Origin of the sequence: Desulfonatronum sp. SC1, assembly GCF_003046795.1 — a bacterium.
GTDB lineage: Bacteria > Desulfobacterota > Desulfovibrionia > Desulfovibrionales > Desulfonatronaceae > Desulfonatronum.
On the sequence record NZ_PZKN01000013.1, the window covers coordinates 1 to 57,183 of the forward strand.

The window sequence follows — 57,183 nt, forward strand, 5'->3', positions numbered from 1 at the left end:
CCACCCTTTTGCTTCTTTCCCCGCCCCACCGCTTCGTCTCTCTTGTTTGTTCACCGGTTTTCTGTCAGTCTTGGACCTGTTTTTTTGGATTCCGATCATCCCGGAACGACCATTCAAGGGAACCGAACGTCCCCTGAGAGACAACGGAGAGAGCGCATGCTGGAACTGACCATTCAGACTCCGCAACGTGAAGCATTGGTGGACGTCACGGCCCAGGTGCAGGGTGTCCTCCGCAACCATGAATTTCAGGACGGCATGCTCGTGCTGTTTTGTCCGCACACCACCGCCGGGCTGACCATCAACGAAAACGCCGATTCCACTGTGGTCCGGGACATTCTGGCGACATTACAGCGCCTTGTCCCTCGCCAGGGCGACTACCAGCACGCCGAAGGCAACAGCGACGCCCACGTCAAAGCCTCCCTGCTGGGCTCGGACCTGCGGGTCCTGGTGGAAGAGGGGCGATTGCTGTTGGGCATCTGGCAGGGCGTTTTCCTGGCGGAATTCGACGGTCCGCGTTCCCGCAAGATTTGGCTGAAGTGGTTTCCGTCACCGAGGCCGGCCTAACCGGCGCTTACGGGGGTACCGTCGTGCCAAAACATGAGAATCTTCTGGAAACCATGCCCGATCCCAATCTTTCCCTTCGCAAGCTGCTGATCTGCGTCAGTGAAGACCCGGCCTTGCTCCACGGGGCGCGTTTCGTGAGCAGCTTTTTTCAACCAGCCGAGGATTTGCTGATCGACTTGGCCCTGACGCCCCAGACCGACCTGGCCGGGAACGACCCGGATCGGCTCTCCTCGCCGGACGCCCTACACTGGGCAGTGGCCATGCTTGAGGAAAAGGGCTTTTCAATCGCAAGATCTTGCCCGGACGCTGCCGGCAAGTCTTTTCTTCGCATTTCAGACATTGCCAGGGTGGCGGACCAGCACCACTACGACGCGGTGGTTCTCGGCTGCCGGGGTGTTCGCCGCTTGGAAGAGCACTTGAATACCGCGTTCAAAGAAACCGTTTTCGACCAAAATCTGGATTTTCCCTTCTGGATCTGTCGAGAGCCGGATCTGACCCGGTCCGGCGTCCTGCTCTGCGTAGACGGCTCCAAACCCGGCCTGTGCGCCGCCGACCACGTGGGCATGATGTGCGCCACGGAACCGCGCCATGCCATTTGCGTGGCCTACCTGGCCGATCCGAACCGGCGAGACCATCGGGACGAGACGTTGATTCTGGACAATGCCGTGCGCATGCTACGGGTCAATGCCGTTGCCGAGTCGCGGATCTCCACCAAGGTGCTGGTGGAGACGGATCATGCTCAAGGCATTCTCCGGGAAGCGGAGCGTGGTCGCTACGCCGCCGTGGCCGTGGGGCGGGCCGGAACCGGGCGGGGAATGATGGCCGATTGGCAGTTCGGTTCGGTCAGCTTGCGACTGTCCCGTGAATTATGTGGCGCGAGTCTCTGGGTTTGCGGCTACCCGTGCAAACTGTAGCGCGGGGAGCGTGGCTTCGGGACCCGTGGCTCTACACTGCCCTGGCCCTGGCCCCCACGGCCTGGCTTTTGCCCGCCCCCGGGGTTTCCATGGCCCTGTGGAGGCTGGGACTGCTGGCCCTGGCCGAGGAAGTGGTCTTCCGGGGACTGCTGCAGGAGTGGCTGCGCGGGCGTACCGTGTTTTTACGAAGCTGGGGGCCGCTGACCCTGGCCAATCTTGTCGCTTCGGCCTGTTTCGCCGCGGCGCATCTGCTTGCCCAGCCACCACTCTGGGCCGCGGCCGTGTTCTTTCCCTCCCTGATTTTCGGATGGATATGGGACAGACACGGACGCATCCTGCCCTGCGTCCTGGTGCATTTTAGCTATAACCTTTGTTTTTTTCATCGATTTTAATCCCGCGACCTCGAACATCATGCACAGACGACGGTTTTTAGCCCTGGTTGCTGGCATCGCCACGCTGGCGGGCATGGGGGCTTTGAAGCTGTTTCCCTCCAGGCTGTTTGCTCAACCCGAATTCCCCATCCCGCGCCAAAAAATCTTTCGGGTGATCAACACCTACCCCCACGACCCCGCGGCCTCCACCCAAGGGCTGCTGTTTTACGACGGGCATCTCTACGAAAGCACCGGGGGCTGGGGCACCTCCTCGTTACGCAAGGTCGAGTTGACCACCGGCCGCGTGCTGCGCAAGCGGAACCTGCCGCCCCAGTACTTCGGCGAAGGCCTAGCCCTCTGGGACAACCGTCTGATCCAGGTCACCTGGAAGTCCGGCACCGGCTTCGTCTACGACCTGGACACCTTCGACCAGTTGGAGACCTTCACCTATCCCGGCGAGGGATGGGGGCTGACCCAGGACGACCAGGGGCTGATCCTCAGCGACGGTTCCCATGTTTTGCGCCGCCTGGATCCGTACACCTTCCGGGAAATCGGACGAATCGCGGTCCATGACCAGGGTCGGCCACAGCGCGGACTGAACGAGTTGGAATACATCGAGGGCGAAATCTGGGCCAAAATCTTTCCCACGGACGAAATGGTCCGTATCAATCCAGGCGACGGACACGTCGTGGCCCGGGTCGACCTGACCGGGATTCTCGGCCCGCGGCGGAGATCATCGGAAGCCGTGCCCAACGGAATCGCCTACGACCCGGAGAAGCAGAGGATATTCGTAACCGGCAAGCTGTGGCCGGTGTTGTTTGAAATTGTAGTCGTTCCAAGGAACTGACAATGAGCTCAAAAGGAGCTTAATGATGAGTCGACTCGTCGGCGTGATATCGGACACCCACGGCCTGCTGCGGCCCAGCGCCCTGGCCGCCCTGCAGGGCTGCGACCTGATTCTTCATGCCGGAGATGTCTGCGGCCGGGATATCATCGCCACATTGCAACGCGTCCAACGCACCGTGTTCGTCCGGGGGAACATGGATCGGCCCTCTTCCGGCAATCCCACGGCCAAAACCGAGGCGGTGGAATTCGCCGGAAAGCGCTTTTACGTACTCCACGACCTGTACGAACTGGACCTGGACCCCAAGGCCGCGAGCGTGGACGCGGTCATCCATGGCCATACCCACACCCCGGACATCACCTACAAGGACGACGTGCTGTACCTCAATCCGGGCAGCATCGGGCCGAAGCGGTTTTCCTTGCCGGTTTCCATGGCCTTCATCCGCATCGAGGATGACGCCATGCACCCGGAACTGATCACGTTGCCGGAGTAGCGGGGCGAGAACAGATGCCGGATGCGCTTCGCTTATCCGGCCTACATCAAAACCGCTGGTCCACCGTTATTCCGGCATTCTTTGTAGGCCGGGGCGGTAGCCGCATCCGGCACAACGGCTGCACAGCATGCCCGGACTTTTTGAGCGGATACGGGGCGACACGTCACTCAACCGAGTTTTTTACAAAGGAACAATCCGCATGGCGATCATCATGGGTACCGCGGGCCACATCGATCACGGCAAGACCAGTCTGGTCAAGGCCCTGACCGGAATCGACTGCGACCGGCTACGAGAGGAGAAAAAGCGGGGCATCACCATTGAGCTGGGCTTCGCGTTTCTGGATCTGCCCGGCGATGTCCGCCTGGGCGTGGTGGACGTGCCCGGCCACGAGCGGTTCGTGAAGAACATGGTGGCCGGGGCCGCGGGGATCGACTTCGTGCTGCTGGTGATCGCCGCGGACGAAGGCGTGATGCCCCAGACCCGGGAACACCTGGAAATCTGCACGCTGCTGGGTATTCGGCGCGGGCTGGTGGCCCTGACCAAGGTGGACATGGTGGAGGAAGAGTGGCTGGACCTGGTCCAGGAAGACGTGCGCGCCTTTCTGGAACCCACGTTTCTGGCCGAAGTGCCGGTGGTGCCGGTTTCCGCGCACAAGGGAACCGGCCTGGACGACCTGCGCCGGGAAATAGCCGGGTTGGCCGGAGAGTTTCACCGGGAGCCCCGTTCGGACGTATTCCGGCTGCCCATCGACCGGATTTTCACCATGCGCGGGCACGGCACCGTGGCCACCGGAACCCTGATTTCCGGGACCCTCAAGGTGGGCGACGACCTGGAAGTCGCGCCCAAGGGCCTGAAAAGCAAGACCCGGGGCCTGCAAGTCCACGGCGGCACCCAGGAGCGGGCCGAGGTGGGTCAGCGCACGGCGGTGAACCTGCACGGCCTGGAAGTGGAGGACCTGGAGCGGGGCATGGTTCTGACCCATCCCGGCACGCTGTTCCCCAGCACCACCTGGGACCTGGAGCTGACCTGCCTGCCGTCCACGCCCAAGGCCCTGAAACACCGCACCCAGATCCACTTTCACCACGGCACCCGGGAAATCCTGGCCAGGGTCTATTTTCTGGACCGGGACAAGCTGGAGCCGGGGGATACGGCCATGACCCAGGTCCGCTTCGAGGAGCCCATGGTCGGGATGTACGGCGACCGCTGCGTGCTGCGTTCCTTCTCCCCGCTGCGCACCGTGGCTGGCGGCAAGCTGATCAACCCCCTGGGCCGCAAGGTCAAGCGCCGTTCGGCCACCGTCGGGCGGCTGGCCGAACTGGCCGCGTCCCAGGGCGACGAGCGCATCCTGCTTCAACTCGAACTGGCCGGGCTGGCCGGACTGACGTTCGGCCAACTGCGGGCCGTGACCTGCCTGGAAACCAAGGAATTGGAGAAGCAGCTTCAACTCCTGGGCGGCAGGCAGGAGGCCTTCCTGTTCGAGCGGGAAGACCGGACCTATGTCCATGGCCGGTTGGCCCAGGAACTCTGCGCGGGCATCGCGGAGCACGTCGGGGAGTTTCACCGCAAGGAGCCCATGAAGCAGGGCATTTCCCGCGGGGCCCTGGCCTCGGGCTGGGGACGAAAACTGCATCCCAAGCTGTTCCATTTCGTCCTGGAGCGGACCCTGAAGCAGGGCGCCCTGGCCGCGGACGGCGACCTGTTCCGCCTCCCGGAGCACAAGGTTTCCCTAGCCTCGGATCAGGCCAGACTGCGCGAGACGATTCTCCAAGCCTACGACCAGGGCGGCCTGACCCCGCCCAACGTCAAGGACGTCCTCAGCCCCCTGGACCTGGAGATGAAAGAGGCCGCCCCGGTCTTCCGTCTGCTTCAGGAACAGGGCGAGTTGGTCAAGGTCAAGGAAGAGATGTTCTTCACCACCCAAGCCCTGGAACGGATCAAGGAGATGGTCAGGGGCTTTTTCCGCGAGAACCCGGAAATGGAACCCTCGGACTTTCGAACCGTCACCGGCCTGTCCCGGAAATACACCATTCCGCTGCTGGAATACCTGGACAAGGAGAAGATGACCGTGCGGGTGGGGGACAAGCGGCGATTACGCGCGTGACAAGTTGTTCCGCCCGGTCCGGGGGTGTTGCGTAAGTCTCGAGCTGGGTATAACCGGGTGTAAATTATCCCTCCCGACAGTTCGCTCACAAACCCCAAGCCCAAGGAGCAAAAAGAGCTGTCCGGACACGCCCCGTGTCCCGCCCCTTCAAGCCATGGCTTCGCCATACTTCATTTTGCCGTCCTGAGAATCGCATCAGGGCCGAAGCGGTGGTATCCATCGTACGGGTTTGAATATTTTGCCGCGACGCGACGATTGCCAGTATTTCAACGAACTGCCAACCGACGAGGAAGACCATGCCGACCTTGAAAGAGAACGCCTTCACCTTTGTCAGCCAAGCCCTGCCCCAGGACACGTTCACGGTGGTTCGTTTTTCCGGGGAGGAGGGGCTTTCGACGCTTTATTCTTTCGAGATCCTGTTGGTTTCCGAAAAGGAGGATGTCGACCTCACCGCGGTGCTCCAGAACCCGGCCACCTTCACCATCAAGGGCAGTTTTTCCGGAAGCGAGGACCTGCCCTTTCACGGCATTCTTTCGGGCTTCGAGCAGATGCACCAGGCCGACACGTATTTTTTTTACCGGGCCGAACTGCGTCCCAAGCTGTGGTGGCTGACCCTGACCCATCACAACCAGGTTTTTCTGGATAAAAAGGTGGATCAGTTCCTGGGGGACGTGCTCCGGGACGGAGGTTTGTCCCCGGGCCTGGATTTCGTCTTCCAGTTCCAGAACAAATACCAACCCTGGGAGTATGTCTGCCAGTACGGAGAATCCCACTTCGGTTTTGTTTCGCGGTGGATGGAGCGGGAAGGGGCCTATTACTGGTTCGAACAGGGCGAGCAAGCCGAAAAAATGATCGCCTCGGACACCCTTGTCGCCCATGCTCCTCTGCCGGGGCATGAAACCTTCCTCTATTCGCCGCCTTCGGGGCTGGACGCCGCGGACGCCGACAAGGTGATCAAGCGGTTCACCCTGAAACAGGCCCCCCTGCCCAAGAACGTCCTGCTCAAGGACTACAACTACATGAAGCCCAGCCTGGACCTGGAAGGCAAGGCATCTGTTCAGGACAAGGGGCGCGGTGAAATTTACCTGTACGGCGAGAACTTTCCGAACAAGAGCGAGGGAGACCGCTTGGCCCGGGTGCGGGCCGAGGAGTATCGCTGCCGGGAAAAGGTCTTCCACGGCCTTTCCTCCATTCCCGCCGTCCGGCCGGGATATCTGTTCACCCTGAACCGCCATTTCCGCGACGAGTTCAATCAACAGTACCTGACCACCACGGTCCGCCATGAAGGCAGCCAGGAGCGGTATCTGCTCAGCGGGCTGGGCATTCGGGATATGGAAACCGTCGAGGGGCTGTTCTACCGCAACACCTTCGAATGCATCCCCTCTTCCACTCAGTACCGCCCGGCGCGAATCACGCCCAAACCGCGCATGGCCGGAACCTTGTCCGCCAAGGTCGATGCTGCGGGCAGCGGCAAATACGCGGAACTGGACAAGCACGGTCGATATAAAGTGATCCTGCCCTTTGACCTGTCCGGACGCAAGGAAGGCAAGGCTTCGGCCTACCTGCGGATGATGCAGCCCTACGCCGGGGAAGGCATGGGCTTTCACGCACCGCTGCACAAGGGGACCGAGGTTCTGCTCTCCTTCATCGAGGCCGATCCGGACCGTCCGGTGATTTCCGGGGCCGTGCCCAATCCCGAGACCCCCAGCCCGGTCACCGACGCGAATCAGACCCAGGTTCGGCTGGTTTCCGGCAGCGGGAACGTGATGCACATGGAGGACGAGGAAGGCAAGCAACGGATGCTGATGCACACGCCTTCGGCCAACACTTTCATCCGAATCGGCGCCCCCAATGATCCGGATACGGGCTCCACGGAACCCAAGAAGGAATCGAAGGCGAAGGAAGAGGAACCGAAGACAAAGGATGAGGAGCAGGACGAAAGACTTGAGGAGCTGGAAACCGAATGGGGCATCCGCCTGTTCACGGACAAGCTGCTCAAGGTGCAGGCCGGGGGCGAGAATACGATCATTCTCGGAGAGGTTTCGGAAACCATTGTCGGAGCGGAGATCGGCATCAAATTGGCAGGGGTGGGCGAGGTCATCGCCGGCCTCAAGTCCGAACTGATGCTGGGCGGCCAGGGCAGTTATCATTTTCCCACGCATTGGCTGCTCAAGGGCAGCGAGGAGCGGGTCACGGAGGAAAAATTGGAAGTCATTGCCGCCAAGCAGGCCGCTCTGGGCACGTACGACGTGGTCCATGGTCAACACGGCCATGTCACCGCCACGGTGACCGGGGTTTCCGCGGAAGTCTCCCAGGCCGTGGCCAATAGCAATGAAGTCTGGGGAGAAATCAACAGGGCCACGGGAGATATCATGCTCGCGGTAGGAGCGAAAACCGAAGCTCTTGCAAGCCGGATTCATGCTGTCGGCGATAATGTCCAGGCCCTGGGCAACTGCGTGCGTACCGCGGGCAACCAGTTGAACAACGCCGGGGTCAAGCTGCAAAACGTGGGTTCGGACATCGGCAACTCCGGCTCACGCATTCGCAGCGCCGGAACCAACATCAAGAATGCGGGCTTGATCATGCGCGACGCACCCGTGATCATGGACAACTAACCGCGAGGCTTCCCCATGAAGGTCGTCAAGGAACTCACCCAGGGCATCCTGCTGAACTATTTCTCCATCCGGAACACGCCCCATCTCGTGGTGTCCATGTTGACGTTTTTTGATCTGGACAACCCGGCCGCGCCGCTTTCCGAGCAGGAAATGTGGAAATTCGCGCCTCTGGAGCTGGGGGCGAACGCGGTGCTGGATGCGGCCATGCCCAAGCCCAAGGCCGAAGTGCTGCTTCGAGCCAGGTGTTTTGCGCTGGACGGCCTGCCCCGCAAGGCGGCCCGGGTATCCTTCCGGGTCGGCAACCTGGAAAAGAGACTGAACGTCTTTGGCCCACGTCGTTGGGAGCGCAAGGCCTCGGGACTGGCCATCACCGACCCCGAACCCTTCACTGAACTGGACATCGCCTGGAGCAACGCTTTTGGCGGACGGGATTTTGAGAAGAACCCCCTGGGCCGGGGCTCCGCAACGGTACAGACACCTTCCGGCGCCCAGATCCAGGAACTGCCCTGCGTCGAAGCCCCGGACCGGATGATCGGCGCGCCCACGGACAGGCCCGATCCGGCCGGGTTCATGCCCCTGGACCAGACCTGGCCCCAGCGCCGTTCCAAGGCCGGTACCTACGATCAGAAATGGTTTCAAGAACACTGGCCCTATTTTCCGGAGGACATGAACTGGACCTTTTTCAACACCGCCCCGGAGGACCAGCAGCTCGACGCCTTTTTTCAGGGCGGCGAAACAGTGGAACTGGTGAACATGCATCCAGAGCGGCAGGTGGTGACCTCCACCCTGCCGCGCTTGCGTCAGAGGGTCTTTTTCAACCAGCTTCAGGATCTGCAACACCCGGACAAGGGACTGCAATTCCGCGAGGTTCAGACCAATCTGGACACGGTCTGGCTCTTTCCCCATGCCCTGCGCGGCATTCTGGTGCACCGGGCCGTGGTCCAGGTTCAGGACGAGGAAGCGGTGGACGTCAAACACCTCTACCTGGTCACCGAGCAGCAAGCCGAGCCGCCAAAAAGCCTGGAACACTACCTGGACGCGTTGAACCGTCGTCTGGATCGCTCGGTGCAGGTGGACATGTCCCAGTTCGACGCGGCCATGGCCCAGGTCGCCCAAGGCATGAAACAGGTCAAGGACATTCCCAAGGCCGTGGCCCACAGCCTGGACGTGGCCCAGGGCAAGGCGCCCAACGCCGGGATTTCTCCCCAGAACGCCGCGAACCAATGCATCGCCCTGCTGGACCAATCCAAGCCCCGCATGGAGGACGCGGCCAGACAGCTTGGTGAGATGAAAAAGCAGTTCGGGCACATGGTCAAGATCGATCTCAAGCCCTTTGCCGCGTCCCAGGCCAAATTCACGGCGCTTCAGGAAACCATCCGGAGGCAGATGGCCACAGCCCAGGCGTTGACCCAAAAGGCCGAGGCCACCAAATCGGGCCTGCGGGAAAAGGTTCTGAAAAGCCTGGACCGCCCGGAAACCCGCCAGTTCATCCCCCTGGTCCAGGCCCAGACCGCCCCCCCGGAGCGGGACATCTGGGCCGAACAGGCTCTGGAACTGGTCCGCCAGGGCCGCTACGACCTGTCCCTGGACCATGAACGGCTGACGGCCTTGCGAAATCTGGGGTTGCGTCCGGTGACCATCAAGCGGGCCATGCTCGGGGTTCTCCCTCGGGAAACGCCCTTTTCCCCCGAAGAATGGGGGCTGGAGCAGGCTTTGGTTGCTCCCCTACCCGCCGGCCTGATCCTCGTGGCTCATGTCGGCCCCAGGATGGTCAAGCTGGTTCTGAGACCGGGCGACCTGAATGATCCGAGCGCCGATCTGGTCGTGCCCGGATCCCAGGACGCGGTCTTTGGGGCGGGACTGAGCCCGGGCAAGGTCGTGATCCGGGTGGCCGACCCCTTGGAAGCCTGGCTGGTGGAGCAGGATGCCGGCGACTACGTCGGCGCGGCGGCCCTGCCTGCGCCCAATACACCCCCTGGCACCCCCCTGGACAAGGAAGCCGCGTCCGTGCTGGAGGCCGCCCCGCGCCTCCTGGTCGTGCTGTACTCGCGTGGACAGCAGGATATGCAAAAAGAATTCGAGCCGTGGAAAAAGGCCTATCCCCAGGCCGAGCCCCTGGCCCTTCCGGAAAAATCCGCTCTTCTCGACGCCCACGGCAAGGGAGTTGATCTGGAACAATGGATCCTGGACGCCCTCGGCCCGGCCCAGGCCCCCTTTGTGCCGGAGGACAGTCCGTTCCGAGCCAAAAAGGGTCCGTCGGTAGGCGGGATCTCCCTGCCCCTGGTGGATGCCAAGGGACTGTACCAGGCCAGCGAGGCCGCCATGTCAGCCAAAATGGCACCCATGCTGGCTCGCGGCGAGGCCCTGAAAAAGGAACTGCCCGAGCAGATGAATGCGCTGATCGAGAAGGCCCGGGGCCAGATGCGTAAGGACGGTCTGGACAAAAAGGGCATCAATCCCGAGGAGTATTTCAAGGTTCCCCCGCCGCCCAAAAAGGCCGAAGGCTTCATGGCCGGCCTGGATATGGCATCAAAGTTCGGCTCTGTCCGGCAATCCCTGGGGCAGGCCGGACAGGCCACGCCCCAGCGCCTGGCAGCCCTGGATGCCCAGGAAGCCAAGATGACCAAGGTGCTCGCCGATGCCAAGGCCCAATGGGCCGCCGGACAGGCCAAATTGCCGGGGGCCAAGGGCTTTGCCTTTCCGGACTGGGCCAAAAAACTGCTGGAACCCTTCCACATCGACCCGGACGACACGGAAGTGATGACCCGGGAAATAGTCGTCTTCCGCCACGGCGAGAACATCAGCCTGAAGGGCAAGAATCTGAACGGCCTGGATCTGTCCGGTCTGGATCTGACCGGGATCGACCTGCGCGGCTGCCAGCTGCAAAAGACCTCTTTTGTCGGATCAAAACTGGACGGAGCGGATCTTTCCGGGGTCATTGCCGATGAGGCTGATTTCACTGGCGCGTCCTTCAAAGCGGGCAAGGCCGTGCAGGCTCTGCTGGGCAAGGCCGTGTTCGCCGAAGCCGTGCTCACGGATACGAACTTCAGCAAGGCCCTGCTCAAGGAGGCCGACCTGACCCGGGCCGAGTTGTCCAGGAGCACTCTGGAGCAGACCCTCCTGGAAGGGGCCAAACTCGGCGGCGCAAAGTTGGTGGGTGCCAAGGCGGGCAAGGGCTATTTCATGAGCGCCGACCTGAGCGGCGCGGATTTGTCGGACGCTGACGCGACCAAGGCCGTGTTTTTCAAGGCCACCACGGAAAAAACCAACTTTTCCCGCGGCAAGCTGAACCGGGCCGTGTTCTGGGACACCCAGGCCGACGCAGCCGCATTTCGCGACGCCGACCTGGACAACGCCCGCTTCGGCGGCACGGCCACGGTCAAGGACGGTGATTTCACCGGAGCCAAACTGGACAACGCCTCCCTGATCAACGCTGATTTGTCCGGCTCGGATTTCCGGGGGGCGCGTTTTGAGCGCTCCTATCTGCGCAACTGCAATCTTTCCCAGGCGGATCTCTCCGGAGTTTCGGCCAAACGAACCATGCTCCACCGCACCAACCTGGAAGGGGCCAATCTTTCCCGGGCCAATCTTTTCCTGGGCTCGCTGCGCAAGGCCCGGCTGGTGAACACGGACCTGTCCCAGGCCAATCTGTACGGGGCGGAACTGTACAAGGCCACGGTGGGAGAAACGAACTTCGATGAGACCAACCTGAAGATGACCCTGCTGCACAAGCGCGTGGATCTGCTCGATGACCAGAAATGAACTGACACGAAAGGAACTGACACGAAAGGAACTGGTGGACGCCATTGCCCGGGACGATACCATTGAGGACCAGGATCTGTCCGGGATGGACCTGACCGGGTTGGATTTGAGCGGAGCCCGTTTCGAGAACTGCCTGCTCGCCCAGGCGGATTTTCGCGGGGCGCAGATCCAGCGCACCGGCTTCAACCACTGCGTATTGCTGGGCGCGAATATGAGCAATACGGACCTGACCCAGGTTTTGTGGATGAACATGGACCTGACCGGCGTCAATCTATCCGGAACCAGGCTGGAAAAAGCCGTGCTCACCGGAGCCACATTGACCGACGCGGACCTTTCCGGCGCGGACCTGACCCGTACGGTCCTGGACAACGCCGTGCTGGACGGGGCGCGACTGAACAAGGCCGTCTTGTTCAAGACCGTGCTGTTCCAGGCCTCGCTCAAGGGCGCGGACCTCGGCCAGGCGGATTTGACCCGCACGGTGTTTTTCAAGGCTGATCTGACCGGAGCCAATCTGCGCGGCGCCAAGGTCCACAAGGCTTTTTTGCGGGACTGTGCCCTTGGCGGGCAGGATTTTTCCGGTGGCGAATTCTCCTGTGTGCAAGCCGGCGGCGCGGACCTGACCGGAGCCAATTTTTCCGGAGCGGATGTGAACCGTTCCAACTTCATGGGCGCAAAACTGATTGACGCTGATTTCAGCAAGGCCAACGCCTTTGGCGCGGTGTTCATGGAGGCGGATCTGCACCGGGCCAGGTTCGGACAGGCCGTGTTGCCCAATGCCTGCTTCGAGGGCGCGCGACTGGGCGGAGCGGATTTTACCAAAGCCCGGATGGAGCAGAGCATCATGGCCAGGATCGTCTGCCCCGGCGCGATATTTGCCGGAGCGGACTGCACCTATTGCGATTTTTCCCACGCGGATCTGAGCGCCGCCGACTTCACCAACGCCAAGCTCTTCCGAGCAAAGATGCACCGCGTCACCGAAGAACACACGAACTGGACCGGCTCCACCCGGGACTTGGCCCTGGGCACGGACCGCGACTTGGCCGAGGCCGAGCAGTGGAATGAAAACACCAGAAAACGCTATACTGGTTTAGGCTGAAAGTTGAATTTTTTCCATGCTGCCTTTAGGCCGCCCTTTCAGGGCTCTTCCTTGTTTCACCATGACCAACCCAGGGCGTTGCCCTGGGAAAATGCCCACCACCAAGCATTCAGCCCTGAAGGGGCGACCTAAAAGGATGAAACTCCCTCTTGGCACAGCAGCAAATTGAAACATTTAACCTCAATCAGTATAGTTTTCACGAATACCCGCAAGGAGAGACACCATGCCGCAAGCCGCGCGGAAAATCGAATCCGCCCAACCCGTCCTGGAGTATGCCACCGTGGAGAACCGGAGCGGTGAAGGATTTGTCGTTTGCACCGCCTACGGCCGGATGCAGGCCCAAAGGGCAAAGAGTTGTCTGCTGATGCCGGATCAGGGCGACCAGATCCTGCTGTCCGTGGATCGCTTCGGCCGGGCCTATGTCCTGGCCGTTCTGGTCCGCGGCGATGCGGACACGGTCAACCGGCTTTCCTTCAACGGCCCCACCCGCCTGGAAATCTCCGATGGAGATATGTCTCTGTCCGCCCAGGCCGGAATTACGCTGAATTCGCCGACCCAGGTCAGCATGACCGCGCCGGAGCTGAACATCCATGCAGCCCAGGCGGAAATCGGTCTGGAAGAAACACATTTTACCGGAAAATCCTTCAGCGCGAACATCGAGCGAATCCGCACCATGGCCCGCAACGTGGACAGCTTCATGCACCATCTGGTGCAGCGCATGACCTCCTCCTTTCGCCAGGTCCGGGAGCACGACGAGACCCAGGCTGCCTCGGCCCGCCAACTGGTGCAGGGCACGTTGACCGTGCAAACCGGCAACAGCGTGCATACGGCCGAGGGCCATGTGAAGATCGACGCCGAACAGATTCATCTGGGATAAGGAGTTTGCCATGTTTCAATTGACCATGATGGGCGGAATGATGACGGGCTTTCCGGACGTCTGCCTGACGCCCACGCCCGTGGGCCCGATTCCCATCCCCTACCCGAACATCTCCACCGGAGTGACCACCAATCCGGCCACCACGGCCCTGACCGTGCTTACGGACTGCATGCCGTCCCACAACCAGATGTCCGAGGTGATCATCAGCAACGGCGACAATCCCGGCGTGAACCTGGGCGTGGCCTCGGGCATGGTCATGGGGCCGTCGGAATTCATCCTGGGCAGCCTGACCGTGCTCAAACAGGGCATGCCGGCCCAGCGCCTGACCAGCATGACCGGCCACAACGGCCTGTCCATGAACTGCCCCGGCGTCTGCTTGGCCCCGAGCCAGGTTACCGTGATGGTCATGGGGTGATTTTGGGGTGGCCGTGCAGTTCTCTTGCCCTCTCCGGCCTGTTCAAAGACCGGCTTGTAATCAAGCGCGTTCAGCATCGTCTGATGTACCAAGCTTGAGAATGAGCGAGTGATATAAGTTCTCCGGCTCTGGCGCCGCTACGAATAATCCGGCACCAGCCGCTGTTGCCGGACTGTATTTCCACCACGTCTCACGGCTCGAAAATTGTCGCCAGTCTCTAACCGACGAGGAAGACCATGCCGACCCTGAAAGAGAATGCCTTTACCTTTGTCAGCCAGGCCCTGCCCGAGGACACGTTCACGGTGGTTCGTTTTTCCGGGGAGGAGGGGCTTTCGACTCTCTATCGGTTCGAAATTCTTTTGGTTTCGGAGAAGGAGGACGTGGATCTGACCGCGGTGCTTCAAAATCCGGCCACCTTGACCATCAAGGGCCGGTTTTCCGGAGCCGAGGACCTGCCCTATCACGGCATCCTCTCCTCTTTCGAGCAGATGCATCAGGCCGGAGAGTATGTCTTTTACCGCGCCGAGCTGCGGCCCAAGGCTTGGTGGCTGACCCTGACCCACCACAACCAGATTTTTCTGAACAAGAAGCTGCACGAGTATTTATCCGAAGTGCTGGAGGATGGCGGCCTGCTGCACGGGCTGGATTTCGAATTTCAACTACAGGAGAAAGAGACTCCCAGGGAGTACGTCTGCCAGTACGGCGAGTCCCATTTCGCTTTTGTTTCGCGGTGGATGGAGTGGGACGGCATCTACTACTGGTTTGAACAGGGAGAGCAGGGCGAAAAACTGATCGCCTCGGACACGTTGATCGCCCATGTCCCGCTTTCCGGCCATGAAACCATGACCTATTCCCCGCCTTCCGGCCTGGACGCCGGGGAGGCGGACCACGTGATCAAGCGCTTCACCCTCAAGCAGAGCCCTCTGCCCAAAAACGTCCTGCTCAAGGATTACAACTACATGAAGCCCAGCCTGGACCTGGAAGGCAAGGCCCCTGTTCAGGACGGGGGGCGCGGTGAAATTTATCTTTATGGGGAAAACTTCCTGGACAAAAGCGAAGGCGATCACTTGGCCAAAATCCGGGCCGAGGAGTATCGTTGCCGGGAGAAGGTTTTTCACGGCCTGTCCTCCATCCCGGCCCTGCGTCCGGGATATGCCTTTCAGATGCAGCGGCATTTTCGGGAGGAATTCAACCAGGGCTACCTGACGACCCATGTCCGGCACGAGGGCAGTCAGGAGCATTATCTGCTCAGCGGCCTGGGGCTGACGGATCTGGATGCCAAGGATGATCTGTTTTACCGCAACACCTTCGAATGCATTCCCGCCTCGACCCAGTTCCGCCCGCCACGAGCCACGCCCAAGCCGCGCATGGCCGGCACCTTGTCCGCCAAGGTCGATGCGGCGGGCAGCGGCAAATACGCGGAATTGGACAAACACGGTCGATATAAAGTGATCCTGCCCTTTGACCTGTCCGGACGCAAGGAAGGCAAGGCTTCGGCCTACCTGCGGATGATGCAGCCCTACGCCGGGGAGGGCATGGGGTTTCATGCGCCGCTGCACAAGGGCACGGAGGTTTTGCTGTCCTTCATCGAGGCCGACCCGGACCGCCCGGTCATTGCCGGGGCCGTGCCCAATCCCGAGACCCCCAGCCCGGTCAATGACGCTAACCAGACCCAGGTTCGCCTGCTTTCCGGCGGCGGCAACGTGATGCACATGGAGGACGAGGAGGGCAAGCAGCGGATGCTGATGCACACGCCTTCGGCCAACACTTTCATCCGGCTGGGTGCGCCCAATGATCCGGCCACGGGGGCTCCGAATGATACGGATGACGATACTTTCTACGATACTAAAGAACATGAGGACGAACAGGATGATAGACTTGATGAGCTGGAAACCGAGTGGGGGGTCCGTCTGTTCACGGACAAGCTGCTCAAGGTGCAGGCCGGAGGCGAGAATACGATCATTCTCGGCAACTCCTTCGAACTCATTGCCGGAGGGGAGGAAAACGTCGTGGTCGGAGTCTCCGCCGAGGCCAACCTGATCTCCAAGTTCGGTTTTACCGCGGCGATACAGGGTGAATGGGCTCCGGAAAAGCTCAACATGCACCTGTCGCACAGCAAGCTCGAGACGGAAGTGCATCAGCTCAGTGGCTCCGTGAACACCCTGCGCGCCGACCACAACACCCTTGACGGCACGGTGACCCAATTGCGCGCTGACCACAACACCCTTGACGGCACGGTGACCCAATTACGCGCCGACCACAACACCCTTGACGGCACGGTGAACCAACTGCGCGCCGACCACAACACCCTTGACGGCACGGTGAACCAATTGCGAGCCGACCACAACACCCTTGACGGCACGGTGAACCAGTTGCGCGGGGATCACAACGCCCTCGCGGGCACGGTGAACAACTTGAGCGGAGATCACAACGCCCTTGCGGGCGCGGTGAACAACCTCAACGACAGCGTGAACAACCTGACCGTGGAGCAAACGTTCATTTCCGTCGAGCAAACCACCATTTCCACGACGATCATCCTCATGTAACCGAAAGGCCGGGCATTCCATGAAAGTCTTCAAGGATAAAACCGTCTCCCCGCTCTTCCGGCCCATCGGCATCGGCGGCGAAACATGGCTGTGCGTGGCCGGGCTGGTCTTTTTCGACCTGCTCGATCCGGACGCCCTGGACACCGAGCAGAACATGTGGGCCGCTCTGCCCGGCCAGTTGGGACAGCCGATGATCATCGACCAGGTCGTGCCCAAGCCGCGAGGGGAGGTGCTGGTCTCCGGGGCCTGCTTCCAGCCCGACGGGGTGGCCCGCCCGGCGCACAAGGCCGGGTTTCGCGTGGGCGGAGTGCGCAAGGAGGTGGCGGTTTTCGGCGAGCGTTTCTGGAGCCATGGAGGGATTACCGATCCCAAGCCCTTCGTCTCCCTGCCCCTGTCCTGGGAGTACGCTTTTGGCGGCGAAGGGTTTGAGCGCAATCCCCTGGGCAGGGGAGCCGCTGAGGTCGTCGGCCCGGACGGAGCGCCCCTCCACCCGCTGCCGAACATCGAGCATCCGGCCCGGCTGATCGGCGCGCCCACGGACCGGCCCGAACCGGCCTGCTTCGGCCCCGTGGATCAGACCTGGCCCCAGCGCAAAGCCAAGGCCGGCACCTATGACGACGCCTGGCTGAAGACCCGCTGGCCCTGGTTCCCGGACGACATGAACTACGAGTACTTCAACCAGGCCCAGGAAGATCAGTTTCTGGCCGATGGCTTTTTCCATGGCGGAGAGCAGGTGGAAATCACGGGAATGCACCCCCGGCGCCAACTGATAACCACACATCTGCCCCGGTTGCGGCTGCGGACCTTCGTGACCCTGGACACGACCTGGAAGCCGCACCAGTGGCCGCCCGGGCCGCTGCCTTCGGAGCCGCTCAGGGATACGGACGAATTCCGCGAAATCACCACCCATCTGGAGACGGTCTGGCTGTTTCCCTCCCTGTTGCGCGGTCTGCTCATTTTCCGGGGCATGACCCGGATCAGGGACGAAAGCCTGGGAGACGCCGCACGCCTGCTGCTGGCCCTTGAGGATATGGGCGACGGGCCCAAAAGCATCGAGCACTACCGGGACGAGCTGGCCCGCCGCCTGCACCGCGGCGCGGACATCGACATGGCCCCCTTTGAGCAGGCCAAGGAAAAGCTGACCCCCTTGCTGCGCCGTCTGGGCTCCATTCCCAAGGAGATCGACGACGCGCGGCAGAAGGCCTTGGGCAACCGCCCGTCCATGCCCCTGCCATCCACGGCCCAGTTCGCCGATCTTTCCGCGAAACTGCTGGCCGACGGGCACAGTACGCTCAACGGCCTGGAAGCCAAGGCCCGGGAGCTGCACGCCCGTTTCGGCCACGCCACGGTAGTGGACCTGACGATTTTCGACCGCTTCCGGGCCAAGCTGGGCGCGATGGACGAGAAGGTCACGGCGTCCCTGGCCAAGGCCGATCAGACCAGGGCAAAGCTGGACCAGGTCCAAAAAGACGCGGTATCCCGGTTGCGGGCGAACATGCCGCAGCAGTTCGACTCCGAAAAACTCAAGGACGCCGAACTGGCCCTGGATGATCCCCTGAAGCCGAAATCACTGGGCCCGTGGCATGATGCCGGATTTCCTCTGTTGGTGGAGGCTCGCCGGAGCGTGGATCTGGACGACCCGGCCCGGACCGTACTGAAAAAACTTGGTTTTGAAAGCCGGACCTGGAAGCGGCACTGGTTCGGAGCGACTCGGAATCCGGTTGCGTTTCAACCCCGGGATTGGGGAGTTGACCAGGAGGCCTTCCTGTCTCTGCCACCCGGCCTCTGGCTGCCCAGGTTTGACGGGAAAAAGCTGATCAGCCTGCGCGTCCGGCCTTTTGATCCCGACGGCGCATTGCCCGAGCATCCGGATCGGGACGTGGTCGTTCCCGGCTCCGACCCGGAGCCGCTGTTTCTGCCCGCGGCCACCTTGATCGACCTGCCCGGCCTGCCCGCGGCCGCCTCCGCTCCCGTGGTCGTGGCCGGGGATCCCTTCGCGGCGATCTTCCTGGAGCAGGAAATCGGGGATTGCTGCTCCATTCTCACCCTGGCCTCCCCGGCCGAGCAGCCGGGCAAGGAAGCCGCCCAGGCGTTGCAACAAGCCGAAGCCGTGCTGGTGGTTCTGCCTGAGACGGCGCATCCGGACGGCAGGCTGATCACCGCCTGGAGGGCCGTGCTGCCCATGATGATCCCGGCCGTGTTGCCCAAGGGGAGCACCGTGTTCGAGGCCCATCGCCGCAAGCAGGACGTGCGCGGCTTTCTGCTGGGCCTGCTGCCCCCGGACCTGGCCGAGGCCCACCGCCGGGAGATCGTGCTGCCCGAACCGGGCAAGCCGCCTTCCGGCTCGCCGCTGCAAGGCTCGCTGGCCATGCCGGACCTGAAGGCAATCATTCCCGGAGTCATCCTGGAGGTCCGCCAGGCCATGGAGGCCCGGATGCAGCCGCTCAAGGACGAGATGGAAGCCCGCCAGGCCGGGATGATGCAGCGGACCAAGGACATGCTGCGCCGGGCCGGTCAAGATCCGTCCGTGGTGGACAAGGCCATGTCCGCCAAGCCGGGCGGGTCGCTCCAGGAGTCCGGCGAGCAGTTCGCCGGCGCCCTCAAGGGCCAGAAGGAGTCCTTGCGCCAGGCCGGACAATTGACTCCGGAACGGGCCTCCGAGTTCGACAAGGTCATCGCGGACATCACCAGCCGCACCAGGGAGGCGGACGCCAAATTCGCCGCGGCGAAGCAGGAACTGGCCGCCAAGAAACAGGAATTGGAGCAGGGCCTGGCCAGGCTCAAGGCCATGGAGCCGCCGGAAGAGGCCAAGGCCAAGTTGGCGGCCCATGGATTGGACCCGGATAAAATCCGCCCCCTGACCCGGGAAGAGGTCATGGACCGGCATGCCCGGGGCGAGAGCCTTTCCGGGGCCATCCTCTCCGGAGTGGACCTCTCCAACCTGGACCTGACCGGCGCGGACCTGACCATGACCCAGTTGACCAAAACCAAATTCACGAAAACCATCCTGGACAAGGCCGTGATGATTAAGTGCATGGCCGGAGAGACCGACTTTTCCGGGGCCTCGCTGCGCGGGGCCGATCTGGGCCGGGCCGTGCTGCGCAAGGCCTCCTTCGCCGGGGCCGACCTTCAGGGAGTCCGGATTCAGCAGGCCGTGTTCCGGGAGTCGGACCTGAGCGCCGCGAACCTGAGCGGCATGGACGCCGAAATGGCCGTGATCGAGAAAAGCAAACTCAAAGGTGCCCGCCTGGATAGCGCCAACCTGCGCATGTGCATTCTGGCGGACACGGACCTGACCGGAGCGACGTTCGCCAAAGCCTCGATGGCGCGCTGCCTGGTCAACCGCTGCGTCCTGGACCGGGCGACCTTCCGCGAGGCGACGCTGAACCGGACCATGTTCCAGGCCTGCCGCGGCGAAAAGGTCGTTTTCTCCGGCGCGAACATGGATCATGCGCGCACGGCCAAGCAGACCGACTTCTCCGGCGCGGACCTGACCGGGGCCTCCCTGCGCCAGGCATCGCTGCGGGACACGGATTTCCACGGAGCGTCTTTCGCGGGCGCGAACCTGGACGAGGCCATCGTGGAGAACTGTCGCCTGACCGAGGCCGGACTGAAGGGGGTTTCGGCCCGCAAGGTCCGTTTTCTGGGTTCCAACCTGGAGCTGGCCGATCTGCGCGGCGCGAACCTGATGTCCGGCTCCGTGAAGCGCAGCCGTCTGGTCCAGGCCGATCTGACCCTGGCCAACCTCTACGGCGTGGACTTCTACAAGGCGGTCCTGGGCGAGACGCGTCTGGACGGGGCGCTGCTGAAACGCTCCCTGCTGGAAAAGGGCCGCGAGGAGTTTTTCTCATGAGCGTGTTGACGCGCGAACAGGTGCTCCAGGCCGTGGCCGCAAACCGCACCCTGGACATGGACCTTTCCGGGATTGATCTGACCGGCGCGGATTTGCGGGGCGCGCGCTTTTTCGGCACGGACCTGCGCGGGGCCGGATTGTCCCGGGCGGACATTTCCCGGACCGGATTCAAGGACTGCGACCTGCGCGGAGCCGATCTCTCCCAGACGGAATGGAACAGGATGAACATTCAGGGCCTGAACATGGAGGGCGCGTCCCTGCGCGGAGCGACCATTCACATGTGCATGATGCAGAAGGCCCGTCTGGCCGGGGCCGACTGCACCGGGGCGCGGATCGGCTGGTCCATGGGCCAGGAAAGCGACTTCAGCGGCGCGGACCTGAGCGACGCCCGCCTGGAAAAAATGGTCTTTTCCCGCGCGGTCTTTTCCCATGCGAACCTGAGCCGGGCCGTCCTGGACCGGGTGGTCTTCCTGGAAGCCGTGCTGGACGGCCTGCGCCTGGAAGCCGCGGCCCTGGAAAAGGTCATGCTGCGAAACTGCGTCCTGACGGGGTTTTCCTTTGCCGGGATGGTCCTGAATCAGGTCCAGTTCGACGGCTGCGACCTGCGCCAGGCCGATTTTCGCCAAGCCAACCTGAACATGAGCAACTTTTCCGGGGCCGATCTGGGCGGGGCGAATTTCGAGCGCTGCCAGGGGCAGTACGTGATGTTCCTGGGCGCGAAATGTCTGGGGACGCGGTTTGTCAAAGCCAACCTCCCCCAGGCCATTTTCAACGAAGCGACGCTGGAGGCGGCCGATCTGTCCGAGGCCAACCTGGTCAACGGCCAGTTCGAAAGGGCCGCTTGCCGGACCACGCGCTTCACCTCCGCCAGCCTGCACCACGCCAACTTCTCCCACGCCGAACTGCTGGACTGCGACTTCAGAAAGGCCACCCTGTACATGGGCCGGATGCACAAGACCAAAACCGACGGTTCCCGGTTCGACGACGCGGTGACCGTGCTGTTGCGGGGAACGGACGAGGAACTGGCCCAGGCCGAAGACTGGACGTTACCGTCGCCATCATAAGGAGCTTGCCATGACCTACAATCCAACGCGCCCTCATGTCCTGGGCCGAGACCTGGGCCTGCATCACGCCACGATCCATCGTCGCCGGGGCGAGGCCTGGGAAGTGCTCGTCGGCGGACGCACGCTGCCCGCCCGACAGGCCGCCTCCTGCCTTCTGCGCCCGGAAACCGGCGACTTGGTGCTGCTCAGCGCAGGCGACTCCGGCCAGAACCACATTCTGGCCGTGCTGGAACGCGCGACCCCCGGCGACCCCGCGCATTTCAACCTGCCCCAGGACGCGGTGCTGCACAGCCCCGGTCGACTGACCCTGGCCCCGGAACAAGAGCTGAACTGCGTCACGGCCAAAATCGGCGTCCATGCCGCCGAGGCCGAGGCCAACATCGGCCTGGTCGAGCTGACCACGCGCTTTCTGCGCACCCAGGCCGAACGCATCGCCACCACGGCCCGCCAGGTGGACGCCACCATCGGCGAGCTGGTCCAGCGCCTGACCAGATCCCAGCGCTTTGTTCAGGAAGACGAGGAATGCCAATGCGCCAACCTGCGTCTGGTGGTGGAGGAAACCGCGGTCCTGCAAAGCCGCGAAACCTTCATCCAGGCCCGGGAGCAGGTCAAGGTGGACGGCGAAACCGTTCAACTGGGGTGATCGCTGGAAATGAAAAGGCCCGCCGCCGGACCTCTCCCACCGGGAGAGATCCGGTGGCGGGGCCGAGAAACCATCAAGGAGCACCAACCATGTTCGCGCTTTCCATGGGCCCCGGCATGAACCTGGGCTTTCCGGACGTCTGCCTGACCCCGACCCCGGTGGGACCGATTCCCGTCCCTTATCCGGACATGTCCTACTCCGCGGCCACGGCCCCGGCGGCCTACAACGTGCTGACCAGTTGCACGCCGACCATCAACCAGCTCTCCATGGGCCTGGTCAGCGTGGGCGACCAGCCCGGAGTCCTGCTGGGGGTGGTCTCGCACATCGAGGCCGGCCAGACCGACTACGAACTGGGCTGCATCACCATCTTCGCCGACGGTACGCCCATGCAACGCCTGACCTCGGTCACCGGCCAAAACGCCATGGGCATGCTCCCCAACGCCCCGGGAGTCTGCACCGTGCCCAGCCAGGTTACCGTGCTGTCTCTGGGGTGATTTTCCATCGTCATCGCAGCCCTCACACTTTGATTCGGGAACCGAGGCAGAGACGGAAAAGCGTCGGGAAAGCATCGCAAAAATGTCGGGTAAGCGTCGGGTAAGCGTCGGGTAAGACGCCGGGAAAGACGATAAGTACGTTGGGATGGTTCAGAATCAGTTGACAATTCCGGGAACAAATCGCCCGCCTCGCTCAGGGCGTTCGTCTTGACGTACGTACTGAAGGGCGTACAGTCGATGAAAAATTGAACACGCAAGAGGTGCGGCATGACCGGAATCACAGCAACTGAGGCGCGCAGCAACCTTTATCGTTTGATAGATGAAACCGCCGAGTCTCACCAACCAATCATCATCATGGGCAAGCGGAACAAAGCCGTCCTGGTGTCCGAAGAAGACTGGTCGGCAATTCAGGAAACCCTTTACCTGCTGTCCATACCAGGTATGCGGGAGTCTATTCGTGAGGGGATGGGCGCCTCAGTGGATGAATGTGATGAGGAGCTGGACTGGTGACATGGAAGTTGGTTTACACCAAGCAAGCCCAGAAAGACGGGGGAAAACTGGCCTCCAGCGGTCTCAAGCAAAATGCACGGGAATTGTTGGCAATAATTGCGGAAGATCCCTTCCGCAAGCCGCCTCCGTTTGAGAAGCTCATTGGTGATCTTGCGGGGGCCTGTTCACGCCGCATCAATATTCAGCATCGTCTGGTCTACCAAGTGCTCGAGGACGAGCGAACGATAAAAGTTCTCAGGCTCTGGAGCCACTACGAATAGGGAGCATTACGCATTTTTTGGTGAGCACATGCGCGGACTGCCGCGATATATGGGTATGCCTTGAGTTCTCTCAAAGATGGGACCGATTGCGGTTTTCCTATTTGGGTATTACAATGTATGACAATTGACCACAGGAGAATTCCGATGAGTGTAGCCGTTTCTGTTCGTCTCCCGGAGCGCTTGGCGGCCGAACTCGGCGATGTCGCCAGTGCCACCGAACGTTCAAAGTCTTTCGTGATCCAGAAAGCGCTTGAGGCTTACCTCGAAGAACAAGCGGATTTGCAGATTGCTCTGGATCGCCTGAACGATCCGACCGATGCGACCATCTCGCTTGAGGACATGAGGTCCGAGCTTGCCCTATAGGATCACATTCAAGAAGTCCGTTTCGCGTGACCTACGGAAGATAGGCAAGACGGAAGCCGATCGGGTTCTGAGCGCGTTGGCCTCCCAGTTGCCGGAGGCAGCGGATGCTTGTCCTGAGCTGAAGGGCAAGTTCGCCGGACTGAGGAAGTTCCGTGTTGGAGATTATCGTGTCATCTTTGCGATCATCGGAGACTCGGTATGCGTGATCCGGGTCGGACACCGTCGGGATGTCTACCGGGGATAGGAGAATAGATACGGTCGTACACAACATGGCCCGAACAAATCAGATCATCAGCAATGCTGCCAGCCACTTGGTGCGCAGTCCGCTGGCCGTTCAGACCCGGAACGTGGCGCTGGAAAACGGACGCCTCGTCATCGCAGCCCTCGCGCCTTCAGCCGGGGGCCGAGGCAGAAAGGGGAAAGCGTCGGGAAATCGTCGGGAAAGATTCTGGATGCCTGTCGGGAAAAACCGTCTATCACCATTTCCGAGCTGGCGGGATTGATCGGCATTAGCGAGCGGTCGGTGCAACGGAACATTCAAAACCTGCAAAAAGATGGTTTGTTGCGTCGGATCGGAGGAAGAAAGGAAGGTCGCTGGGAGGTGATGGAGTGACCGCCGTCCTTTTCTCTGGAATCAGGTGAGACCCTCTCGCTCTCAGAACAGGTTGACACTCGAGTGCAGGTTGTCGTCACGGGTAGCACGGGCATCTTGCCTGTACATTGATCGTTCCCATGCTCCAGCGTGGGAATGCAGTTCCCGACGCTCCAGCGTCGCGAATTGAAATCCGGTGTAACGCCGCTCTTCGGATATTCACGAGCTTTTGGCGGTTTTCATTACGCGGAATTGCTTCCGGGCAGCCTTGGTTGATGGGAATTGACTGTCCACTCCGTGCTAAAACCGGGGCGCTGGTGCGCCAAAGGCTGCGTTCCCACGCTGGAGCGTGGGAACGCTCAGAAGACGTTGGGTAAGCGTCGGGTAAGACGACAGGTACGTTGGGATGGTTCAGAACCAGTTGGCAATTCCGGAAACAAACCGCCCGCTTCGCTCAAGGACAAACTCCCAATGCTCCCTCTGGAATCTCCCGTCTTCCGGATATCCTACAATTTTACTTGATATGCGGAAGAAGGCAGCCAAATATTTGCCAAATCCATGTCAATTGTTTTACCTGAATTGACAGTTGGTTAATTGAAAGCGGCTCTTCGACGTTGGACGTGGAATTTGCGTAACAGTCTGGCCCATCGCGCAATCTCTGTTCGGAGCCCCCGCCGGAGGCATCCCCGTCCGTCGCCCACCATTGAAGTGGGAATGAGAAAGCTAAGCTCGTCAAGGCATGGCGACAGCCATCCCCGAAGGAGTCTGCCTTGACGGGCTTGGCGCTCATGCCATCATCAGGGGGGCGAAAAGAGCCTCCGGGCACTACATGGTTTTTGGTACAATTCCACAGTCAACGTCGAAGATCCTTGAAAGCTGAGGTACCCGGTGAACCGTGAGCCGACGATTACTGGGAAAACACCGGTAGAACCCAGCATCTGAAACTTGGAGATATCCAGAAACTGTAGAATCACTTGTTATGCCTTTCACTCAGGCAGATTGCCATGACCAATAAACCAATTCCAGCGCCCATTGAATTTCTCCTCACAATCCCGCTTTATGCTGAAACCGTGTTCGTTGGTGAGCAGACGTGGAAGATCGTTGATCTTCTGTATTTTGGAGGCACTTACGACAGCTTCTGCACAAAATGTGGACGAGATTCGACATTTCAGGTCATTGCCCCAGAAAGACCGCCCGGGTTCACGCGAAACCATGCTCGTGAGCAACTCATAAAGAACCATGGAGGTTCTCCGGAACTTCCTCCGCTACCTTCCGATATCTACAGAGTTCACGCGAAGTGCACGCGACACAATGCTCACTGTCAGGATTTCCTCTTCTTCATTGATCACCGTCTTGTGACCGATGAAGCTGGCAAACGCCACACAGAGCCGACAATCCAAAAGGTGGGGCAGCAGCCTTCGTTTGCCGATCTGCATATATCGAAAATCAAAAAGTACGCTCCTGTATTAACGAAAACGCAGTTGCGCGAATTGAATCGCGCAATTGGCCTGGCCTCGCATGACGTCGGTGTTGGTTCATACGTCTACCTACGGCGCGTGTTCGAAGCACTGGTCGAAGAAGCGCACGCGGAAGCGTGCGCCGACAACGGCTGGAATGAAGGTGCTTACACGCAATCTCGGATGGCTGAAAAAATTGCGCTCCTGAAAAGCCACCTGCCTCCATTCTTGGTTGAGCATCCGAAGATGTACTCACTGCTCAGCAAAGGCGTCCACGATCTTTCGGAAGAAGATTGCCTTTCGCACTTCGAGACGCTGCGTATTGGTATCGAACTAATTCTTGACGAGAAACTGGAACGGAAAGAACGCGAAAGGAAGGTCAAGGATGCCAAGGCTGCACTCGCAAAGGCTATCGGTGATACCAAGGCATAACCCGGCAGTCCACACGGACGCTGCGCGATAAAGCCGCGCAGCGCCGGTGACTTTTACGTTAGGGGCTGCAGTTGTAAGATGTCGTGGCAGAGATAATAACAGAACAGGAGAATAACGTATGAGCCTTTTCGGGAACATATTTAAGCGCAAGCCGGAGTCGCTTCAACTTTCTGATTGGCTGGCGAACATGACCGAGGCATTTCTCAGGATGGGTGACGATACTCTTGGTCGAGACAAAGCATCACCAGACATGCTCGTGTGCTTTACGTTGATCAATACTACACATACAGCACATAACCTATTGCATACTGCTCAGCAGGTCGCGTCGAATATTGGCCCAATATATGCTGAGCTGCGCTCCTATTACGAATGCCTCTGGCAATTGATCCTGTTGCATCAGTATAGAACACCTGACGATCACGATAAAATATCGCGATTATGTGGAGACGTCACGATTCGGTTGGAACGAACTATGGAGTCGCTATTCAAGTCAAACCCGAACGTCAAACGGGCTCTTTCGGAAGCAACTGGGGCGTCGTATGAAAGAGTTATGGTTAAGGCAGTAAATGAGTACATTCACGGCGAACGCGCCCACGCGTTCCCCGAGTCGGGTGATCATATCTCAGATAACATACGAGCTCTGTCAGGAAGGATTCAGCGACTTGGGCGCCTTGATGCATCGCAGAAGGGCACGGTATATGAAGTCTTGAGGCAAGCAACCTCTAAAGCACCTTCTATGACTTTTCTTACACAGTTCAATTTTTCGGCGTGCAAAGTGCTGCCCGATGCGTTTTTCAGGTAAGCACGCCCCTAACCCATAAGGATTGACACGACCTGCAAGGTCGTTTCAATCCATTGTTCAAGAAGCCCGTCGCGTTGGCACGGATTTTTGCTATAGGGTAAAGCCTTTTCGGTCTGGCAGGGGGAGGCGGGGGATATGCCGGGCAGTTGATTGATCTGAAGGATGAGCGGGGTCAATGAGCCATGTTCAGCGTTTTTTGAGATACTCCTCCGGGATTGGCGAGGGAGACCGAGGGCATGTCCAAAACGATTTTCCGTGTTTGGACGCAATGCTTCCGTCCCGTTATCGGGCATGTATTCGGCCGGGCGTGTCGCTCCCTTGCCGGAGCGTGGTTGTCCTGGGCCGGTTCAGGTCAGCCCGTCGGCCCTCCTTCCATGGCCATGCGCCGATTTGGAATCAACGAATACAGGTAAGTCGGCACATGTCCGCGGTAACGGCACGTCATTTCCAGCATGGGGATCTGTTCCACGTGCACGGTGGCGACGGCGAAGCCGAATGCGAGTTCGATTCTGGCGCAAACCTCTTTCAGCGCAAGCCTGAAGGATGGGCTGAGCAGTCCATCGTAGCGCATCTCATGGAATGGTAAAGGTTGTAAGGAAAGTAAACGTCGGCAGCGAGGTCTGCTTTTATCAACTGAATGTTGGAGATCAGGTCGAAATAGGAAGATGATTTTTATCCAGAAATAGGAGGCTGTAATGCCAACCACATTAACGCTGGAAATTCCCGATCAAATTTATCGACCTTTACTAAGAAAGGCTAACAAATGTGGGAAAACTCTCGACCAGGTATTGATTGAATGGATGGGAGATGTAGTAAGGGATGAGCTGGATGATCCTTTATTGAAATTGGCAGGGGCTTTTTCTTCTGATATCAAAGATATTAGCTCAAATCATGACTTTTATATCGGACAAGAATTGAGTAATAACCATGAATGAAGTTTTCGCTGATACTTCCGGCTGAGCCAATTATTTTGTCCGCACTGAGCCGTTTCATCAAGAGGCCAAAGAGTTGATGCAACAATGGTATAATGATCAAACCCTTGTCGTCACAACGAATTATGTCCTTTCGGAGCTTGTCGCTTTGTTCATGAGTCCGCTCAGAATACCACGTCCGAAGCAAATCCAAGCGATTGAGACAATCAAGGCTGTTGATTGGATCGAAATCATCCATATTGACAAGAATTTAGATGATAAAGTTTGGCAATTTCTAAAGGAACGAGATGATAAAATGTGGAGTTTGGTTGACTGCTCTAGCTTTGTTGTCATGAAAGATCGCCAACTCAGTCATGGATTCACGACGGATCATCATTTTGAGCAAGCTGGATTTTTACGATTATTATACTGGTTTAGGGTGAAACAATAAAAAAAAATTCTGATGACGCCTTTATGCCGCCCTTACAGGGCTATTTTTGTTTTAACTTCATCTACCCAGGGCGTTGCCCTGGGCTATAATATGTCGCCCCGTTGGGGCTTCAGACAAGCCCTGAAAGGGCGAACTACCGTAGCCCAGGGCAACGCCCTGGGTAAAACGCCCCCCAACAATAATAGCCCTGAAAGGGCGGCATAAAATGATGCAACGCGAGCCCAAAAACAGCGATGGCCCTCTTGGAACGCCATCAAATTTAAATATTCAACCTCAAGCAGTATAAAGCATGAACAATACTCAAACTCTCTACCCTCGCCTTCTTGAGACACGCATCGCCGAGGCAATGGCCGATACACCCGTTGTTTTGGTAGTCGGTCCTCGCCAAGCGGGCAAAACCAGGCTTGTGCGGCGGATAGCAGCGCAAGAAATGCGCTGCCTCACTCTGGACGATGAACTTACATTGTTGGCAGCAAAAGAGAGTTATACATCAGAGTGGCCGCCGAAGACCGCTGGACCCTGCGCCCCTTCCTTGGTTTCCAAAGGGCCGGAGCGAACATGACCGTCTCCATCGACAAGGCGCGATCCTTCCTCAAGCAGAAGCAGCAGGCCCGCCAGGAGCAATTAAGCCTGCTCCATGCCAGGGCCGTGGCCGACGCTTCCGCCATTGTGCGCATGATCGTCCAGCGCTACAATCCCATTCGCATATATCAGTGGGGTTCCTTGTTGCGTCCGGAGCTGTTTCGGGAGTACTCGGATATCGACCTGGCCGTGGAGGGCGTGCGTGAGCCGGAACGGTTTTTTCGCATGTTCGGGGATGCGGAGCGGATGACGGATTTTCCTTTGGATTTACTGGATATCGAAAAGATCGCTCCGGAATTCGCGGAAATTATCAAGATGAAAAGTATCGTGGTCTATGAACGGGAAAATCAGCCTGCTCATCGGTGAAATTGAAAAATCATTTGACCAGCTGGCACGGTTGGAAGATTTGTATAGACACTCCACGAACCAGCTTGCCAACGACCAAAGGACGTTGGAAAAGGCTGTTTTTCTCTCGGAAATTTTCGTCAATACCTACACGTGCCTGGAAACCCTCTTTTTCCGTATCTCACAGTTTTTTGGGAATTCGTTTCCCCAGGAACAGTGGCGCCGTGATCTGCTGGACAAGATGCGGCTGCGCATCCCGGACATCAGATGTTAAAAACGCAAGCCCAGGGACAAGAAATTTCGGGGTTGTTGGCGTATGAGTGATGAGGAGCAATAGCCCCATGAAAAAAATATTGTTTGAATGGGATCCAAAAAAAGCACTTTTGAACGTTGCACATCACTTTGTCACTTTTGACGAGGCGAGTACTGCATTCGGCGATCCACTTTCACAAACAATTTACGACCCATTGCACTCAGGAGACGAAGATCGTTACGTTCTGATTGGCCAATCCATCAAATGCCGTCTTCTTGTCGTCGTTCATACGGAAAGAGGCGATACTATTCGAATCATTAGTGCAAGATTGGCAACAAACAAAGAGAGAGAAAAATATGAAGAAAATGACCAATGACCATGAAATGTTGGAAGAATATGACTTCTCTGGCGGTGTCCGCGGCAAATACTCAAAGCGTTACGAGCAAGGATCCAACGTGGTTGTTATTGAACCTGACGTAGCCAAATTTTTTCCCGACCATGAATCAGTCAACGAGGCGCTTCGCAGCTTGACGACAATCATCAAGCGACAGAGAAGAACTGAAGTCCCCATGTAGTGAAAGGCGGTAACGAGTCCCCATGCCACGTAAAACAGACAGCGCGTTCGCTTTCATCAGCCAGGGCTTTTCCGAGGAAACCTTCGACGTGGTCAGCTTTTCCGGCGAGGAGGAGTTGGGGGCGGCGTATCGGTTCGAGATTCTGTTGCAGTCCGGCGTCTCGGATTTGGACCTGGATGTGGTGATGCGCGAGCCGGCCCGGCTGGTGCTCAGAAGCCAGGTCACCCACGGGCCGGACATGGTCTATCACGGCATCCTGGCCAGCTTCGAGCAACTGCACCAGTCCGGCAAGACGGCCTTCTACCGGGCCGAGCTGCGGCCCCGGCTGTGGTGGCTGAGTCTGATCCGGCACAACCAGGTCTTTCTGGACAAGCGGGTGGATCAGTTTCTGGCCGAGGTTCTCAAGGACGCCGGGCTGGCCCTGAATCAGGATTTTGAGATGCGGTTCAAGGAGCGTCTCCTGCCCTGGGAGTATGTCTGCCAGTACGGCGAGTCCCACCTGGACTTCTTTTCCCGCTGGCTGGAGCGGGAAGGGGCCTATTACTGGTTCGAGCAGGAGGAGCGGATGGAAAAGCTCCTGGTGGCGGACACCTACATCGCCCATGTGCCGCTGCCGGGCTACGAACGTCTGGACTACCACCCTCGCACCGAACGGTCCGACGCGCCGACGGGCAGACACGTGAGCGCCTTTACCCTGAAGCAGACCTGTCAGCCCAGGAACGTCCTGGTCAAGGACTACGACTATCGCAAGCCCAGCCTGGAAATGTCCGGGCGGGCCCAGATCCAGGAGCACGGGCGCGGCGAGGTCTATCTGTACGGGGAGCAGGTCCGCAACCGGGCCGAGGCCGAGCGAATAGCCAGGGTCCGGGCCGAGGAGTACGGGGCGCGGCAGAAGATCTTTCATGGTCAAAGCTCCCTGCCCGCGCTGCGGCCCGGGTATCTGTTCACGCTGCGACGGCATTTCCGGGAATCCTACAACCAGCAATACCTGACGGTTTCGGTGCGCCATGAAGGTGGTCAGGGCGGTGGTCAGGGCGGTGGTCAGGGCGGTGGCCGGGGCGGGAGCCGGGAAGGCTTGAAGGGCGGCGATCTTGAAGGCATGACGGCAGGCGTTGACGGGGCCGAGGCGTCCTATCGGAACACCTTTTCCTGCATCCCGGCCACCACCCAGTTCCGTCCGACCCAGGTCACGGCCAGGCCCCGGATCGCGGGGACCATCTCCGCGACCATCGACGCCGCGGGGTCCGGGCAGTACGCCGAGCTGGACGAACACGGCCGCTACAAGGTCCGGCTGCCCTTTGACCGGGCCGAGCGCGGCGGGGGCAAGGCCTCCACCTGGCTGCGCATGGCCACGCCCTACGCCGGAGAGAACTGCGGCCTGCATTTTCCGTTGCTCAAGGGCACGGAGGTGCTGCTGACCTTCATCGACGGCGACCCGGACCGCCCGGTGATCGCCCACGCGGTGCCCAATTTCGAGAAGCAAAGTCCGGTCCGGGACATGAACAGCCCGGCCAACGCCATCCGCAGCGCCGGGGGCAACCAGATCGTCCTGGGCGACAAGAAGGGTCAGGAATTCATCGGCTTGTATTCCCCGTTTCACAACAGCGGCATCGTCCTGGGCTCTCACGTGCCCGGAGGCGGAGGCAGCATCGGCGTGAGCACGGGGGGCGGCTACGAGCTGTTCGTGATGGGCGCGGCCAACCAGGCCGTGCTCGGAGCCAAGAACAACCTGACCGGCGGGGTGGTCAACGAGATCTGCGCGGGGCTGAAGAGCGATCTGACCGTGGCCATGCGCTTCGCGGCCACTCTGGCCTCCCGCATCGAGTACGACAAGGGACCGGAGTTCTATCTCGGGGAAAAGGCCAGCACCCTGAAGCAGGAAATCGCCACCGCCGGGATGAAGTCCTTCTCCATCTCCGGCGGCTACTCCGACGAGATGAACAAGCAGGTCAAGGCGGCCCAGAAGGCCCTGGCCATGGGCATCGGCGGCACGGCCGCGGCCGGGCTGGGGATCATGGGCGTGTCCGCGCCCTTTGACGAGCACTTCCTCAAGGACAGCAGCATGATGTGGAAGAACGCGGCCTTTTTCGGCGGTCTGGCCGCGCTGCTGGCCGGGGGTTGGTTGTCCATGCAGGCGGCCAAGGAGGTCAAGAAGCTGGTCCAGGCCGTGGTGGACCAGGCCAAGGCCCTGAGCACCGCTGAACTGACCCTGGACCCGGCCGGCGCGAATATCGTGGTCAATTGCGACGTCAGCCCGGACGCGATCTTTTCCACCCGGGTCGCCGTCACGGACAAGTTCGGCCAGATCCAGGAATCCACCCTGTCCGTTTCCCTGGACGAGGAAAAGGCCGTGGTGCTCAAGAACACCTTTAAGGCCGACGCTCAGGACGACGGGGAGGCCGCGGCGGTGCAGATCATCCTCGGCTCCAAGGGCATCACCCTGATCAAGCCCGGCGGGGCCCAGATTGTGCTGGACAAGACCGGGGCCGTGATGGAACGGCTGGAGCCGGACGACGAGGACGCCAAACAGCTCGTGGCGGACCTGGGGCTGGAAGACGTGGCCCTGGTTCCCGGCATCATCAGCGCCAGGCGCAACAGCGCCAAGATGGAGTGCGGGGAAAACTCCGTGGAGGTCACGCCCACGGGAGTGACCATCGTAACTCCCGTCCCGGACCCGGTTCCCCCCGGCGACGAGGCCGAGCCGTCCAGCGTCCAAATCGACGCCGACGGCTTCATCAAGCTGGGCTGACCCGCCATGAAAGTCGTCAAACCCGACACGCTTTCCCTGCTCTACGCCGCCCATCCCCGTCCGTCCGGCCATCCGCGGACCGACGGGGACTACTCGCTGGTTCTGGGAGCCATGGCCGGGTTTTCCCTTGCCGACCAGGAGCCGGACCGGCTTCTCAGGGAGGACGTCCTCTGGCGGCAGGTTCAGCAGAGTCTTCCCGAGGGCGAGACCCTGGATTTCGGATTACCCAAGCCCAGGGCGGAATACCTGGTCTACGGCGCGTGCTGCTCCCGCAATCCGGTTCGGGGCAAGGAGATTCTCGTCCAGGTGGACGGTCTGCAAAAGCGCCTGCATGTCTTCGGGCCGCGCTTTTGGCGGGCCCACGGCCCCACCGCGCCCCGCTCCTTCACCCGAGTCCCCGTGGACTGGCGGCATGCTTACGGCGGGCCGAATTTTCCGGACAACCCCCAGGGGTTGGGACACGGCAAGCTGAAACAAGGCGTCCATCCGCTGCCCCTGGTGGAAACGCCTGGACATCTGGTGGCCTTTCCGCGCCAGAAAACACCGCCTGCCGGATTGACCTCCGTACCGGCTTCATGGCCCGCGCGGCGTCGGCATCTGGGCACGGTGAACACCGCGTGGCTGGAACGCGATTGGCCGGGGCCGCCGACGGACCAGAACCCGGAATACGCCTGCACAGCTCCTCTTGACCAACGCTTTCCCGGCTTTCTGCGCGGCGGCGAGCCCTTCCTGATCAAGGGCATGCATCCGGGCAAGGAAGTTCTTCAAGGCAGACTGCCCGAAATACGGGCGCGAATCTTCCTGCTCCGGCGACCGGAGCAGGGCGGGAAATTTATCGAAGTGCCCTCCCGCCTGGAAACCGTGTGGCTGTTTCCCGAGGCCGAGACGGGCGTGGTTCTGTTTCGCGCGGTGGCCGGGACCAGGGACGAGGAATGCGCGGACATCGCCGCGGCCATGGTCGTGCTGGAGAGACTGGATCAGGAACCGCTCCCCGCGGAGGAATACAAAGGGCAATGCCTGACGGCCTTGATCCCAGGCGGCAAGAACCGGACCGAGCTGGACGTCCCGGCTCCCGTGCCGGAGCCTCCTTTTGCGACAAGCCTCCCCAAAACGGCCACCTTGGGAGCTGCCGGGGTCGGGCTGGCCGGGATCGGACTGGCCGCCGCGTCGGCCAACGCCGGAGAGTCCAGTCTGCAAAGCCTGGTCGCGGCTTTGGACCAAGAGATTTCGGCCCATCTGGACTCCATCGGCGTCAGCCGGGATCAGGTCGAGACCTTTCTCGCGGAGAAAGCAGCGGAATCAAGTGCCCTTGAGGTTGAAACATCTCCCGAATCGTCCGTCGAATCGTCCGGCGCATCATCCGTCGAATCACCAAACGAATCACCAAACGAATCAGCGGGCACCCTGCTTCAGGGGCTCCAGGAAACGGCCCGGGCCGTGGAAGCCGAGGCCGTTGCCCTGCTGAGCCGTCACGGTCTGGATCCGGAAGCGGCCCAGCGGATGTTGAGCGACGCGGCCACGGCGGCCCAGGGTTCGGAGGAAGAGTGTCTGGCCGGGCTGCATGCCCTGATGTCCAGGGAGGATCTGCCGCCCGAGGTCCGCCAGGGCGTCGGGTCGGCCCTGAGCGGGTTTCAGGAAGTCCAGGCCGCGTTGGGCGTTCTGGCCGCGAAGCTGGGCGCCTCGTCAGGGAAACGCCCTGAGACTCCCCCTGTCGACGAAAAAACAGGTCCGGACGATTTTGGCCGCCTGACCACTGAGCAGGCCCTGGAACGGCATGGCTCCGGACAGGGGTTGGCTGGTTGCGATCTGAGCGGGTGCGACTTCGCGGGGCGGGATCTTTCCGGAGCGGACCTGCGTCGGGCCGCGCTGGACGGGGCAGCCTGGCCCGGCGTGATCCTGACCGGGGCGGACCTCAGCGGGGCCATGGCCAGGAAGGCGGACCTGACCGGGGCGGACCTGAGCCGGGCCAGGCTGAACGGCGCGGTCTTCGAACAGGCCCGCCTGACCGGGGCGAACCTGCGGGAATGCCTGGCGCACCGGGCCCGATTTCAGGGCGCGGACCTCTCCGGAGCCGACCTGGGCCAGGCGGACCTGCACGGTGCCGACTGCACCCGGGCCAATCTGCGCAAGGCCGGGATGGATGGCCTTCAAGGCCGGGAACTGCGTCTGAACGGGGCCGACCTGCGGGAGGCTGATTGCGGCAAGGCCGTCTTGTCCGGCTCCCGGGCCGACCAGGGGACCAACGGGACCGGGGCCGTGTTCCGGGACGCGGACCTCAAGGACGCCCGCTGGTCCGGCGCGATCCTGGCCCGGGCCGACTTCAGCCGGGCCGACCTGGACGGGGCGGACCTGTGCAAGGCCGACCTGTCGGAGGCCGATCTTTTCCAAGCCTCGGCTCGCCGGGCTCGCCTGATCAAGGCCAAACTCCATCGCGCCCGCCTGGTGGGCGTGAACCTGTTTCAGGCCTCGCTGCGCTTCGCGGACTGCACCGGGGCGCGCATGGAAGACCTCAACCTGTTCGGCGCGGACCTGTACCGCTGCGTCCTGGACCGTCCGACACTACTGGCCTTGCGGTCACGTTCGGACGTCAACCTGGACCGGACCCCGCTCCGACCGGGAATCCTGGAGCAGACGGCGTGAAAGCGACGACCGTGCTCGCCGCGTTGCGCGAACAGCGCCATCTGGAGGGCGTGGACTGCTCGGGAATGGATTTTTCCGGCCAGGAACTGCGCGGGGTGGTCTTCGAGCGGGTCCGCCTGGACCGGGCCGTGTTCCGGGGCGCGGACCTGCACGGCGCGCATTTCACGAACTGCTCGGCCCAAGGGGCGGTCTTGGCCGAGGCCCGGATGGGCCAGGTCTGCATGCTCGGCGTGGACCTCGCGGGGGCGGACCTGAGCGGATGCCATGCCCGGCTGGCCTCCTGGCGGCGCGTGACCTGCGACCGGGCCGATTTTTCCCGGGCCGACCTGGAGCGGGCCGTGCTCCAGGGCTGCACCCTGGCCGGAGCCCGTTTTTTCGGCGCGAATCTGCACCGGGCCAGCCTGATGTCCATGGACTGCACCAAGACCGGTTTCCGCGACGCGAACCTGTCCATGTCCCTGCTGGGCGGCTCGGACTTCTCGGACGCCGCCTTTCCGGGCTGCGACCTGCGCAAGGCCATGTTCCCCAAAGCCCGGCTGGACAGGGCCGATTTGAGCGGCCAGGACGTCACCCAGTGCGATTTCGGCAAGGCGTCGCTACGCGAGGCCGACCTGCGCAACGCCCACGGACGCTACGCCGCCTTCATCGGGACCGATCTGACGCTGGCCCGACTGCAAGCCGCCCGCCTGCACGGGGCCGATTTTTCCGGAGCCGTCCTGGTCAAGGCCCGGATGCGCGACGCCCGCCTGGACGAATCCCGGTTTTGCGCCGCGAATTGCACCCAGGCCGACTTTCATCACGTCGGCCTGGATTTCGCGGATTTCTCCCGGGCCGTGATCACCGAAACGAACTTCACCACGGCCCGGATGCACATGACCAACATGCACCGGACGGACATGAGCGCCGCCTTCTGGCAGGGCACGGACGTCTCCACCGTCCGGAGCACCGACGTCCGGCTGGCCGCGGCCGAGACCTGGCGGCCCAAGCCGGTGAAGCCGTAACGCCAAATCTCCATCAGCCCCTGTTTTTCCGTGCTTTTCCGTGTATTCCGTGGACAATCAAAACGCATCTCCACGGCAACCCTTCAGGAGGAACGCATGCCCAATCCCGCCGAATCCCTCGACCACGGCCAAGAACGCCCGTCGACATCGCGCCCGGCCCTGCGGGTGGTCCAGGGACGTCGAACCGCGGTCCCGCCGACTCGAACACGTCCCCAGAGCCATCCGGCAGGGCCGGAACTCCAGGTCTGCGTGATCCTGGACGGCCCTCACGACCAGGACGGCGGACAGGTTTGGCGGGTGTCCCCTACCGACGCTTCAGCCGAGCTGACGGCCCGGCGGGCCGACGGCTGCCTCCTGGAGCCGACCTCTGGAGACGTGGTCCTGGTGATGCGCCATTCCGGCGCTGTCCATTATGTGCTCAATATTTTGGAAAAAAAGGAAACCGCACGGGCCTTGCGCTTTCCCGGAGACCTGGAACTGGACGTCTCCCAGGGGCGCTGCGCCTTGCATGCCCGAAGCCTGGACCTGACGGGCCGGGAAAAAGCCATGGTTTGCGGGGAAGAGGTGACCCTGGCCGGAAAGGAGGGCAGGCTGCGCTTCGCCCGTCTGGATGTCCTGGCCAAGACCCTGGAGGCCAGGATGCAGTCCGTTCATGCCCTGGGCCAGACGGTCCGGTTCGCCGCCGCGCACCTCACGTCGCGCCTGGGCCGGGCTCTGCGCCTGACCGGCTTCGAACTGCACCGGGCCGAAACCATCCGCACCGAAGTGGAGGAACGCTTCACGGTCCAGGCCGGACAAGCCGACATTCTGGCCAGGGAGGACGTCACGGTGGACGGGGAGAAGATTCACCTTGGGTGAAATCATCGACTCCAAAAGACAGCCTGACTCGTGCAACAGCAAAGGCGATGCGGCGCTCATGTCACGGGATGAGTACGAAAGCATCCAGGAAACTCTGGAGCTTTTGTCCACTCCCGGGTTCCGCGAAGATTTCCAAATCGCCCTTCGGGAAGCGGATTCAGGAGATACGCTTTCTTTTGAAAAGGTCTTCGAGGAAAAGCAGTGAGCTGTCGGATTCGGTTTAATCGCAAGGCCGCCAAGGACATCCACCGATGATCGATAAACAAGACTTGACCGAGTTCACACATATGTTATCTTTTGCCCCGTGAGAAGAATCCATTTCTACAACACGGCATCTGGGCGTTGCCCAGTGCAGGAACATTTGGACACGCTACCGGATAAAACCGTCGCCAAGGTTGCGTGGGTTCTGCGTGCGGTGCGTGATCTGGATCGAGTTCCGGCAAACTACCTGAAGAAGCTGGTCAACACGAACGACATTTGGGAAATCCGTGTCGACGTTGGTGGTAATACGTTTCGGCTGCTCGGTTTTTTCGATGGGCGGGAGTTGATCGTATTGACCAATTCGTTTCAGAAGCAGACCCAGAAGACACCGCAAGGCGAGATTCAGCTCGCGGAAAAAAGAATGTCAGACTATCTGAACCGGAGGAAGAAGCATGGATGATCTGGAAAAATATATTGAAGAACGCAAGAATCGTTCCGTGGAATTCGCCGACGGCTTTGAGATCGGGTATGAGCAGTTCAAGATCGGCATGCTTCTACGCGCTGCACGCGAGGAAGCCGGCCTGACCCAGGACGAGCTTGCTGAACGCCTTCATACCAAAAAATCGGCAATATCCAGAATTGAAAACCACGCGGAAGACATCAGGCTTTCTACGCTTGGGAAATTCGCCGAGGCCATCGGGAAACGTCTCACCTTAAAAATCGCATGAGCGAACAGTGCCGCCTGGAGTTATGAGTAGCTACGCCAAATGACGCGGGGGATGCTTGATGAAGGTTTCGTCGCGCAGATCCTGGAACGCCCGGTCCAGTTCCTGCCTGGTGTTCATGACGATGGGGCCGCGCCAGGCAATGGGTTCGTTCAGGGGCCTGCCGGTCAGAAGGAGCATCCGCAAGGGGGCTTCACCGGCGACCACCGCCAATTCGTCCCCGTCGCCGAACAGCACCACCTGTCGGTTAGCCACGTCCGTCCCGTTCACCGTGCCCGCTCCGCCGATCACGTAGATGAAGGCCGTGAAGCCGCGCCGGGTGGGATGGATGAATTCCGTGTTCGGCGGGATGGTGCAGTCCAGGTATTCCGGGGCCACCACCACGTCGTCCACCGGGCCGGAGACATCGCCCACGGTTCCGGCGATGATCTTGATCCTCGTGCCGTTTGCGGTTTCAACCTCCGGAATATCCGCGACCGTAATGTCCCTGTATTGCGGCTCGATCATTTTTTGATCCGCCGGAAGATTGGCCCAGAGCTGAAACCCGTGCATGGAGCCGTGGGCGTCGCCCTTGGGCATTTCCTGGTGAATGATCCCGCTTCCGGCGGTCATCCATTGGACGTCCCCCGAAGAAGTGATCCCGGTGTTGCCCAGGCTGTCGCCATGCTCCACATCGCCCTTGAGCACGTAGGTGATGGTTTCGATTCCCCGGTGCGGATGCCAGGGAAAGCCCTTCAAGTAGTCTTCGGGACGGTCTGAACGGAAATCGTCCAGCATCAGAAACGGGTCGAACAACTCCGCCTCGTAGTACCCAAAAGCGCGGTGCAGTTTCACGCCCGCTCCTTCGGTGATCGGTTCGCCAAAAAAAACCTGTTCGATGGCTCGGCGCATACGGGACTCCTCGTGATGCGGGTTGTTGCTCACGTCATGGCCGCCGGTACAGCAAGCACCGGCGCGGCGGCTGTCAGCGAAAAAAGCCCAGCAGGCCGATGAAGCCCAAAAAACCCAGGTAGCCCACGTAACGCAGCGGGCCGGACGCTCCCCAGGCTCCGAACGCGGCGAAGGCGGCAAAGGCGCTGAACATGGGCTTGAAGAAACCAAGCAGTCCGAGCACCCCGAGGACGCCTGAAAGTTGAATCATCCGACCGAGTTCCATGTCATCCTCCTTGTTTATCGTCTGACGGCTGAAGGCTGTCGGGAAGTTGCGTTTGCTGGTCCGAGCCGTCGTTGGCCACCCCGCCGATGCAGTGTCCGTCCCAGGAGGCGTCGTCCTCCACGGGCTCCACGTGGATGGTCAGACTGGTGTTGTTCAACCGCGATTCGACCAGGTTTTCGATCCTGTCGCAAAGTTCATGCGCTTCCTGGACGCTGCACCTTCCGGGCAGCAGCAGATGCACGTCGATGAACCGCCGGGAGCCGGACTTGCGGGAGCGCAGGCCGTGGAAGGGAGCATCCGGGGCCTGGGCTTGCAGGGCCTCGGTGATGATTTGGATTTCCTCGGCCGGCAAGGTGTGATCCATCAACCCGTTCCAGGAGCGGCGCAGCAGGTCCACGCCGGCGCGCAAAATGTTCACGGCCACGGCCATGGCGATCAGGGGGTCGAGAAAAAGCCATTCCTCCGGGGCGACGATAATCACCCCGATGCCGACAACCACGGCCAGGGAGGTCCAGACGTCGGTCATCAGATGTTTGGCGTCCGCCTCCAGGGTGATGCTGTCGTGCTTGCACGCGCCGTGCATCAGAACCCTGGCCGCGCCCAGGTTGATGGCCGCGGCCAGAACCAGGACCGCCATGCCCCAGCCCAGGCTGTCCAAGGGGACGGGGGCGAACAGGCGCTGCACCGAGGTGATGAAGATGGTCGCCGCGGCCACGAGGATCAGGGTTCCCTCCACCCCGCTGGCGAAGTACTCCACCTTGTCGTGGCCGTAGGTGTGGTGTTTGTCCGCCGGACGGGCCGCGATGAGCAGCGCGATAAAGGCGATCAGCCCGGCCACGAGGTTGATCACGGACTCCGCGGCATCTGAAAAGATGCTCACCGAGCCGGTCATCCAGAAGGCCCCAAACTTCAGGCCCATGGTCACCAGGGAAGCGGCCACGGACACCAGGGCGTAGCGGGCGGGGGTTTGCAACAGGGACATGAGACGTCTTTACAGGACGAGCGCGTGTCCTGTCTAATGGATTACGTTTTCGACGGATGGCGTTTCAGTTGACCGAAGTGGCCCACTGGGTGCTCCAAAAGCCAAGGAGAAAATATCATGCACGAACTACACGGAAAAACCTTGCTGCTCACCGGCGCGTCCATGGGCATCGGGCGGGCCTTGGCCGTGGCTCTGACCGGGGAAGGGGTGAATCTGGTGATCAACGCCCGGAGCGCGGACCTTCTGCGGGAGACGTGGGAGCTGTGCGTCGGACGGGGCGGGGCGTCCAAGGCCGTGGCCGAGATCGTAGTCGGCGACGCTTCCAAGGCCGAGACCGTAGCCACCATGACGAAAGCCGCGCAAAAGATTGGGAATTTCCAGGGCTTCATCCATGCCGCCGGAATTCTGCATCCAGGGCCGTATGTCTGGGAGCTGTCGGATAAGGACTTTTTGGCCGTGTTCCAGGCCAACGTCATGGCCGCCCATCAGTTGATTCGTGGCTGTCTGCCCCTACTACTGGAGCAGGGGAGCGGGCTGGCGGTTTTCTTCGGTTCCGGGGCCGCGGAAAAGACCCAGCCGGGCATCGCGGCCTACTGCGCGGCCAAGGCCGCGGAAGAACATCTGGCCCGCCAGTTGGCCGCCGAGGCCCCGGAAATCACCTCGTTGGTTTACCGGCCGGGGATCGTGGAAACCCGGATGCAGGTCCAGGCCAGGGAATCAGAGGGCGGCGCGGCCCAAAAGCTCCAGGCCGTATTCCGACCGTGGAAGGAACAAGGACAGTTGATGACCCCGGAACAGTCCGCCGCCGGGTTGGTCAGATTGCTTGCCGCGAATCCGCGCCGTCTGCACGGCAAGACCTGGGACGTGCGGGATCTTTAGCAGTCCGTTGAAAAACTCCCAATTGCTGCGTCGCTGCAAAAAGTTCAAACTCTCACGAATGAATAAATACGCTTCGACCTTGATTCGATTGCCAGGACGGCAAATCGAAAATGTGGCGCAGCCACAGCCCGTAGGGGCCGGACACAGGACGTGTCCGGATAGCTTTTTTTGTTCCTTGCACTTAGGGTTTTTGAACGAACTGCCGGATAAGGACTTTTTCAACACTCAGCTAGGAAAACCAGCTACGAATCAGTCCAGCAGCGGCAGGGGGTCCACCCACATGCCCAGGACGCTCAGCCCGAAGTGCAGGTGCGGCCCGGTGACCCGTCCCGTGGCACCCACCTCGCCGATGGCCTGTCCGGCGACGACCATGTCCCCTTCCTGAACCAGGATTTCGGACAGGTGGATGTACTGGGTGACCACGCCCAGGCCGTGGTCGATGTAGATGGAGCGGCCCGCGAAATAGTGATCGCCTGCCAGAATCACCTCTCCGTTGCTGAAGGCCCGCACCGTCGTGCCCTCCGCGCCGCGCAGATCCACCCCGCGATGCGGGGTCCTGGGCTGATCATTGAGGAAGCGCCGAAGGCCGAAGGCGCTGGAGACGGAGCCCTGAACCGGGCGCGTGAAAGGCTCTTCCCAGTGTTGGACCGGGGAAATCCGTTCCAGGGCGGCCCTGGCGGCCCGACGCTCCCGTTCGATCCGGGGCAGAAGCTCGGCGTCCGGTGAGACCATCTCCCGGGACACCCGCAGCCGCTGTTCGGGAAACTCCCGGGCGTGAACAAGGACGTCCTGGGAGAACGCGCGTGGCCCCTGGACCGTGAAGACGGTCCCGGTGAGCCGGTGCGTTCCCGGCGGAGTTTCCAGGTCGACGCCCAGCAAGACCACCGCTTCCCGGCCCTGGCCGGCCGGAGTGGCTGCTAAGTAGCCAACATCCTTGTCCATCCAGCGCAGACTTGCACTCTGAAAGCCCTCCGACCCGGAAAGCCGGACGAAAAACGGCATGCCCACGCCCACCCGGTCCGGGACCTGGATGTGGACTTGGGAAACGTCCCATTCTTCCGCATGGGCCGAGACTCCGGACGGGACGAACAACAGCATTCCAAGGGCCAACGCCAAGCCCACGCCCAACCGCTCGCTTGCGTACCGTCGCATCATTCTCCTCGTTCCGCCCGCGTTTCCTGCACCCGTGCGGCAATGAACCCGGATCGGGGTACGATCCGCAACAAATCACCCTGGCGCACATCCCGAGCATCCCGCACGTAGTTTCCGGTTCGTTCCGACTGGACCAGACAAAATCCCTTTTCCAAAGGTCGCTCCGGATTCAGACCGCTCATGGCGGTTTCCAGCTTGGCCAACTCGTGATCCCGGACACGAACGGCTTCCCGGCCCGCGGCCAGAAGCTCGTGCAGGCGCTGATCCAGCACCGCTTGTCTGGCGGCCCAGAAGCGGGCGTCCATGGTTCTGGTCAGGTCCGAAGTCGCCTGGGCCAGGGCGGACCGGCGCTCCCGAAGCATGGCTTGGCCGCTGCGAAACAGATCGCGCTCCAGCCCTTCCAGACGCTCCAGGGCCCGCAACACCCGCACTCTGGGGGAAAGCCAGGACAGAGCCCTTTCCTGTCCGGCCAGCAGGGCTTCCTTGCGGCGCAGCAGCTCCCGGGCCGCGGTTTGCAGCCGATTTTCCAGCTCGTCCACGGTCTGGGCCAGTTCCCGCCGCTCCGGCCACAGGAGCTGGGCCGCATGGCTGGGGGTGGCGGCGCGCACGTCCGCGGTCAGGTCGGCGATGGTCGTGTCCACCTCATGGCCGATGCCCGTGAGCACCGGAATTTCGGAGATGAAGACCGCCCTGGCCAGATCCTCGTTGTTGAAGGCCCACAAATCTTCCAGGGACCCGCCGCCGCGAATCACCACGATCACCTCGGCCCACCCCTGGATATTGGCCTCTTGCAAGGCCTGGATGATCTGGCCGGGGGCCTGGTCGCCCTGGACCAGGACCGGATGGACGCGGATGGACGCGCCAAAGCCCCGCTCGTCGGCCAGACGCAGAAAATCCCGCAGGGCCGCTCCGCCAAGGGCCGTGATCACCGCGATCCGCCGGGGATGCGACGGCAAAGGGCGCTTGCGGGCCGGATCAAAATATCCTTCCGAGGCCAGCCGCTTCTTCAAGGCCTCAAAGGCCACGAACAGCGTTCCCAAACCCTGATCCTGAACCATCTCCACCACGAGCTGGTAGGCACCCCGCGGCGCGTACACGGTCAACCGCCCGAGGCAGATAACCTCCTGACCATCGGCCAGGACATCCCGAACCGCCGCGGGTTGCCACTGCTGGGACTTGAACCAAACCGCGGCCAGCGTGGCCTCGTTGTCCTTCAGGGTGAAATAGATGTGCCCGGACCCCGGCCGGGCCAAATTGGAAACCTGCCCCCGCACCCAAACCAACGGAAACTCCCCCTCCAACGTGGCCTTCACGGCCAGGGTCAGTTCACGGACGGAAAAAATGTGGGGCATAGGTTAGATGTTTCGCGGCTCCAAGTTTGGGATCGGCTGGTCCAGCCTGTCGGGGTTGGCATGAACCCACTGCAACAAAGCGTCCAAGAGCAACTCCACATCATCTATATGATCCCGGCAAATCCGAAACAGCTCCTCGTCGTCGATTTCACAATAGAAATGCGTCAGTCTGTTTCTGTAACCGGCCAGGACGCGGAGCAGGTCGCGATGAGGCATCGAAAGAACGCCTCGTTCTCCCAAGGCGACCGCGATCTGTTTGTATTCCAGGCTGGGTTGGGCAAAGGCTTTGGCCGTGATGTGCCGCCCAAGATCGAACAGCGCTTCCAGAGCTCGGCGCAAATTGGATTCCGCGGCCGCGGCGTTGCGGGGATCCTGGAAAAAAAGCTCTCTGGATTGCAGCGGCAATTCTCGAATCCGGGAGAGCATCCTTCTGACCCACTCAACTCGGGAGAGCACGACGGAGGAACGCATCTTATCCGGCGACATGGCCAGCCTCCGGATGGAGTATCCGTTGAATGCGTTCCCGTTGAAACGGCAGCAGATCACCGGCCCGAGCCAGAACGTAGAGTTCCGTTTCCGCCTCCTGATCCTCGTCTCGGCAGTATGCCCGCTCGCCCTGGACGATCTCCACGGCCAAGAACGGATCACAACGCCAAACGTCCACCACGTCGACCCGATCCACGTCCAGGAGATCCTCCAAGGACATGCCCAAGCGGATCATGCCGCGCAAATCCGGATGCGCGCCGCCTCGAAAGGTCACGCCCACATCCACGTCGGACCTCGGATGCTCGACCAGGGCTTGACCGCCTCGCAACCTGGAGGCCATTTCCTTGGCGCGACTGCCGAAAAAGTAGACCGCGTTCACATCGTAACGCTCGGCCAATGCGGCCAAGCCTTCAGCAAGCATGGTCGTCACTCCTAGTACCGTTTATCCCTGGACGGAATGATTCATTCGAGATCCAACCCCCAATCCTTAAGAATCCCCCGCCACCACGACCGGACCTGATTTTCCAGGTCGTCCAGAGCCAGTTCCGTGCGTTCTCCGGTCTTGCGGTTCTTGGCTTCCAGGACGCCTCGGGCCGCGCCTTTTTCGCCCAGGATGAGATGGCCGGGGATGCCGATCAGGTCGGCGTCCTTGAATTTAACTCCGGGCCGTTCATCCCGGTCGTCCAGGAACACCTCGAAGCCCAGGGATTCCAGGCGGTCGTGCAGGTCCACGGCCTGTTGCACCAGTTCCGGATTCTTGCCACCCAGGAGGATCAGCTCGATCTGGAAGGGCGCGATGGGCGGCGGGAACAGGGCACCGTTGTCGTCGTGGTTCTGCTCCAGGCAGGCGGCCATGATCCGGCTGACGCCGATGCCGTAGCACCCCATGATGATCAGTTGCTCCTTGCCGTTCTCGTCCAGGTACCGCGCCCCCATGGCCTCGCTGTACTTGGTGCCCAGCTTGAACACGTGGCCCACTTCGATGCCCTTGGGCAGTTCCAGGGCCGCTCCGCAGCGCGGACAGGGGTCCTGGGCCGTGACTTGGCGCAGATCAACGTACCCGGCAATGGCGGCGTCCCGGGTCAGGTCCACATGCCGCAAATGGGCGTCGGCCTTGTTGGCCCCGACGATCCAGTCCCGACGCAACCCCACTTCCCGGTCCGCCCAGATGGCGTCCACATGCAGATCCACCGGCCCGGCAAAGCCCACCGGCGCACCGGTCCAGACCTGGACCTGTTCCGGGGTGGCCAGGTTCAGTTCATTGGCGTTCAAAACGTTCTTCAACTTGATTTCATTCAGCTCCCGGTCCCCGCGCACCAGGGCGGCCACGGGGCGGCCGTCGGCCTCGTAAAGCAGGGTCTTCAGAATGGCCTCCGGCCCGACTCCCAGAAACGCCGTGACCTCTTCCACGGTGTGCTTGCCCGGCGTGGAAACCAGCTCCGCGGGCGGGCATTCCCCGTCATCGCCTTCGCCTTGGACCACGGCCTCGGCCTTTTCCAGGTTCGCGGCGAACTCGCAGGCCGTGCACACGGCGATGGTGTCCTCGCCGGTGTTGGCCAGAACCATGAATTCGTGGGAAAAGCTGCCGCCGATGGCCCCGGAGTCCGCCTCCACGGCCCGGAAAGTCATTCCGAAGCGGGTAAAGATGCGCATGTAGGCCTCGTACATGGTCCGGTAGCTCTTGTCCGCGCCCGCGTCGTCCCGGTCAAAGGAGTAGGCGTCCTTCATGATGAACTCCCGCCCGCGCATCAGCCCGAACCGGGGCCGGATCTCGTCCCGGTACTTGGTCTGGATCTGGTACAGATTCACGGGCAACTGCCGGTAGGAGCGAATCTCCCCGCGAATCAGGTCCGTGATCACCTCCTCATGGGTCGGCCCCAGGCAGTAGTCCCGCCCATGCCGATCCTGTAAGCGCAGCAATTCCTTGCCGTAGACCACCCAGCGTCCCGACTCCTTCCAGAGGTCCGCCGGCTGGACCATGGGCATGAACACCTCCAAGGCCCCGGACCGGTTCATTTCCTCGCGCACGATCCGGGCCACCTTGTCCAGACAGCGCAGCCCCAGGGGCAAGTAGGTGTAAATCCCGGAGGTCAGCTTGCGGATCATGCCCGCGCGCATCAATAAACGATGACTGACCACCTCGGCCTCGGCCGGATGTTCCTTCAGGGTCGGCAGGTAGTACTGGCTCCAGCGCATGATGAGATTTCCTTTTCAAGGTTCAGGATTCAGGGTTTGATTCGTTGATCGCTCCGCCAAAAACGCATCCAGCTCGCGCAGAAATTCCGGCAGCAGTTCGTCCCTGCCCCGGACTTTGCGCAGGATTTCGCCGCGGCGGAAGATCAGGCCGCAGTCCCGGCCCCCGGCCAAGCCGATGTCCGCTTCCCTGGCCTCGCCGGGTCCGTTGACCACGCAGCCCATCACGGCCACGGTGAAGACCTCGGTCACGCCGTCCAGGCGGCGCTCCACCTCTTCGGCCAGATCCTGGAGGTCGATTTCGGTCCGGCCGCAGGTGGGGCAGGAGATGATTTCCGGGCCGCGCTGGCGCAGGCCCAGGCTGCGCAGGATTTCCCAGGCCGCGCGGACCTCCAGGACCGGGTCCGCGGTCAGGGAGACCCGCAGGGTGTCCCCCAGTCCTTCCCAGAGCAGGATGCCCAAACCCACGCCGGATTTCACCGCGCCCCGGAGCAGGGTTCCGGCCTCGGTGATCCCGATGTGCAGCGGGCAGTCCAGCTTCTCGGCCAGAAGGCGATAAGCGGCCACGGTCCGGTGGACTGAGGATGATTTCAGGGAGATCTTAAAATTGTCGAAGCCGCGCTGCTCCAGCAGGGCCGCGTGACCCAGGGCGCTGGCGACCATGGCCTCGGGCGTGGCCCCGCCGTATTGTCGCAGCAGCTCCTTCTCCAGGGAGCCGCCGTTCACGCCGATGCGGATGCACGCTCCGTGAGCCTTGGCCGCGTCCACCACCCGGTCCACGTTGGCCTTGGAACCGATGTTCCCGGGGTTGATGCGCAGCCCTTGCAGCCCGGCTTCCAAGGCCCTCAGGGCCAAGCGATAGTCGAAGTGGATGTCCGCGATCAGCGGCACCGGGGCAACAGCCTGAATTCGCGGCAAAACCGCCGCGGCCGCCTCGTCCGGCACGGCCAGGCGCACGAACTCGCACCCGGCCTCGGCCAGCCGGGCGACCTGGGCCAAGGTCGCTTCCGCGTCCCGGGTGTCCGTGTTGGTCATGCTCTGGACCCGGACCGGATGCGCGCCGCCCAGGGTTACGCCGCCCAGGGTGATGGTCCGCGTGGAGCGGCGGCGGGGAGTGAGATCAGAGGGCGAGGTGGTCATTGTGGGGTGGAACTCCCTGGCTTCCGAGGGGATGGTTCAGAATCGACCGGCATCCCGAGGTAGGTTCGTACATACCGGCGTGGACTCGGTTTTTACGCGGAGTTCGCCCAGAGGTAAACCTGCTCAGTGTTCCGGTTGAGAAAATACCGCGGCTTTCCGCCCTGTACCGAACTCCACAGTATCTCAAACAGATGGCGGACCGGGTTGTCTTTCAGGTGCTTGAACTGCAGGCAGCAGCTCAAACATATAGGTAAGGATGGCTAGGGGCCGGGATGCGCACGGGTTTTATCCCTCAGCGGCCCCCCCGTTGCAGGCTAGGTTGGCGGAGCGGCTTTTGGTAGCCCAAAATCCCGGCAATGCCTCAACAATTCAGGCTTTACGTGAACGAGCAGGATGGCCAAACCCGTTGCAAGCTACCCATAAGTTTATGAACTTCATGTCTGATTGCGAATCCGCCCATGCAGATGTATTTCAGCGTGGAGTAGTCGTCCAGGCCGTAGTGGGAACCTTCACGCTTGTGCAGCACGGCCTTACCATCGATCAGCGGACCCTGGTTCACGCCCTCTTCCTGGGCGTTTTGCGTCTTCAGGCTGGTTAAGGCCGCTTCAAACGTGGGAGCGGACTGGTCGACGTTACTATTCTTGGTCTGATTTACCTAACAGTGATGGGATGGCCTCCTTCAAGGGTTTGAGTGTTCTTGAAGTGCACCCCTTTTAGAGGGCCGGGGCCATCCCATCACAGTTAGCAAAACATAATCCCGAACATTATTCGGGATTATGTTTTCTTTCCATGAAAATCTAATGTTTCTAACTAGATTTTGCTGAGTACTTTGCCTCTGTTGTATCAATAAACACGGAAGCAACTGCATCGCCGGTTATGTTCAATGTGGTTCTGGCCATATCAAGAATTCTGTCGATTCCGGCAATCAATGCTATGCCTTCCATTGGCAATCCAACGGAAGCTAAAACCGTTGTAAGGATAATCAATCCCGCTCCTGGAACTCCGGCTGCTCCGATGGATGCTAATGTCCCAGTAAGCACAATTACCAACTGCTGCCCTAATGACAAATCCAAAGCATATACTTGAGCGACAAACAAAGCAGCAATACCTTGATAAAGAGCAGAACCATCCATATTTATTGTCGCACCTAATGGCAAAACAAAACTTGCAGTTTCCCTAGATACTCCAAGATTTTCCTGCGTACATTTCATTGTTGCAGGAAGTGTCGCACCGCTGCTACATGTTGAGAAAGCAATAAGTTGTGCAGGCAATATTCCTTTATAAAATTCTGGAAGCGTTAAATTTGTAAACCCTTTAATGATAAATGAATAAACTATTAATGCATGCAGAATAGCTCCCATGTACATAATTCCAATTACTTTTCCCAAAGGGAAGAGAACGGAAGGCCCGTTCATTGCGACAACAGGAACAATCAATGCAAATACGCCATATGGAGCCAACTGCATCACCATTCCAGTAATTCTATACATAATCTCTGCAAAACCATCAAAGAAATTTTTGACTGAATCGGCCTTTTTCCCAACCAAAGAGATGGCCACACCGATAAACAATGCAAAGACGATAATCTGCAGCATGGATCCTTCAGTTACAGCCTGAAAAGGATTCCTGGGAATGATATTTACCAAAACGTCAATAAGAGGCGGAGCCTCACGGCCGGTGTAAACAGCGTCCACAGGCAGAGACAAGCCCTTTCCAGGTTTAAAAATGTTCGCCAAAAGAACACCCATTGACACGGCAAATGCAGTAGTGGCTAGATAGAAAGCAATGGTTTTACTCCCCATTCTGCTCAATTTCTTGACATCTCCAGTGCTCGCGGCACCCACGACCAACGAGGAAAAAACCAGGGGCACAATAATCATCATGATCAACCGGATGAACAAATCTCCAAAGGGCTTGATGTAGCTGACGGCAATATCTTGCAGCCCTTGCATGAACAGCCCGACAACAACACCAGCGATCAGCCCGATCAAAATCTTTGTTGCTAGACGCACTTTCCTGCCTCCTCGTGTTTGAATAGTGAACAGTGTTTACCGACAAAAACAACCATCACCTCTCCTCCCTCATTGATTGACGCGCCTCAAGCACAATGGCCTCGGCGAGAACTTGCGCGGCATCCACCACGGGAAACGATGTCCGAATGCATCCGGAAATGACCGAGAGCTCCGTACAGGCCACCAGCAATGCCTGGGCACCGTCCTGAACAAGACCATCAATTGCGGCCTGTAGAGCAGACTTGACGTCTTCTCCATACTGACATGTCTTAATTTTCCGGATGGCTGCCATCAACCCATCCTGATCAGGAGGCCTTGGCGCGAGGAGCTTCAAGCTCCGCGCGGCAAAAGTCTTTTCATAAATACGCAAGTTAAGAACCGCGGTCGAAGCAACCAGACCTACGGTTTGGATTCCGGGAGTCCGGACGACAACGGCCTCAGTAGCCAGGGCAACCATGTCCAAAACTGGTATGGAAACAGCTTGTTGAATGTCGCGGTGATAAAAATGGGCCGTATTGCAAGGCATGGCCAAGAAATCGACTCCCCAGGCCGCAAGCTTGCGCGCCATTTCCTGGAGACAGAAAGCCGGACTTTCGCCTTTGCCTTCAAGCAAGGCTTTGATGCGGGAGGGAACCTTGGGATTGTTGTCCACCACCATCCGGATATGATCAACATCATCCTTGGCTGGCGTGGCCTTGATGACCCTGGCCATGAGATCCACGGTGGCCTCCGGCCCCATGCCGCCAATGATGCCGACTATTTTTTCCTGTTTTAACGTTTCCATCTTGAAATCTCGGATTTGGAGGGATGGTTCAAAATCGGGCTTTTTTCAGCCTTCCTTCCTGAAGGTAGGTAAATAGGCATACAGCGCGGGGGAGCCTCCGGTGTGCAGGAATAGGACATTGGCGCCTCGGGGGAAGTGACCGGAACGGACGAGATCCAGCAGACCGGCTGCTGCTTTGCCGGAGTAGACCGGGTCCAGCAAAATGGCCTCGTGCTTGGCGAACAGCCGTACCGCTTCGACCATGGAGTCCGTGGGCAGGGAATAGCCGGGGCCGACGTACTGGTCGTAGCAGACGACCGCCTCCCTGGGGATGGACATCTTCATTCCCAACTTCAGCGCGGTTTCCTCCGCCAGTTTGAAGACAATCCCTTCCTGGACGTCCTTGGGCCGGGACACATTGACCCCGCTGACAGAGATGTTGGCGTTGGTGCCGATCATGCCCACCACCATACCGGCGTGGGTCCCGGCGCTGCCGGAGGGCACAACGATGTGGTCGATATTCAGGTGTTCTGTATTCAACTGGTTCATGATTTCTTCCGCGCAGGCCACGTAACCCAAAGCGCCGATGGCATTGGACGCTCCCCCGGGGACGATATACGGCTTTTTGCCCTGGGCTTTCAGTTCATCCGCTTTTTTGCGCATTTCAGCCATCATGTCCGATCCGCCGGGGGCCACGGAGACGCTCTTCACGCCCAGCAGGTCAAACAAAAAGTTGTTTCCACTGGCTTCCGGCTTGTAGGATCCCTTGACCCGCTCTTCCAGCACCAGGTGGCACTCCAGATTTTCCTTGCAGCACCAGGAAGCGGTCAAGCGGCAATGGTTGGACTGGACCGCGCCGCAGGTGATGATCGTATCCGCTCCCTGTTCCAGACCGTCGGCCAGGCAGAATTCCAGCTTGCGGGTCTTGTTTCCCCCGCTGGCCCCTGGCAGCAAATCGTCGCGCTTGACGAACAGATTGACTCCCTTCCCCAGGGCCTTGCTCAGGTTTTCCATGGGCTCGATGGGTGTGGCCCCTTGCAGGTAGGCACGACGGGGAAACTTGGTGAAGTTCATGATATTTTCTCCTGACGATTAGAATGGAAATAAGTAGATCAACGCTCGAAAACAGCCTCGATTTCAATATCCGCGCCCAACGGGAGGGCTGCAACTTGCAGCGCCGTTCTTGCGGGAAACGGCTCCTTGAAAAACTGGGCGTAGACTTTGTTCACGTCCTGAAAATCGGCCATGTTGGTCAGAAACACCGTGACCTTGACCGCCCGGTCCAGGCTCGTGCCACCGGCTTCGGCAATGCTTTGCAGGTTGCGCAGACACTGTTCCGCCCGAACCTGGATGTCCCCCTGGGGCATGGTTCCGGTTTCCGGATCCAGCGGCAGCTGGCCGGAGGTGAACAGCAACGGACCGGATGCGACGGCCTGGGAATAGGGGCCGACGGCTTGCGGAGCCTTGGTGGTGAGAATAACGGATTTCGACATGCAATTCTCCAATGAATGATAGTTGAGTGTGGAAAAGAGAGGGTCGGTACCTCAAAACCGTGGACAGCCGAACTGCCTTCTCCCAAATTTTTGCTTTTTTACCCTCCCGGAGCACGAACTCCTCAGACCAGCCGTCGAATTTCGCGGCCACCTCCCGGATTGCCAATTCACCACGGGCTCGGATGTCATCCAACATGGGCGCAACTGCTTTTCTGATCTCTGCGCCGTGGGCTTCAGTCGATTTTCGTACTTTTTTAAGCATTCCAAGAGGATAAAGCCTCTGCTTCATGCATCGAAAGATACAGGGATTCTCAGCAAGCCAGCCTTCATCCACCTTGCATTTCAAGCGTTCACTTCCTGCTTAGGGAAGGTCAAAAATAATGTCAATATTTTATAAAATATTTATTATTTTTTCTTGAATCTTTTTTTATATTAAGTCATCCTTAACTTTGCCCTGCATCTGGTGTAATGGCCGAAACGTCCGAGATCAGCGAAGCTCCCGGCTCGACCAGATGCGTCGATGTTTCGTTTCGCCGGTTGACCGTGTTGAAAAAATCAGGCTTGCGGATGGTAGTAATAAAATGGAAGAAAAGAATTGCGAGATGAAGTCACTGGCCGCGTATCAGCGGATCAGGGACATGATCATTACCAGGGAGAAACTTCCTGGAACGCGGCTTGTGATTTCGGAACTGGAAGAGGAGTTGGGAATCGGCAAAGGGCCGATCCGGGAAGCGTTGATGCGCTTGGACCGATCCGGCCTTGTGCGCAATATTCCCTACAAAGGTGCCGTGGTGGCCGAATCTCCACGGATGCGGGAGATTGAGATCATCTATGAAATGCGGGTCAAGCTGGAGACGACCCTGGCCTTGGAGGCCATGCAGAACATGGATGAGCAGGGCATTGCGAAGCTGGAATCCATGCTGTCGGAAATGCAGCCCGGATTGGACCTCCAGGCCTTATACCATCTGGACCGTCAGTTTCACTCCCTGATTTACGAGTACTCGAGGCTGACCCACCTCTGCCTGGTGGTGGACAAGTTGATGGAGTCCGTGGACATCTTCCTGGTCAATCGTCCCCGGGACGACAACGATTTGGCCCGAATGCACGAGCAGCACGCCCAGATTCTGGAAGCCTTCAAAATGAAGGACGAGACCATGCTCAAGGATATCTTCAAGCAGAACATCAAGAACGGATTGCGGCTGATCAAGAAGGTCTACAGCCGGTTCATGTTTCATTAGGCGGATCAATGCCTGTGCCCATGGATGCCTGGCACGACCTTGTAAGATGCCTGGCGCGACCTCGATTCAAAACCTTCGGATATTGTAGACGGACCGGCCCTCGGCAATGATCACCTCCGGAGCGGTGGTGGCGTAAACCACGGTGGAGACGTTGCCCACCCGGTTGCCCAGCATTCTGATCCGGGAGTGGGCGATGATGTCGCAGGCCACGGCCGGTTTGAGATAGTCCACCCGCAGATCAATGGTGGCGACCCGGTCCTTGATGCTGCCGGTGCTCCAGACCGCGAATCCGCCGCAGGTGTCGATCAAGGCGGAAATCACTCCGCCGTGCAGGGCTTGGCGGCGGGCATCGCCCAGGAGTTCCGGCCTGTACGGCAGGAGCAGGCGGCACTGGCGATCCCCGAGGTCCAGCAGCCGGATGCCCAGATAGGCGTTGAAAGGGATGCCGTTTTCGATCAGTTCGCGAAACGCCTGCAACTCTTCCGGATTCATACCGACCTCGCGTCAGATTCTTTCGGCCCCGCCTGTTTCGTGGCGGTTCCATGGAAAATATACCCAGCCAGCCACCACTTCCGGACCACGGTCGCCTCCAGAGTGGTCAAGCGAAAACCGCTCCTGGTCAATAAGCCCGAGATATCCCTGTTCAGGTGGCATCCGCCGGCCAACCGCTTCCAGATCGGGGTCAGCCGGTCCTGCCAGCGGCGCACGGCCGGGTCCGGCGCGGCCCCGTGCTCGCAAAAGATCAGCGTCCCTCCCGGCTTGAGCACCCGACACATTTGCCGCAACCCCGCTTCGGGCGAAGCGATGCTGCAAAGCGTGAAGGTCGTGACGATGGTGTCCATGCTCGAGCTCTCCAAGGGAAGCTCTTCCACGCTCCGGTCGATCCAGCGTGGAGCGACCGGGGCGGAGCGGGCCGCGCGGGCGGCGATGCGGAGCATTTCCGGGGATGGGTCAAGCCCCCAGAGTTCAGTTACCACAGCCGGGTCATAGTAGGGCAGGTTCAGGCCGGAGCCGACTCCGACTTCCAGAACGCGGCCCAGGGCAGGTGGGATGATTCGCGCCCGCAGGCGACGGATCGACCCTTTACCGCAGGTGGCGTGAATCAACCGGGGAAGAATGGTGTTGGCGTAGAATCCCATGATCGCTTGGTCTGGTGGCGGGACTGGGCCGCATCAATAAACAAAGTCCGTTGGTCTCGATCCGGTCGTACCCGTCATGTTCCGCAGAATGTTTTGTAGGGTTCGGCCGAGGGTGGAGGCGGCAAGCGGTAGTCGGGGTCAACGGGATCAACGTATGGCTGGACCAGGACGTCCAGCAACCGTTGCGTCACGGACATGTCGCCGTGGAGTTCGGCGGCTTCCAGGGCCTCCTCCACGCGGTGGTTGCGGGGAATCACGGCGGGATTATTGGTGCGCATCCGTTCACGGACGGACTGTATGGTTCCCGAGGACTCCGGCTGTCGATTCAGCCGCGCCCGCCAGCGCGTCAGCCATCCCTTAAGGGCCTCGTCCTGGAACAGCGGCAGGCGTTGTGGATGCTCATCGGCAAGGTCGCGCAGGGTGTTCGTGTAGTCCAAGCTTTGTTGATGCAGGAACGTCAGCAGGTCTTGGATCAAATCGGCGTCTTCGTCCTCGATCGTGACCAGCCCCAGCTTGGCCCGCATCCCCTTCAGCCAATGGTCGCGGTAGGCGTCGGGGAAGGTTTCCAACACCTCGTTGGCCAAGTCAACGGCCTTCTCCCGGTTCGCATCCAGCAGCGGCGCCAGGGTCTCGGCGAAACGGGCCAGGTTCCACTGGGCGATCCGAGGCTGATTGCCGTAGGCATAGCGGCCTTGCTGGTCGATGGAACTGAACACCGTCGCCGGGTCATAGGCGTCCATGAAGGCGCAGGGGCCGTAATCAATGGTCTCTCCACTCAGGGCCATGTTGTCCGTGTTCATCACTCCGTGAACGAATCCGACAAGCATCCATTTCGCCACCAGCGCGGCCTGGCGCTCCATCACCGCCCGCAGGAGGGCCAGTGGCGGGTTGTCGGAGGATTCCTGATCGGGATAGTGGCGGCGCAGGGTGTAGTCCGCGAGCGTCCGGACATGATCCAGCGCTCCTTGGGCCGCGAGAAATTCGAACGTGCCCACGCGAATATGGCTGGACGCGACCCGGGTCAGAATCGCCCCGGCCAATTCGGATTCCCGAGGCACCGGCTCCCCGGTGGCCGTCACGGCCAGTGCGCGGGTAGTGGGCACCCCCAAAGCATGCATGGCCTCGCTGACGATGTATTCCCTGAGCATCGGCCCCAGCGCGGCCCGGCCGTCGCCGCCCCGGGAAAAGGGCGTCCGCCCCGACCCCTTGAACTGGATGTCGAAGCGCTCGCCGCGCGGGGTGATCTGCTCCCCCAAGAGGATGGCCCGGCCGTCACCGAGCATGGTGAAATACCCGAACTGGTGACCGGCGTAGGCCTGGGCAATGGGCTCGGCGCCAGCGGGAAGCCGGTTGCCGGAAAAAACCGCCGCGCCATCCTTCCCGGAGAGAATCTCCCCGTTCAGACCCAGCAACTCGGCCAAAGCGCGATTGAAAAGCACCATCCGAGGCGAGCGCACCGGAACCGGAGACAGCCGGGAAAAGAACACCTCCGGCAACCGGGCATAGCTGTTGTCGAACCGCCACCCTTCGGGATATCCGGCAAGCGCTGCGGTCGCATGATCATGTGTGGCCATGTCGTTCCTTTGGAATTAACGGATTTTTTTGCATTTCGGAACTATGCATCCTCGATCCGAGGTGTCAATGCGGTTGTGGTTGGTTTTTCACTTCAGCCGTAAAAAACCTCCATCCTTCCGGCATGACCCTTCAATATAATTCTTGACTTCCCAACCTCTCCTGGGGAAATAAGCGCGGTTCATGTTTTCTTGCCGGGTCCGCCCGTAGGATATAGAAGGTCGGGCTGTCTCGGTATGCGGAAATGGTCGTGCATGTTGATTGTCCACCTTGTTACCGATTGGAGGAGCAGATGAAAGGCAAAATACTGGTTCTGGCGGCCGCGGCGGTTTTTTTCTGGACCGGGACCGCTTTGGCGGACGTCCTGGAAAACATCAAAGGTAAGGGCTACATTTCCTGCGGCGTTGCAGGCAGGGTGCCCGGGTTCTCCGTGCCGGACGAGCAGGGTGTCTGGAAAGGCCTGGACGTGGACTACTGTCGAGCCCTGGCCTCGGCCGTGTTCAATGATCCCGAAAAGGTCCGCTTCGTTCCCCTGACCACCACCGAACGCTTCACCGCGGTGCAGACCGGAGAAGTGGACGTCCTTTCCCGGAACACCACCTGGACTTTCCAGCGGGACGTGGAACAGGGCATCGATTTCGCGGGGATCATCTTTTTCGACGGCCAGGGCTTCATGGTCAACAAGAACCTAGGCGTGACCAGCGCCAAGGAACTGAACGAAGCCTCCATCTGCATCCAGATCGGCACGACCACGGAGATGAATGTTTCCGACTATTTCGCGGCTCATGGCATGACCTACAAGCCCGTAGTCTTCGAGAGCGCGGACGAGGCCACGGTGATCTACGACACCGGACGCTGCGACGTGTACACCACCGATGCCTCCGGGCTGGCCGCCCGGCGGACCACGCTGTCCAACCCGGAAGATCACGTCATCCTGCCGGAAATCATTTCCAAGGAGCCCCTGGGGCCCTCAGTGCGCCAGGGTGACCCCCGCTGGAGCAAAATCGCCCGCTGGACTCTCTTCGCGCTGATCAATGCCGAAGAGTTGGGCGTCAATTCCCAGAACGTGGACGAGATGCTGGAATCGGCCAATCCCAACGTCAAACGGCTGCTCGGCCAGGAAGGCAATTTCGGCGAGCAGTTCGGGCTGACCAATGCCTGGGCCTACCAGGTCATCAAGCACGTGGGCAATTACGGCGAGATCTTCGAGCGCAACGTGGGACCGGCCACGGCCTTGAAGCTGGAACGCGGCCAGAACGACCTCTGG

Annotated in this window: 56 protein-coding genes (1 of these 56 only partly in view); 39 read left to right on the forward strand and 17 right to left on the reverse strand. The window is 60.4% G+C overall.

The features are described from left to right. Positions 1-156 precede the first annotated feature (156 nt). From C6366_RS08665 to C6366_RS08770, 22 genes are all read left to right on the forward strand, one after another. The gene (locus tag C6366_RS08665) at positions 157-564 is read left to right on the forward strand and encodes a secondary thiamine-phosphate synthase enzyme YjbQ (RefSeq protein WP_107737081.1); all 408 of its coding nucleotides are present in this window, start codon (positions 157-159) and stop codon (positions 562-564) included. Positions 565-587: 23 nt separating this feature from the next. Next, positions 588-1,478, forward strand: a complete 891-nt coding sequence (locus C6366_RS08670; protein ID WP_146164803.1) for a universal stress protein — start codon at positions 588-590, stop codon at positions 1,476-1,478. Beyond that, entirely contained in the window at positions 1,466-1,870 is a 405-nt protein-coding gene (mrtJ, locus tag C6366_RS08675) for a JDVT-CTERM system glutamic-type intramembrane protease (RefSeq protein WP_158269706.1), read from the forward strand. Before C6366_RS08670 ends, mrtJ begins: the two co-directional genes overlap by 13 nt. A gap of 19 nt (positions 1,871-1,889) precedes the next feature. After that, positions 1,890-2,696, forward strand: coding sequence for a glutaminyl-peptide cyclotransferase (locus C6366_RS08680; protein WP_107737086.1), 807 nt, complete (start codon positions 1,890-1,892; stop codon positions 2,694-2,696). 25 nt (positions 2,697-2,721) lie between these two features. Beyond that, positions 2,722-3,186: a metallophosphoesterase gene (locus C6366_RS08685; protein WP_107737088.1), complete on the forward strand. Its 465-nt coding sequence runs from the start codon at positions 2,722-2,724 to the stop codon at positions 3,184-3,186. 199 nt (positions 3,187-3,385) lie between these two features. Then, positions 3,386-5,287 carry a selenocysteine-specific translation elongation factor gene (selB, locus tag C6366_RS08690; protein ID WP_107737090.1) on the forward strand — a complete coding sequence of 634 codons (1,902 nt, stop codon included), beginning with the start codon at positions 3,386-3,388 and terminating at the stop codon, positions 5,285-5,287. A gap of 296 nt (positions 5,288-5,583) precedes the next feature. Further along, the gene (locus C6366_RS08695) at positions 5,584-7,902 is read left to right on the forward strand and encodes a type VI secretion system Vgr family protein (protein WP_107737092.1); all 2,319 of its coding nucleotides are present in this window, start codon (positions 5,584-5,586) and stop codon (positions 7,900-7,902) included. Positions 7,903-7,917: 15 nt separating this feature from the next. Beyond that, positions 7,918-11,664 (forward strand): DUF2169 domain-containing protein, encoded by a 3,747-nt coding sequence (locus C6366_RS08700; protein ID WP_107737094.1) that lies wholly within the window; start codon positions 7,918-7,920, stop codon positions 11,662-11,664. Further along, positions 11,651-12,760 (forward strand): pentapeptide repeat-containing protein, encoded by a 1,110-nt coding sequence (locus tag C6366_RS08705; RefSeq protein ID WP_107737096.1) that lies wholly within the window; start codon positions 11,651-11,653, stop codon positions 12,758-12,760. The genes C6366_RS08700 and C6366_RS08705 overlap by 14 nt, the downstream gene beginning before the upstream one ends. Before the next feature lie 223 nt (positions 12,761-12,983). Continuing rightward, positions 12,984-13,637 carry a DUF3540 domain-containing protein gene (locus C6366_RS08710; protein WP_107737098.1) on the forward strand — a complete coding sequence of 218 codons (654 nt, stop codon included), beginning with the start codon at positions 12,984-12,986 and terminating at the stop codon, positions 13,635-13,637. Between the two features lie 10 nt (positions 13,638-13,647). Beyond that, complete coding sequence (locus C6366_RS08715; protein ID WP_107737100.1) at positions 13,648-14,052, forward strand: DUF4150 domain-containing protein; 405 nt, start codon at positions 13,648-13,650, stop codon at positions 14,050-14,052. 236 nt (positions 14,053-14,288) lie between these two features. Next, positions 14,289-16,598, forward strand: a complete 2,310-nt coding sequence (locus C6366_RS08720; RefSeq protein ID WP_107737102.1) for a type VI secretion system Vgr family protein — start codon at positions 14,289-14,291, stop codon at positions 16,596-16,598. 19 nt (positions 16,599-16,617) lie between these two features. After that, positions 16,618-20,451 carry a DUF2169 domain-containing protein gene (locus C6366_RS08725; RefSeq protein WP_107737103.1) on the forward strand — a complete coding sequence of 1,278 codons (3,834 nt, stop codon included), beginning with the start codon at positions 16,618-16,620 and terminating at the stop codon, positions 20,449-20,451. Then, a complete protein-coding gene (locus C6366_RS08730; protein ID WP_107737105.1) occupies positions 20,448-21,515 on the forward strand; it encodes a pentapeptide repeat-containing protein in 1,068 nt (355 codons plus the stop codon). Before C6366_RS08725 ends, C6366_RS08730 begins: the two co-directional genes overlap by 4 nt. Positions 21,516-21,525: 10 nt before the next feature. Beyond that, a complete protein-coding gene (locus C6366_RS08735; protein WP_107737106.1) occupies positions 21,526-22,158 on the forward strand; it encodes a DUF3540 domain-containing protein in 633 nt (210 codons plus the stop codon). Positions 22,159-22,247: 89 nt separating this feature from the next. Continuing rightward, on the forward strand, positions 22,248-22,652 hold the full coding sequence (locus C6366_RS08740; protein ID WP_107737108.1) for a DUF4150 domain-containing protein: 405 nt from the start codon (positions 22,248-22,250) through the stop codon (positions 22,650-22,652). Positions 22,653-22,919: 267 nt separating this feature from the next. Next, positions 22,920-23,162, forward strand: coding sequence for a type II toxin-antitoxin system Phd/YefM family antitoxin (locus tag C6366_RS08745; protein WP_107737110.1), 243 nt, complete (start codon positions 22,920-22,922; stop codon positions 23,160-23,162). Further along, on the forward strand, positions 23,159-23,422 hold the full coding sequence (locus C6366_RS08750) for a Txe/YoeB family addiction module toxin (RefSeq protein WP_107737112.1): 264 nt from the start codon (positions 23,159-23,161) through the stop codon (positions 23,420-23,422). Before C6366_RS08745 ends, C6366_RS08750 begins: the two co-directional genes overlap by 4 nt. A 144-nt stretch (positions 23,423-23,566) precedes the next feature. Continuing rightward, positions 23,567-23,785 (forward strand): ribbon-helix-helix domain-containing protein, encoded by a 219-nt coding sequence (locus C6366_RS08755; protein ID WP_107737114.1) that lies wholly within the window; start codon positions 23,567-23,569, stop codon positions 23,783-23,785. Further along, a complete protein-coding gene (locus C6366_RS20675; protein WP_107737116.1) occupies positions 23,775-24,029 on the forward strand; it encodes a type II toxin-antitoxin system RelE/ParE family toxin in 255 nt (84 codons plus the stop codon). The genes C6366_RS08755 and C6366_RS20675 overlap by 11 nt, the downstream gene beginning before the upstream one ends. 204 nt (positions 24,030-24,233) lie before the next feature. Then, a complete protein-coding gene (locus C6366_RS20680; RefSeq protein ID WP_368731481.1) occupies positions 24,234-24,398 on the forward strand; it encodes a winged helix-turn-helix transcriptional regulator in 165 nt (54 codons plus the stop codon). Positions 24,399-25,381: 983 nt separating this feature from the next. Beyond that, on the forward strand, positions 25,382-26,266 hold the full coding sequence (locus C6366_RS08770; protein WP_107737120.1) for a short-chain dehydrogenase: 885 nt from the start codon (positions 25,382-25,384) through the stop codon (positions 26,264-26,266). A gap of 1,154 nt (positions 26,267-27,420) precedes the next feature. On the opposite strand, the gene C6366_RS08780 is transcribed toward C6366_RS08770, so the two are convergent. Beyond that, a complete protein-coding gene (locus tag C6366_RS08780) occupies positions 27,421-27,639 on the reverse strand; it encodes a hypothetical protein (protein ID WP_107737124.1) in 219 nt (72 codons plus the stop codon). Positions 27,640-27,763: 124 nt separating this feature from the next. On the opposite strand from C6366_RS08780, the gene C6366_RS19275 reads away from it, so the two are divergent. The 13 genes from C6366_RS19275 to C6366_RS08845 all read left to right on the forward strand — a co-directional run bounded on the left by C6366_RS19275 (position 27,764) and on the right by C6366_RS08845 (position 38,362). Beyond that, entirely contained in the window at positions 27,764-28,003 is a 240-nt protein-coding gene (locus C6366_RS19275) for a hypothetical protein (protein ID WP_146164804.1), read from the forward strand. Positions 28,004-28,079: 76 nt separating this feature from the next. Continuing rightward, positions 28,080-28,430 (forward strand): type II toxin-antitoxin system VapC family toxin, encoded by a 351-nt coding sequence (locus tag C6366_RS08785; protein WP_107737126.1) that lies wholly within the window; start codon positions 28,080-28,082, stop codon positions 28,428-28,430. Positions 28,431-28,988: 558 nt separating this feature from the next. Further along, positions 28,989-29,378 carry a nucleotidyltransferase family protein gene (locus tag C6366_RS08795; RefSeq protein ID WP_107737127.1) on the forward strand — a complete coding sequence of 130 codons (390 nt, stop codon included), beginning with the start codon at positions 28,989-28,991 and terminating at the stop codon, positions 29,376-29,378. Further along, the gene (locus C6366_RS20685; protein ID WP_107737129.1) at positions 29,347-29,631 is read left to right on the forward strand and encodes a hypothetical protein; all 285 of its coding nucleotides are present in this window, start codon (positions 29,347-29,349) and stop codon (positions 29,629-29,631) included. The genes C6366_RS08795 and C6366_RS20685 overlap by 32 nt, the downstream gene beginning before the upstream one ends. 67 nt (positions 29,632-29,698) lie before the next feature. After that, positions 29,699-29,986, forward strand: a complete 288-nt coding sequence (locus tag C6366_RS08805) for a BrnT family toxin (protein ID WP_107737130.1) — start codon at positions 29,699-29,701, stop codon at positions 29,984-29,986. Then, on the forward strand, positions 29,967-30,185 hold the full coding sequence (locus C6366_RS08810) for a hypothetical protein (RefSeq protein ID WP_107737132.1): 219 nt from the start codon (positions 29,967-29,969) through the stop codon (positions 30,183-30,185). Before C6366_RS08805 ends, C6366_RS08810 begins: the two co-directional genes overlap by 20 nt. Before the next feature lie 22 nt (positions 30,186-30,207). Beyond that, complete coding sequence (locus tag C6366_RS08815) at positions 30,208-32,934, forward strand: type VI secretion system Vgr family protein (RefSeq protein WP_107737133.1); 2,727 nt, start codon at positions 30,208-30,210, stop codon at positions 32,932-32,934. A 6-nt stretch (positions 32,935-32,940) separates the two neighbouring features. Further along, positions 32,941-35,574, forward strand: a complete 2,634-nt coding sequence (locus C6366_RS08820) for a DUF2169 domain-containing protein (RefSeq protein WP_107737135.1) — start codon at positions 32,941-32,943, stop codon at positions 35,572-35,574. Then, positions 35,571-36,575 (forward strand): pentapeptide repeat-containing protein, encoded by a 1,005-nt coding sequence (locus C6366_RS08825; RefSeq protein WP_107737137.1) that lies wholly within the window; start codon positions 35,571-35,573, stop codon positions 36,573-36,575. The genes C6366_RS08820 and C6366_RS08825 overlap by 4 nt, the downstream gene beginning before the upstream one ends. 96 nt (positions 36,576-36,671) lie before the next feature. Further along, a complete protein-coding gene (locus C6366_RS08830; RefSeq protein ID WP_107737139.1) occupies positions 36,672-37,433 on the forward strand; it encodes a DUF3540 domain-containing protein in 762 nt (253 codons plus the stop codon). Between the two features lie 58 nt (positions 37,434-37,491). After that, positions 37,492-37,638: a type II toxin-antitoxin system Phd/YefM family antitoxin gene (locus C6366_RS19575; RefSeq protein WP_158269707.1), complete on the forward strand. Its 147-nt coding sequence runs from the start codon at positions 37,492-37,494 to the stop codon at positions 37,636-37,638. A gap of 144 nt (positions 37,639-37,782) precedes the next feature. Beyond that, positions 37,783-38,094: a type II toxin-antitoxin system RelE/ParE family toxin gene (locus tag C6366_RS08840; RefSeq protein WP_199221470.1), complete on the forward strand. Its 312-nt coding sequence runs from the start codon at positions 37,783-37,785 to the stop codon at positions 38,092-38,094. Then, positions 38,087-38,362 carry a helix-turn-helix domain-containing protein gene (locus C6366_RS08845; RefSeq protein WP_107737145.1) on the forward strand — a complete coding sequence of 92 codons (276 nt, stop codon included), beginning with the start codon at positions 38,087-38,089 and terminating at the stop codon, positions 38,360-38,362. Before C6366_RS08840 ends, C6366_RS08845 begins: the two co-directional genes overlap by 8 nt. Positions 38,363-38,392: 30 nt before the next feature. Here C6366_RS08845 and C6366_RS08850 read toward each other — a convergent pair whose 3' ends face one another. The 3 genes from C6366_RS08850 to C6366_RS08860 all read right to left on the reverse strand — a co-directional run bounded on the left by C6366_RS08850 (position 38,393) and on the right by C6366_RS08860 (position 40,497). After that, positions 38,393-39,250, reverse strand: a complete 858-nt coding sequence (locus tag C6366_RS08850) for a pirin family protein (RefSeq protein ID WP_107737147.1) — start codon at positions 39,248-39,250, stop codon at positions 38,393-38,395. 73 nt (positions 39,251-39,323) lie between these two features. After that, positions 39,324-39,515, reverse strand: a complete 192-nt coding sequence (locus C6366_RS08855; RefSeq protein ID WP_107737149.1) for a hypothetical protein — start codon at positions 39,513-39,515, stop codon at positions 39,324-39,326. 1 nt (position 39,516) lies between these two features. Further along, the gene (locus C6366_RS08860) at positions 39,517-40,497 is read right to left on the reverse strand and encodes a cation diffusion facilitator family transporter (RefSeq protein WP_107737151.1); all 981 of its coding nucleotides are present in this window, start codon (positions 40,495-40,497) and stop codon (positions 39,517-39,519) included. 117 nt (positions 40,498-40,614) lie between these two features. On the opposite strand from C6366_RS08860, the gene C6366_RS08865 reads away from it, so the two are divergent. Then, complete coding sequence (locus tag C6366_RS08865; protein ID WP_107737152.1) at positions 40,615-41,376, forward strand: SDR family NAD(P)-dependent oxidoreductase; 762 nt, start codon at positions 40,615-40,617, stop codon at positions 41,374-41,376. A gap of 249 nt (positions 41,377-41,625) precedes the next feature. Here the strand turns inward: C6366_RS08865 and C6366_RS08870 are convergent, their stop codons facing one another. From C6366_RS08870 to ispG, 6 genes are read right to left on the reverse strand one after another with little or no spacing between them, the layout of a single operon-like run. Then, entirely contained in the window at positions 41,626-42,528 is a 903-nt protein-coding gene (locus tag C6366_RS08870) for a M23 family metallopeptidase (protein WP_158269708.1), read from the reverse strand. Continuing rightward, complete coding sequence (gene xseA / locus C6366_RS08875) at positions 42,528-43,880, reverse strand: exodeoxyribonuclease VII large subunit (protein WP_107737156.1); 1,353 nt, start codon at positions 43,878-43,880, stop codon at positions 42,528-42,530. Before xseA ends, C6366_RS08870 begins: the two co-directional genes overlap by 1 nt. Positions 43,881-43,883: 3 nt before the next feature. Next, positions 43,884-44,366 carry a DUF86 domain-containing protein gene (locus C6366_RS08880; RefSeq protein ID WP_107737158.1) on the reverse strand — a complete coding sequence of 161 codons (483 nt, stop codon included), beginning with the start codon at positions 44,364-44,366 and terminating at the stop codon, positions 43,884-43,886. After that, on the reverse strand, positions 44,353-44,787 hold the full coding sequence (locus C6366_RS08885; RefSeq protein ID WP_107737160.1) for a nucleotidyltransferase domain-containing protein: 435 nt from the start codon (positions 44,785-44,787) through the stop codon (positions 44,353-44,355). The genes C6366_RS08880 and C6366_RS08885 overlap by 14 nt, the downstream gene beginning before the upstream one ends. Positions 44,788-44,828: 41 nt before the next feature. Then, positions 44,829-46,562 carry a proline--tRNA ligase gene (locus tag C6366_RS08890; protein ID WP_107737161.1) on the reverse strand — a complete coding sequence of 578 codons (1,734 nt, stop codon included), beginning with the start codon at positions 46,560-46,562 and terminating at the stop codon, positions 44,829-44,831. A gap of 15 nt (positions 46,563-46,577) precedes the next feature. Next, positions 46,578-47,699 (reverse strand): flavodoxin-dependent (E)-4-hydroxy-3-methylbut-2-enyl-diphosphate synthase, encoded by a 1,122-nt coding sequence (gene ispG / locus C6366_RS08895; RefSeq protein WP_107737163.1) that lies wholly within the window; start codon positions 47,697-47,699, stop codon positions 46,578-46,580. Positions 47,700-48,135: 436 nt separating this feature from the next. On the opposite strand from ispG, the gene C6366_RS19580 reads away from it, so the two are divergent. Continuing rightward, on the forward strand, positions 48,136-48,297 hold the full coding sequence (locus C6366_RS19580; protein ID WP_158269709.1) for a hypothetical protein: 162 nt from the start codon (positions 48,136-48,138) through the stop codon (positions 48,295-48,297). Between the two features lie 208 nt (positions 48,298-48,505). Here C6366_RS19580 and C6366_RS08900 read toward each other — a convergent pair whose 3' ends face one another. Genes C6366_RS08900 through C6366_RS08915 form a run of 4 tightly spaced genes read right to left on the reverse strand, consistent with a single transcriptional unit; the run spans position 48,506 to position 51,967 of the window. Beyond that, on the reverse strand, positions 48,506-49,711 hold the full coding sequence (locus C6366_RS08900; RefSeq protein WP_107737165.1) for a dicarboxylate/amino acid:cation symporter: 1,206 nt from the start codon (positions 49,709-49,711) through the stop codon (positions 48,506-48,508). Between the two features lie 55 nt (positions 49,712-49,766). Next, the gene (locus C6366_RS08905) at positions 49,767-50,495 is read right to left on the reverse strand and encodes an aspartate/glutamate racemase family protein (protein ID WP_107737167.1); all 729 of its coding nucleotides are present in this window, start codon (positions 50,493-50,495) and stop codon (positions 49,767-49,769) included. Positions 50,496-50,540: 45 nt separating this feature from the next. Further along, positions 50,541-51,548: a D-cysteine desulfhydrase gene (locus C6366_RS08910; protein ID WP_107737169.1), complete on the reverse strand. Its 1,008-nt coding sequence runs from the start codon at positions 51,546-51,548 to the stop codon at positions 50,541-50,543. A 38-nt stretch (positions 51,549-51,586) separates the two neighbouring features. After that, positions 51,587-51,967, reverse strand: a complete 381-nt coding sequence (locus C6366_RS08915; RefSeq protein ID WP_107737171.1) for a RidA family protein — start codon at positions 51,965-51,967, stop codon at positions 51,587-51,589. A 581-nt stretch (positions 51,968-52,548) separates the two neighbouring features. Between C6366_RS08915 and C6366_RS08920 the strand changes: the two genes are divergently transcribed. Continuing rightward, positions 52,549-53,205, forward strand: coding sequence for a GntR family transcriptional regulator (locus C6366_RS08920; RefSeq protein WP_158269710.1), 657 nt, complete (start codon positions 52,549-52,551; stop codon positions 53,203-53,205). 66 nt (positions 53,206-53,271) lie between these two features. Here the strand turns inward: C6366_RS08920 and C6366_RS08925 are convergent, their stop codons facing one another. The 3 genes from C6366_RS08925 to C6366_RS08935 all read right to left on the reverse strand — a co-directional run bounded on the left by C6366_RS08925 (position 53,272) and on the right by C6366_RS08935 (position 55,918). Further along, on the reverse strand, positions 53,272-53,697 hold the full coding sequence (locus C6366_RS08925; RefSeq protein WP_107737175.1) for a PaaI family thioesterase: 426 nt from the start codon (positions 53,695-53,697) through the stop codon (positions 53,272-53,274). Beyond that, positions 53,694-54,344, reverse strand: coding sequence for a class I SAM-dependent methyltransferase (locus C6366_RS08930; protein ID WP_107737177.1), 651 nt, complete (start codon positions 54,342-54,344; stop codon positions 53,694-53,696). The genes C6366_RS08925 and C6366_RS08930 overlap by 4 nt, the downstream gene beginning before the upstream one ends. A gap of 74 nt (positions 54,345-54,418) precedes the next feature. Beyond that, complete coding sequence (locus tag C6366_RS08935) at positions 54,419-55,918, reverse strand: YdiU family protein (RefSeq protein ID WP_107737178.1); 1,500 nt, start codon at positions 55,916-55,918, stop codon at positions 54,419-54,421. A gap of 290 nt (positions 55,919-56,208) precedes the next feature. Between C6366_RS08935 and C6366_RS08940 the strand changes: the two genes are divergently transcribed. Beyond that, positions 56,209-57,183, forward strand: partial view of an amino acid ABC transporter substrate-binding protein gene (locus C6366_RS08940; protein WP_031387883.1) — the 5' portion only. It continues 39 nt past the right edge of the window; 975 of the gene's 1,014 nt are visible here — the first part of the coding sequence; the start codon lies at positions 56,209-56,211; the stop codon falls past the right edge of the window.

Bases quoted from the DNA above. Each gene is read 5' to 3' on its own strand.
- C6366_RS08665 (WP_107737081.1), top strand. From the start codon at position 157: ATGCTGGAACTGACCATTCAGACTCCGCAACGTGAAGCATTGGTGGAC.
- C6366_RS08680 (WP_107737086.1), top strand. From the start codon at position 1,890: ATGCACAGACGACGGTTTTTAGCCCTGGTTGCTGGCATCGCCACGCTG.
- C6366_RS08685 (WP_107737088.1), top strand. From the start codon at position 2,722: ATGAGTCGACTCGTCGGCGTGATATCGGACACCCACGGCCTGCTGCGG.
- selB (WP_107737090.1), top strand. From the start codon at position 3,386: ATGGCGATCATCATGGGTACCGCGGGCCACATCGATCACGGCAAGACC.
- C6366_RS08695 (WP_107737092.1), top strand. From the start codon at position 5,584: ATGCCGACCTTGAAAGAGAACGCCTTCACCTTTGTCAGCCAAGCCCTG.
- C6366_RS08700 (WP_107737094.1), top strand. From the start codon at position 7,918: ATGAAGGTCGTCAAGGAACTCACCCAGGGCATCCTGCTGAACTATTTC.
- C6366_RS08705 (WP_107737096.1), top strand. From the start codon at position 11,651: ATGACCAGAAATGAACTGACACGAAAGGAACTGACACGAAAGGAACTG.
- C6366_RS08710 (WP_107737098.1), top strand. From the start codon at position 12,984: ATGCCGCAAGCCGCGCGGAAAATCGAATCCGCCCAACCCGTCCTGGAG.
- C6366_RS08715 (WP_107737100.1), top strand. From the start codon at position 13,648: ATGTTTCAATTGACCATGATGGGCGGAATGATGACGGGCTTTCCGGAC.
- C6366_RS08720 (WP_107737102.1), top strand. From the start codon at position 14,289: ATGCCGACCCTGAAAGAGAATGCCTTTACCTTTGTCAGCCAGGCCCTG.
- C6366_RS08725 (WP_107737103.1), top strand. From the start codon at position 16,618: ATGAAAGTCTTCAAGGATAAAACCGTCTCCCCGCTCTTCCGGCCCATC.
- C6366_RS08730 (WP_107737105.1), top strand. From the start codon at position 20,448: ATGAGCGTGTTGACGCGCGAACAGGTGCTCCAGGCCGTGGCCGCAAAC.
- C6366_RS08735 (WP_107737106.1), top strand. From the start codon at position 21,526: ATGACCTACAATCCAACGCGCCCTCATGTCCTGGGCCGAGACCTGGGC.
- C6366_RS08740 (WP_107737108.1), top strand. From the start codon at position 22,248: ATGTTCGCGCTTTCCATGGGCCCCGGCATGAACCTGGGCTTTCCGGAC.
- C6366_RS08745 (WP_107737110.1), top strand. From the start codon at position 22,920: ATGACCGGAATCACAGCAACTGAGGCGCGCAGCAACCTTTATCGTTTG.
- C6366_RS08755 (WP_107737114.1), top strand. From the start codon at position 23,567: ATGAGTGTAGCCGTTTCTGTTCGTCTCCCGGAGCGCTTGGCGGCCGAA.
- C6366_RS08770 (WP_107737120.1), top strand. From the start codon at position 25,382: ATGACCAATAAACCAATTCCAGCGCCCATTGAATTTCTCCTCACAATC.
- C6366_RS08780 (WP_107737124.1), bottom strand. From the start codon at position 27,639: ATGCGCTACGATGGACTGCTCAGCCCATCCTTCAGGCTTGCGCTGAAA.
- C6366_RS19275 (WP_146164804.1), top strand. From the start codon at position 27,764: ATGCCAACCACATTAACGCTGGAAATTCCCGATCAAATTTATCGACCT.
- C6366_RS08785 (WP_107737126.1), top strand. From the start codon at position 28,080: ATGCAACAATGGTATAATGATCAAACCCTTGTCGTCACAACGAATTAT.
- C6366_RS08795 (WP_107737127.1), top strand. From the start codon at position 28,989: ATGACCGTCTCCATCGACAAGGCGCGATCCTTCCTCAAGCAGAAGCAG.
- C6366_RS20685 (WP_107737129.1), top strand. From the start codon at position 29,347: ATGAACGGGAAAATCAGCCTGCTCATCGGTGAAATTGAAAAATCATTT.
- C6366_RS08805 (WP_107737130.1), top strand. From the start codon at position 29,699: ATGAAAAAAATATTGTTTGAATGGGATCCAAAAAAAGCACTTTTGAAC.
- C6366_RS08810 (WP_107737132.1), top strand. From the start codon at position 29,967: ATGAAGAAAATGACCAATGACCATGAAATGTTGGAAGAATATGACTTC.
- C6366_RS08815 (WP_107737133.1), top strand. From the start codon at position 30,208: ATGCCACGTAAAACAGACAGCGCGTTCGCTTTCATCAGCCAGGGCTTT.
- C6366_RS08820 (WP_107737135.1), top strand. From the start codon at position 32,941: ATGAAAGTCGTCAAACCCGACACGCTTTCCCTGCTCTACGCCGCCCAT.
- C6366_RS08830 (WP_107737139.1), top strand. From the start codon at position 36,672: ATGCCCAATCCCGCCGAATCCCTCGACCACGGCCAAGAACGCCCGTCG.
- C6366_RS19575 (WP_158269707.1), top strand. From the start codon at position 37,492: ATGTCACGGGATGAGTACGAAAGCATCCAGGAAACTCTGGAGCTTTTG.
- C6366_RS08845 (WP_107737145.1), top strand. From the start codon at position 38,087: ATGGATGATCTGGAAAAATATATTGAAGAACGCAAGAATCGTTCCGTG.
- C6366_RS08850 (WP_107737147.1), bottom strand. From the start codon at position 39,250: ATGCGCCGAGCCATCGAACAGGTTTTTTTTGGCGAACCGATCACCGAA.
- C6366_RS08855 (WP_107737149.1), bottom strand. From the start codon at position 39,515: ATGGAACTCGGTCGGATGATTCAACTTTCAGGCGTCCTCGGGGTGCTC.
- C6366_RS08860 (WP_107737151.1), bottom strand. From the start codon at position 40,497: ATGTCCCTGTTGCAAACCCCCGCCCGCTACGCCCTGGTGTCCGTGGCC.
- C6366_RS08865 (WP_107737152.1), top strand. From the start codon at position 40,615: ATGCACGAACTACACGGAAAAACCTTGCTGCTCACCGGCGCGTCCATG.
- C6366_RS08870 (WP_158269708.1), bottom strand. From the start codon at position 42,528: ATGCGACGGTACGCAAGCGAGCGGTTGGGCGTGGGCTTGGCGTTGGCC.
- xseA (WP_107737156.1), bottom strand. From the start codon at position 43,880: ATGCCCCACATTTTTTCCGTCCGTGAACTGACCCTGGCCGTGAAGGCC.
- C6366_RS08880 (WP_107737158.1), bottom strand. From the start codon at position 44,366: ATGTCGCCGGATAAGATGCGTTCCTCCGTCGTGCTCTCCCGAGTTGAG.
- C6366_RS08885 (WP_107737160.1), bottom strand. From the start codon at position 44,787: ATGCTTGCTGAAGGCTTGGCCGCATTGGCCGAGCGTTACGATGTGAAC.
- C6366_RS08890 (WP_107737161.1), bottom strand. From the start codon at position 46,562: ATGCGCTGGAGCCAGTACTACCTGCCGACCCTGAAGGAACATCCGGCC.
- ispG (WP_107737163.1), bottom strand. From the start codon at position 47,699: ATGACCACCTCGCCCTCTGATCTCACTCCCCGCCGCCGCTCCACGCGG.
- C6366_RS19580 (WP_158269709.1), top strand. From the start codon at position 48,136: ATGTCTGATTGCGAATCCGCCCATGCAGATGTATTTCAGCGTGGAGTA.
- C6366_RS08905 (WP_107737167.1), bottom strand. From the start codon at position 50,495: ATGGAAACGTTAAAACAGGAAAAAATAGTCGGCATCATTGGCGGCATG.
- C6366_RS08910 (WP_107737169.1), bottom strand. From the start codon at position 51,548: ATGAACTTCACCAAGTTTCCCCGTCGTGCCTACCTGCAAGGGGCCACA.
- C6366_RS08915 (WP_107737171.1), bottom strand. From the start codon at position 51,967: ATGTCGAAATCCGTTATTCTCACCACCAAGGCTCCGCAAGCCGTCGGC.
- C6366_RS08920 (WP_158269710.1), top strand. From the start codon at position 52,549: ATGGAAGAAAAGAATTGCGAGATGAAGTCACTGGCCGCGTATCAGCGG.
- C6366_RS08925 (WP_107737175.1), bottom strand. From the start codon at position 53,697: ATGAATCCGGAAGAGTTGCAGGCGTTTCGCGAACTGATCGAAAACGGC.
- C6366_RS08930 (WP_107737177.1), bottom strand. From the start codon at position 54,344: ATGGGATTCTACGCCAACACCATTCTTCCCCGGTTGATTCACGCCACC.
- C6366_RS08935 (WP_107737178.1), bottom strand. From the start codon at position 55,918: ATGGCCACACATGATCATGCGACCGCAGCGCTTGCCGGATATCCCGAA.